At 58.1% G+C, this 57671-nt stretch carries 46 protein-coding genes, 3 tRNA genes and 1 other RNA gene (1 of these 50 running past the window's edge); 19 read left to right on the forward strand and 31 right to left on the reverse strand.

All coding sequences use genetic code 11. The features are described from left to right. The 3 genes from nrdB to ubiG all read right to left on the reverse strand — a co-directional run. Positions 1–713, reverse strand: the 5' portion of a protein-coding gene (nrdB, locus tag WCL58_RS08190; RefSeq protein ID WP_019453694.1) for a class Ia ribonucleoside-diphosphate reductase subunit beta. The gene continues 418 nt to the left of window position 1, outside the view; 713 of the gene's 1131 nt are visible here — the first part of the coding sequence; the start codon lies at positions 711–713; the stop codon falls past the left edge of the window. Positions 714–780: 67 nt separating this feature from the next. After that, a complete protein-coding gene (gene nrdA, locus WCL58_RS08195; protein WP_033648028.1) occupies positions 781–3069 on the reverse strand; it encodes a class 1a ribonucleoside-diphosphate reductase subunit alpha in 2289 nt (762 codons plus the stop codon). A 438-nt stretch (positions 3070–3507) separates the two neighbouring features. After that, positions 3508–4233 carry a bifunctional 2-polyprenyl-6-hydroxyphenol methylase/3-demethylubiquinol 3-O-methyltransferase UbiG gene (ubiG, locus tag WCL58_RS08200; RefSeq protein WP_047730871.1) on the reverse strand — a complete coding sequence of 242 codons (726 nt, stop codon included), beginning with the start codon at positions 4231–4233 and terminating at the stop codon, positions 3508–3510. A gap of 212 nt (positions 4234–4445) precedes the next feature. Between ubiG and gyrA the strand changes: the two genes are divergently transcribed. Both gyrA and rcsC read left to right on the forward strand, forming a co-directional pair. Then, complete coding sequence (gyrA, locus tag WCL58_RS08205) at positions 4446–7091, forward strand: DNA topoisomerase (ATP-hydrolyzing) subunit A (protein WP_336850855.1); 2646 nt, start codon at positions 4446–4448, stop codon at positions 7089–7091. A 167-nt stretch (positions 7092–7258) separates the two neighbouring features. Beyond that, positions 7259–10120: a two-component system sensor histidine kinase RcsC gene (gene rcsC, locus WCL58_RS08210; RefSeq protein ID WP_060420089.1), complete on the forward strand. Its 2862-nt coding sequence runs from the start codon at positions 7259–7261 to the stop codon at positions 10118–10120. A 61-nt stretch (positions 10121–10181) separates the two neighbouring features. On the opposite strand, the gene rcsB is transcribed toward rcsC, so the two are convergent. From rcsB to WCL58_RS08230, 4 genes are read right to left on the reverse strand one after another with little or no spacing between them, the layout of a single operon-like run. Continuing rightward, positions 10182–10832 carry a response regulator transcription factor RcsB gene (rcsB, locus tag WCL58_RS08215; RefSeq protein WP_004935900.1) on the reverse strand — a complete coding sequence of 217 codons (651 nt, stop codon included), beginning with the start codon at positions 10830–10832 and terminating at the stop codon, positions 10182–10184. Then, entirely contained in the window at positions 10825–13527 is a 2703-nt protein-coding gene (gene rcsD, locus WCL58_RS08220) for a phosphotransferase RcsD (protein WP_141959793.1), read from the reverse strand. The genes rcsB and rcsD overlap by 8 nt, the downstream gene beginning before the upstream one ends. 20 nt (positions 13528–13547) lie before the next feature. Beyond that, positions 13548–14702, reverse strand: a complete 1155-nt coding sequence (locus tag WCL58_RS08225; RefSeq protein WP_047730202.1) for an MFS transporter — start codon at positions 14700–14702, stop codon at positions 13548–13550. Between the two features lie 54 nt (positions 14703–14756). Continuing rightward, a complete protein-coding gene (locus WCL58_RS08230; protein ID WP_373275086.1) occupies positions 14757–15161 on the reverse strand; it encodes a DUF4186 domain-containing protein in 405 nt (134 codons plus the stop codon). A gap of 698 nt (positions 15162–15859) precedes the next feature. Between WCL58_RS08230 and ompC the strand changes: the two genes are divergently transcribed. Together ompC and WCL58_RS08240 are read left to right on the forward strand one after the other, a co-directional pair. Beyond that, entirely contained in the window at positions 15860–16990 is a 1131-nt protein-coding gene (gene ompC / locus WCL58_RS08235; RefSeq protein ID WP_038876356.1) for a porin OmpC, read from the forward strand. Positions 16991–17140: 150 nt separating this feature from the next. Then, positions 17141–17557 (forward strand): VOC family protein, encoded by a 417-nt coding sequence (locus WCL58_RS08240; protein ID WP_100396406.1) that lies wholly within the window; start codon positions 17141–17143, stop codon positions 17555–17557. Here the strand turns inward: WCL58_RS08240 and WCL58_RS08245 are convergent. Next, complete coding sequence (locus WCL58_RS08245; protein WP_060439390.1) at positions 17551–18129, reverse strand: TetR/AcrR family transcriptional regulator; 579 nt, start codon at positions 18127–18129, stop codon at positions 17551–17553. The genes WCL58_RS08240 and WCL58_RS08245 overlap by 7 nt on opposite strands. 107 nt (positions 18130–18236) lie before the next feature. Here WCL58_RS08245 and WCL58_RS08250 point away from each other — a divergent pair, with 107 nt between their 5' ends. From WCL58_RS08250 to WCL58_RS08265, 4 genes are all read left to right on the forward strand, one after another. Continuing rightward, positions 18237–18704, forward strand: coding sequence for a nuclear transport factor 2 family protein (locus WCL58_RS08250; RefSeq protein WP_070915333.1), 468 nt, complete (start codon positions 18237–18239; stop codon positions 18702–18704). Positions 18705–18831: 127 nt separating this feature from the next. Further along, positions 18832–19161: an osmotically-inducible lipoprotein OsmE gene (gene osmE, locus WCL58_RS08255; RefSeq protein ID WP_019453681.1), complete on the forward strand. Its 330-nt coding sequence runs from the start codon at positions 18832–18834 to the stop codon at positions 19159–19161. A 157-nt stretch (positions 19162–19318) separates the two neighbouring features. Next, positions 19319–19406: transfer RNA gene (locus WCL58_RS08260), tRNA-Ser, on the forward strand. Between the two features lie 6 nt (positions 19407–19412). After that, a tRNA-Thr gene (locus WCL58_RS08265) sits at positions 19413–19488 on the forward strand. A 133-nt stretch (positions 19489–19621) separates the two neighbouring features. Here WCL58_RS08265 and WCL58_RS08270 read toward each other — a convergent pair. Both WCL58_RS08270 and WCL58_RS08275 read right to left on the reverse strand, forming a co-directional pair. Beyond that, positions 19622–20797 carry an acyltransferase family protein gene (locus WCL58_RS08270; RefSeq protein WP_336850858.1) on the reverse strand — a complete coding sequence of 392 codons (1176 nt, stop codon included), beginning with the start codon at positions 20795–20797 and terminating at the stop codon, positions 19622–19624. Between the two features lie 142 nt (positions 20798–20939). After that, positions 20940–21182, reverse strand: a complete 243-nt coding sequence (locus WCL58_RS08275; protein ID WP_336850859.1) for a DinI family protein — start codon at positions 21180–21182, stop codon at positions 20940–20942. A gap of 864 nt (positions 21183–22046) precedes the next feature. Here WCL58_RS08275 and WCL58_RS08280 point away from each other — a divergent pair. Both WCL58_RS08280 and WCL58_RS08285 read left to right on the forward strand, forming a co-directional pair. Then, entirely contained in the window at positions 22047–22700 is a 654-nt protein-coding gene (locus WCL58_RS08280; protein WP_197812333.1) for a helix-turn-helix domain-containing protein, read from the forward strand. Then, positions 22701–23189 (forward strand): hypothetical protein, encoded by a 489-nt coding sequence (locus WCL58_RS08285; RefSeq protein WP_060420144.1) that lies wholly within the window; start codon positions 22701–22703, stop codon positions 23187–23189. It begins immediately after the preceding gene. On the opposite strand, the gene WCL58_RS08290 is transcribed toward WCL58_RS08285, so the two are convergent. The 4 genes from WCL58_RS08290 to ttrS form a co-directional block, all read right to left on the reverse strand. Next, the gene (locus WCL58_RS08290; RefSeq protein WP_336850861.1) at positions 23182–23913 is read right to left on the reverse strand and encodes a metallophosphoesterase family protein; all 732 of its coding nucleotides are present in this window, start codon (positions 23911–23913) and stop codon (positions 23182–23184) included. The two genes, WCL58_RS08285 and WCL58_RS08290, sit on opposite strands and share 8 nt — an antisense overlap. Before the next feature lie 17 nt (positions 23914–23930). After that, positions 23931–24593 (reverse strand): VUT family protein, encoded by a 663-nt coding sequence (locus WCL58_RS08295; RefSeq protein ID WP_025303625.1) that lies wholly within the window; start codon positions 24591–24593, stop codon positions 23931–23933. A 340-nt stretch (positions 24594–24933) separates the two neighbouring features. Further along, positions 24934–25533 (reverse strand): tetrathionate respiration response regulator TtrR, encoded by a 600-nt coding sequence (gene ttrR / locus WCL58_RS08300; RefSeq protein WP_141959783.1) that lies wholly within the window; start codon positions 25531–25533, stop codon positions 24934–24936. Beyond that, positions 25505–27226 (reverse strand): tetrathionate respiration histidine kinase TtrS, encoded by a 1722-nt coding sequence (gene ttrS / locus WCL58_RS08305; protein ID WP_336851041.1) that lies wholly within the window; start codon positions 27224–27226, stop codon positions 25505–25507. The genes ttrR and ttrS overlap by 29 nt, the downstream gene beginning before the upstream one ends. A 229-nt stretch (positions 27227–27455) precedes the next feature. On the opposite strand from ttrS, the gene ttrB reads away from it, so the two are divergent. Genes ttrB through ttrA form a run of 3 tightly spaced genes read left to right on the forward strand, consistent with a single transcriptional unit; the run spans position 27456 to position 32279 of the window. Then, positions 27456–28193 carry a tetrathionate reductase subunit TtrB gene (gene ttrB, locus WCL58_RS08310; protein WP_336850862.1) on the forward strand — a complete coding sequence of 246 codons (738 nt, stop codon included), beginning with the start codon at positions 27456–27458 and terminating at the stop codon, positions 28191–28193. Beyond that, the gene (gene ttrC / locus WCL58_RS08315; RefSeq protein ID WP_070914527.1) at positions 28190–29215 is read left to right on the forward strand and encodes a tetrathionate reductase subunit TtrC; all 1026 of its coding nucleotides are present in this window, start codon (positions 28190–28192) and stop codon (positions 29213–29215) included. Before ttrB ends, ttrC begins: the two co-directional genes overlap by 4 nt. Then, positions 29208–32279 carry a tetrathionate reductase subunit TtrA gene (ttrA, locus tag WCL58_RS08320; RefSeq protein WP_147840089.1) on the forward strand — a complete coding sequence of 1024 codons (3072 nt, stop codon included), beginning with the start codon at positions 29208–29210 and terminating at the stop codon, positions 32277–32279. Before ttrC ends, ttrA begins: the two co-directional genes overlap by 8 nt. Positions 32280–32326: 47 nt before the next feature. On the opposite strand, the gene WCL58_RS08325 is transcribed toward ttrA, so the two are convergent. The 4 genes from WCL58_RS08325 to WCL58_RS08340 form a co-directional block, all read right to left on the reverse strand. Then, positions 32327–32456: non-coding RNA, RtT sRNA (locus WCL58_RS08325), on the reverse strand. 34 nt (positions 32457–32490) lie between these two features. Further along, positions 32491–32567 (reverse strand) — tRNA-Pro (locus tag WCL58_RS08330). Between the two features lie 78 nt (positions 32568–32645). Further along, positions 32646–34427, reverse strand: a complete 1782-nt coding sequence (gene yejM / locus WCL58_RS08335; protein WP_102984354.1) for an LPS biosynthesis-modulating metalloenzyme YejM — start codon at positions 34425–34427, stop codon at positions 32646–32648. 9 nt (positions 34428–34436) lie between these two features. Further along, positions 34437–34664: a YejL family protein gene (locus WCL58_RS08340; protein ID WP_004935782.1), complete on the reverse strand. Its 228-nt coding sequence runs from the start codon at positions 34662–34664 to the stop codon at positions 34437–34439. Positions 34665–34875: 211 nt separating this feature from the next. Here WCL58_RS08340 and yejK point away from each other — a divergent pair, with 211 nt between their 5' ends. Then, positions 34876–35883 (forward strand): nucleoid-associated protein YejK, encoded by a 1008-nt coding sequence (gene yejK, locus WCL58_RS08345; RefSeq protein ID WP_149571280.1) that lies wholly within the window; start codon positions 34876–34878, stop codon positions 35881–35883. A gap of 84 nt (positions 35884–35967) precedes the next feature. Here yejK and rplY read toward each other — a convergent pair whose 3' ends face one another. Both rplY and WCL58_RS08355 read right to left on the reverse strand, forming a co-directional pair. Then, a complete protein-coding gene (gene rplY / locus WCL58_RS08350) occupies positions 35968–36252 on the reverse strand; it encodes a 50S ribosomal protein L25 (protein ID WP_019453645.1) in 285 nt (94 codons plus the stop codon). 162 nt (positions 36253–36414) lie between these two features. After that, positions 36415–38172 carry a DEAD/DEAH box helicase gene (locus WCL58_RS08355; protein WP_060420168.1) on the reverse strand — a complete coding sequence of 586 codons (1758 nt, stop codon included), beginning with the start codon at positions 38170–38172 and terminating at the stop codon, positions 36415–36417. A 318-nt stretch (positions 38173–38490) separates the two neighbouring features. Here WCL58_RS08355 and rsuA point away from each other — a divergent pair, with 318 nt between their 5' ends. From rsuA to WCL58_RS08370, 3 genes are all read left to right on the forward strand, one after another. After that, positions 38491–39204: a 16S rRNA pseudouridine(516) synthase RsuA gene (gene rsuA, locus WCL58_RS08360; protein WP_060420171.1), complete on the forward strand. Its 714-nt coding sequence runs from the start codon at positions 38491–38493 to the stop codon at positions 39202–39204. Positions 39205–39245: 41 nt separating this feature from the next. Further along, positions 39246–40442 carry a Bcr/CflA family multidrug efflux MFS transporter gene (locus WCL58_RS08365; protein ID WP_047730236.1) on the forward strand — a complete coding sequence of 399 codons (1197 nt, stop codon included), beginning with the start codon at positions 39246–39248 and terminating at the stop codon, positions 40440–40442. Between the two features lie 594 nt (positions 40443–41036). Then, on the forward strand, positions 41037–41381 hold the full coding sequence (locus WCL58_RS08370; RefSeq protein ID WP_047730237.1) for a YejG family protein: 345 nt from the start codon (positions 41037–41039) through the stop codon (positions 41379–41381). Positions 41382–41390: 9 nt separating this feature from the next. Here the strand turns inward: WCL58_RS08370 and yejF are convergent, their stop codons facing one another. The 8 genes from yejF to WCL58_RS08410 all read right to left on the reverse strand — a co-directional run bounded on the left by yejF (position 41391) and on the right by WCL58_RS08410 (position 51774). Next, positions 41391–43001: a microcin C ABC transporter ATP-binding protein YejF gene (gene yejF, locus WCL58_RS08375; protein ID WP_336850865.1), complete on the reverse strand. Its 1611-nt coding sequence runs from the start codon at positions 42999–43001 to the stop codon at positions 41391–41393. A 1-nt stretch (position 43002) separates the two neighbouring features. After that, the gene (locus tag WCL58_RS08380) at positions 43003–44028 is read right to left on the reverse strand and encodes an ABC transporter permease (RefSeq protein ID WP_060420176.1); all 1026 of its coding nucleotides are present in this window, start codon (positions 44026–44028) and stop codon (positions 43003–43005) included. After that, positions 44025–45116: a microcin C ABC transporter permease YejB gene (locus WCL58_RS08385; protein WP_336850867.1), complete on the reverse strand. Its 1092-nt coding sequence runs from the start codon at positions 45114–45116 to the stop codon at positions 44025–44027. Before WCL58_RS08385 ends, WCL58_RS08380 begins: the two co-directional genes overlap by 4 nt. A 9-nt stretch (positions 45117–45125) precedes the next feature. Continuing rightward, positions 45126–46934 (reverse strand): extracellular solute-binding protein, encoded by a 1809-nt coding sequence (locus WCL58_RS08390; protein ID WP_336850869.1) that lies wholly within the window; start codon positions 46932–46934, stop codon positions 45126–45128. 93 nt (positions 46935–47027) lie between these two features. Continuing rightward, on the reverse strand, positions 47028–48611 hold the full coding sequence (locus WCL58_RS08395; RefSeq protein WP_336850870.1) for a cyclic di-GMP phosphodiesterase: 1584 nt from the start codon (positions 48609–48611) through the stop codon (positions 47028–47030). 413 nt (positions 48612–49024) lie between these two features. Beyond that, positions 49025–49600, reverse strand: coding sequence for a bifunctional murein DD-endopeptidase/murein LD-carboxypeptidase (mepS, locus tag WCL58_RS08400; protein WP_038876300.1), 576 nt, complete (start codon positions 49598–49600; stop codon positions 49025–49027). Between the two features lie 410 nt (positions 49601–50010). Next, a complete protein-coding gene (locus WCL58_RS08405; protein ID WP_038876299.1) occupies positions 50011–50721 on the reverse strand; it encodes a phosphatase PAP2 family protein in 711 nt (236 codons plus the stop codon). 78 nt (positions 50722–50799) lie between these two features. Then, entirely contained in the window at positions 50800–51774 is a 975-nt protein-coding gene (locus WCL58_RS08410; protein WP_060420186.1) for a CobW family GTP-binding protein, read from the reverse strand. A 318-nt stretch (positions 51775–52092) separates the two neighbouring features. On the opposite strand from WCL58_RS08410, the gene WCL58_RS08415 reads away from it, so the two are divergent. Further along, a complete protein-coding gene (locus tag WCL58_RS08415) occupies positions 52093–52401 on the forward strand; it encodes a type 1 fimbrial protein (RefSeq protein WP_060420188.1) in 309 nt (102 codons plus the stop codon). 62 nt (positions 52402–52463) lie between these two features. On the opposite strand, the gene WCL58_RS08420 is transcribed toward WCL58_RS08415, so the two are convergent. Beyond that, positions 52464–53936 (reverse strand): mannitol dehydrogenase family protein, encoded by a 1473-nt coding sequence (locus WCL58_RS08420; protein WP_336850871.1) that lies wholly within the window; start codon positions 53934–53936, stop codon positions 52464–52466. A 293-nt stretch (positions 53937–54229) separates the two neighbouring features. Between WCL58_RS08420 and uxuA the strand changes: the two genes are divergently transcribed. Beyond that, positions 54230–55420, forward strand: coding sequence for a mannonate dehydratase (gene uxuA, locus WCL58_RS08425; protein ID WP_100396392.1), 1191 nt, complete (start codon positions 54230–54232; stop codon positions 55418–55420). A gap of 43 nt (positions 55421–55463) precedes the next feature. Here the strand turns inward: uxuA and yeiP are convergent, their stop codons facing one another. Beyond that, complete coding sequence (gene yeiP / locus WCL58_RS08430) at positions 55464–56036, reverse strand: elongation factor P-like protein YeiP (protein WP_004935725.1); 573 nt, start codon at positions 56034–56036, stop codon at positions 55464–55466. 126 nt (positions 56037–56162) lie between these two features. Next, complete coding sequence (gene mtr, locus WCL58_RS08435) at positions 56163–57407, reverse strand: tryptophan permease (RefSeq protein WP_197862170.1); 1245 nt, start codon at positions 57405–57407, stop codon at positions 56163–56165. Positions 57408–57671 lie beyond the last annotated feature (264 nt).

A 57671-nucleotide genomic window follows, 5' to 3' on the forward strand; every position in this document is an offset into this window, starting at 1 on the left:
TCGCGGGCGATCAGCTTGATGATTTTGGCGTTGCCTTCCATCAGTTCGCGCTCGGCGAACGCGAAGGAGCAGGCAAAGCTGACGTAGAAGCGGATCGCTTCCAGCGCGTTCACGCTCATCAGGCACAGGTACAGCTGCTTCTTCAGCGCACGCAGATTGACGGTGACGGTTTTACCGTTCACCTGGTGGGTGCCTTCACCCAGCAGGTGATAGTAGCTGGTCATCTCGATCAGATCGTCGTAGTAGCCGGAGATGTCTTTCGCGCGCTTCTTGATCTCTTCGTTGGTGACGATGTCGTCGAACACCAGCGCCGGATCGTTGACGATGTTGCGGATGATGTGAGTGTAGGAACGGGAGTGGATAGTCTCGGAGAACGACCAGGTTTCCACCCAGGTTTCCAGCTCAGGGATCGAGATCAGCGGCAGCAGCGCGACGTTCGGGCTGCGGCCCTGGATGGAATCCAGCAGCGTCTGATACTTCAGGTTGCTGATGAAGATGTGCTTCTCGTGCTCCGGCAGCGCCTGGTAATCGATGCGATCGCGGGAGACGTCAACTTCTTCCGGGCGCCAGAAGAAGGAGAGCTGTTTTTCGATCAGTTTTTCGAAGATTTCATGCTTTTGCTGGTCGAAACGCGCAACGTTTACCGACTGGCCGAAGAACATCGGCTCTTGCAGCTGGTCGTTTTTGGTCTGAGAAAAAGTGGTGTAAGCCATAAGCCTGAATCCATCGTAACGTGGCTAAATGAAGGGGCCGGAAAATTCCGGCCCGCTAGGTCAAACTTTAGATCTTGCAGGCGCCGCTTTCGCAGTCGTCATCGCCGGCCTTGGCAGGCTGCAAATCTTCCTGGGCGTCTTCCGCACCGTCGCGGGTGTTTTGGTAGTACAGCGTTTTCACGCCGAACTTGTAGGTGGTGAGCAGGTCTTTCAACAGCTGCTTCATCGGCACCTTGCCGCCCGGGAAGCGGGTCGGATCGTAGTTGGTGTTGGCCGAAATCGACTGGTCGATGAATTTCTGCATCAGCCCCACCAGCTGCAGATAGCCGTCGTTGCTTGGCATTTCCCACAGCAGCTCGTAGTTGTCTTTCAGACGCTCATACTCCGGCACCACCTGGCGCAGGATGCCGTCTTTCGACGCCTTGATGCTGATGTGGCCGCGCGGCGGCTCGATGCCGTTGGTGGCGTTGGAAATCTGCGAAGAGGTTTCCGACGGCATCAGCGCAGACAGGGTCGAGTTGCGCAGGCCGGTTTCCTGGATCTCTTTACGCAGGGTTTCCCAGTCGTAGTGCAGCGGCTCGTTGCAGACAGCATCCAGGTCTTTCTTGTAAGTGTCGATCGGCAGGATACCCTGCGAATAAGTGGTCTCTTTGAACCACGGGCAAGCGCCTTGTTCCTGAGCCAGACGGTTGGAGGCTTTCAGCAGGTAGTACTGAATGGCTTCGAACGTTTTGTGCGTCAGGTTGTTGGCGCTGCCGTCGGAGTAGCGCACGCCGTTCTTCGCCAGGTAATAGGCGAAGTTGATGACGCCGATGCCCAAGGTGCGGCGGCCCATCGCGCCACGGTGTGCGGCCTTGATCGGATAATCCTGATAATCCAGCAGGGCGTCGAGCGAGCGCACCGCCAGGGTTGCCAATTCTTCCAGGTCGTCCAGGCTGTCGATCGCGCCCAGGTTGAAGGCGGACAGGGTGCACAGCGCAATCTCGCCGTTTTCGTCGTTGACGTCTTCCAGCGGCTTGGTCGGCAGGGCGATTTCCAGGCACAGGTTGGACTGACGCACCGGCGCGATCTGCGGATCGAACGGGCTGTGGGTGTTGCAGTGGTCGACGTTCTGGATGTAGATGCGGCCGGTAGAGGCGCGCTCTTGCATCATCAGCGAGAACAGCTCAACCGCTTTCACGCGCTTCTGGCGAATGCTGTCGTCTTTCTCGTACTGGGTATACAGGCGTTCGAATTCGTCCTGATCGGCGAAGAACGCGTCATACAGCCCCGGCACGTCGGACGGGCTGAACAGGGTGATGTCTTCGCCCTTGATCAGACGCTGGTACATCAGGCGGTTCAGCTGCACGCCGTAGTCCATGTGACGCACGCGGTTGCCTTCAACGCCGCGGTTGTTTTTCAACACCAGCAGGCTTTCCACTTCCAGGTGCCACATCGGGTAGAACAGCGTTGCCGCGCCACCGCGCACGCCGCCCTGCGAGCAGGATTTAACGGCGGTCTGGAAGTGTTTGTAGAACGGAATACAGCCGGTATGGAAGGCTTCACCGCCACGGATTGGGCTGCCCAGCGCGCGGATGCGGCCGGCGTTGATGCCGATGCCGGCGCGCTGCGAAACGTATTTCACAATGGCGCTGGAGGTGGCGTTGATGGAGTCCAGGCTGTCGCCGCACTCGATCAGCACGCAGGAGCTGAACTGGCGGGTTGGGGTGCGCACGCCGGACATGATCGGCGTAGGCAGCGAAATCTTGAAGGTGGAAATCGCGTCGTAGAAACGTTTGACGTAATCCAGACGAGTTTCACGCGGGTAGTTGGAGAACAGGCAAGCGGACACCAGCATATACAGGAACTGGGCGCTTTCGTAGATCTCGCCGCTGACGCGGTTCTGCACCAGATACTTGCCTTCCAGCTGCTTGACGGCGGCATAGGAGAAGTTCATGTCGCGCCAGTGATCGATAAAGGAATCCATCTGCTCGAACTCTTCAGCGCTGTAGTCTTCCAGCAGATGCTTATCGTATTTGCCCATCTCGACCATGCGAGTGACGTGGGCGTGCAGCTTCGGCGGCTCGAACTGGCCATAAGCCTTTTTGCGCAGGTGGAAGATCGCCAGGCGAGCGGCCAGGTACTGATAGTCCGGCGCATCGCGGGAGATCAGATCGGCTGCGGCTTTGATGATGGTTTCATGAATGTCGGCGGTTTTGATGCCGTCATAAAACTGAATGTGTGAACGCAACTCTACTTGAGAAACCGAGACGTTGTGTAATCCCTCTGCGGCCCAATCGATGACCCGGTGGATTTTGTCGAGATTGATGCGCTCTTTACGGCCATCGCGTTTAGTTACAAGCAGACTTTGGTTCATGTGGTGTTTTACCTGTCCGTATGGTGCCCCTAAGCAGAAGTGTAGTCGCTCTGCTCAGTATGTAAACACTATATATAGGGGTTGTATGTCGGTGAGGTAACAAGATAGTGAGAAAAAACGGCGTTTGCAAGTGAACAAAACCGGCCTAATTTGTGGATAACTTGGGGGTGAAATGTAACTTGCCGCGCGAAGCGCGCGCCGTGACTGGCGCGACAAGCTTGTCAATAAGCGCGATCAGATTTTACTGAAAAACTGAAAAAACCGATCGTTTGGCGCTTTATTAAACGTTAGAAAAAAACGGCATATTGATCTGATTTAATATTCTAAAAAACTGTTTACAACGGCTATTTTGATCGAAGTCGCGGAAATTAGGTATTTTTCCGAATGCTCCGCCGACGCCGCCCCCCGGTAATGCAGGGCCGGCGCGGTTTACAACGCTTAGCCTTCGTGCTGGGTGTGCACCATGTAGTTCACGTCAACGTTGCGTCCAAGCTTGAAATGATCGGTGATCGGGTTGTAATGCAGGCCGATCATGTGCTTTTCGCGCAGCGGCGTGCCGTCGACCCAGCCGATCAGTTCGGAAGGGCGAATGAACTTCTTATGATCGTGGGTGCCCTGCGGCACCATCTTCAGCACGTACTCCGCGCCGATCACCGCCATCAGCCAGGCTTTGGTGTTGCGGTTGATGGTGGAGAAGAACACATGGCCACCCGGTTTCACCAACTGGGCGCAGGCGCGCACCACCGAGGCCGGATCCGGCACGTGCTCCAGCATCTCCATGCAGGTGACGACGTCATAGCGTTGCGGGTTGGCCTGAGCGTGGCTTTCCACCGTCTCCTGCACGTAAGTGACGTTCATGCCGCTTTCCAGCGCGTGCAGCCGCGCGACCTGCAGCGGCTCCGCGCCCATGTCCAAGCCGGTGACCTTGGCGCCTTCGCGCGCCATGCTTTCCGCCAGAATGCCGCCGCCGCAGCCCACGTCGAGCACCTGCTTGTCAAAAATGCCGTCGGCGCGCTGCATGATGTAGTTCAGGCGCAGCGGGTTGATGCGGTGCAGCGGTTTGAACTCGCCTTCCAGATCCCACCAGCGGGAGGCGACGGCCTCGAACTTGGCGATTTCCTGGTGGTCAACGTTTTGCACTCGGCTGGATGATTCTGCGTTCATGGGCTTGTCTGGCTCCTTGTTCTCGTTGCGCGGATTATACATGTTCCGGCGCGGCATCGTCTGCGCCGATGCGTTTTTAGCGCACTTATCTGCACAATTTCCGTGAAACAGCGGCGGTTATTTTCCCGTAAAGCGTGCTTTGTGATATAGTTTTACACCTTTGCCACTATGGCAGCGGGCAGATGAATCATTAGTAGAGGGATAGCAGCTCCATGAGCGACCTTGCCAGAGAAATCACACCGGTAAACATCGAAGACGAGTTGAAAAACTCGTATCTGGACTATGCGATGTCCGTTATTGTCGGACGTGCGCTGCCAGATGTTCGTGATGGACTGAAGCCGGTTCACCGCCGCGTTCTGTACGCGATGAGCGTACTGGGTAACGACTGGAATAAACCATACAAGAAATCGGCCCGTGTCGTCGGGGACGTGATCGGTAAATATCACCCACACGGTGACAGCGCGGTTTACGACACTATCGTGCGTATGGCCCAGCCGTTTTCACTGCGCTACATGCTGGTGGACGGCCAGGGTAACTTCGGTTCCGTCGACGGCGACTCCGCCGCGGCGATGCGTTATACCGAAGTGCGCATGTCCAAGATTGCTCACGAACTGTTGGCGGACCTGGAAAAAGAAACCGTCGACTTCGTGCCTAACTATGATGGCACCGAGCAGATCCCGGCCGTCATGCCGACCAAGATCCCGAACCTGCTGGTCAACGGCTCGTCGGGTATCGCCGTGGGCATGGCCACCAATATTCCACCGCACAACCTGGCGGAAGTCGTCAACGGCTGCCTGGCCTATATCGACGATGAAAACATCAGCATCGAAGGGCTGATGGAACACATCCCGGGGCCGGACTTCCCGACGGCGGCGATCATCAATGGCCGCCGCGGCATTGAAGAGGCCTACCGCACCGGGCGCGGCAAAGTCTACCTGCGCGCGCGTGCGGAAGTGGAAGCCGACGCCAAGACTGGGCGCGAAACCATCATCGTTCACGAGATCCCGTATCAGGTGAACAAGGCGCGTCTGATCGAGAAGATCGCCGAGCTGGTAAAAGAAAAACGCGTGGAAGGCATCAGCGCGCTGCGCGACGAGTCCGATAAAGACGGCATGCGCATCGTGATCGAAGTCAAACGCGACGCGGTCGGCGAAGTGGTACTGAACAACCTGTATGCGCTGACGCAACTGCAGGTCACCTTCGGCATCAACATGGTTGCGCTGCATCAGGGCCAGCCTAAGTTGCTGAACCTGAAAGACATCCTCGAAGCCTTCGTGCGTCACCGCCGCGAAGTGGTTACCCGCCGCACCATCTTCGAACTGCGCAAGGCCCGCGACCGCGCCCATATCCTGGAAGCGCTGGCCATCGCGCTGGCCAACATCGATCCGATCATCGAGCTGATTCGCCGTGCGCCGACCCCGGCCGAAGCGAAAGTTGCGCTGGTGGCGCAGCCGTGGGATCTGGGCAACGTCAGCGCCATGCTGGAGCGCGCCGGTGACGACGCCGCCCGCCCTGAGTGGCTGGAGCCGGAGTTCGGCATCCGCGACGGAAAATACTACCTGACCGAGCAGCAGGCTCAGGCGATTCTGGATCTGCGCCTGCAGAAACTGACCGGCCTGGAGCACGAGAAGCTGCTGGACGAATATAAAGAACTGCTCAACTTTATCGCCGAGCTGATCTTTATTCTGGAAAGCCCAGAGCGCCTGATGGAAGTGATCCGCGAAGAGCTGGTGGCGGTCAAAGAGCTGTACAACGACGGCCGCCGCACCGAGATCACCGCCAATACTTCCGACATCAACATCGAAGACCTGATCAACCAGGAAGACGTGGTGGTGACCCTGTCTCATCAGGGCTACGTGAAGTATCAGCCGCTGTCCGACTATGAAGCTCAACGCCGCGGCGGCAAAGGCAAATCTGCGGCGCGTATTAAAGAAGAAGACTTTATCGATCGCCTGCTGGTGGCCAACACCCACGATACGATCCTGTGCTTCTCCAGCCGTGGCCGCCTGTACTGGATGAAGGTGTACCAACTGCCTGAAGCCAGCCGTGGCGCGCCGCGCGGTCGCCCAATCGTCAACCTGCTGCCGCTGGAGGCCGATGAGCGTATCACCGCTATCCTGCCGGTACGCGAGTATGAAGAAGGGCGCCACGTGTTCATGGCCACCGCCAGCGGTACCGTGAAGAAAACTGCGCTGACCGAGTTCAGCCGCCCACGCAGCGCCGGCATCATCGCCGTCAACCTCAACGAGGGCGACGAACTGATCGGTGTCGATCTGACCGACGGCAGCAACGAAGTGATGTTGTTCTCCGCCAACGGTAAAGTGGTACGCTTCCCGGAAACGCAGGTGCGTTCGATGGGCCGTACCGCAACCGGCGTGCGCGGCATCAACCTCGGCGAAGGCGACAGCGTGATCTCCCTGATCGTGCCGCGCGGCGAAGGCGACATCCTGACCGTGACGCAAAACGGCTTCGGTAAACGCACCGCCGTGACCGAATATCCGACCAAGTCACGCGCCACCCAGGGGGTTATCTCCATCAAGGTGAGCGAGCGTAATGGCCAGGTGGTCGGCGCCGTACAGGTGGAAACCAGCGACCAGATCATGATGATCACCGATGCCGGCACGCTGGTGCGTACCCGCGTTTCGGAAGTCAGCGTGGTGGGCCGTAACACCCAGGGCGTGACGCTGATCCGCACGGCGGAAGACGAAAACGTCGTCGGCCTGCAGCGTGTGGCCGAGCCGGTGGAAGACGAAGAGCTGGACAGCCTGGAACCGGGCGCGGAAGCGGTGGAAGAAGACACCACGCCGCTGGACGATGGCGACGACGCGGCTGAGCCGATGGACGACGACAACGTTTAAAGCAAGGTGAGGGCGTCGGCATGCCGACACCCTAATGCACTGAGACAGAAGGGCCTGGCAGCGATGCTAGGCCCTTTTTCAGTTATATGGTTTAATTGGCGCACCGAGCCGCCGGCTGCCGCGCCGGCGAATGCGTGCACCGCCACTGACTTTCGTATGGTATCCGATTGAAATACTTAGCCTCTTTTCGAACTACGCTGAAGATATCCCGCTATCTGTTCCGGGTGCTGGCGATTTTGCTGTGGTCGTTGGGAGCGCTGCTCACCACCTTTTATATTCTGAATATCCTGCATCAGAAAGAGTCGGATATCCGGCAGGATTACAACCTTAACTTCGATCAGGCGCAGGGCTACATCCGCCATTCCGCCGACATCATCCGCGACATCAAGTATATGGCGGAGAACCGTCTCAACGGTTCGGTCAGCAGCCTGGACATGTTCAGCGGCGTGTTTCCCGGCAAGGGCAGCCCGCCGCAATTCTTTCCGCTGTACCCGGAGTCCAACTGCACGCTGAGCACCACCTACCGCAGTTCGCTCGATTCGCTGAGCGGCCTGATCCAGTATTGGAAAGAGAACTTCGTGGCGGCCTACGATCTCAACCGGGTGTTCTTCATCGGCGGCGACAGCCTGTGTATGGCGGAGTTCGGCGGCGGCAACGCGAGCGCCAATCGGGAAAACGTGCTGAAGTCGCTGCACGAGCGCATTCTGAAATACCGCAACGCCAAGAATCTGGACAAAGACAACAACCTGTATTGGATCAGCCCTAGCGCGCAGCGGCCGGACGTCGGCTATCTGTATGTGCTGACGCCGATTTATATCGGCAACAAGCTGGAGGCGCTGCTGGGCATCGAACAGACCGTTCGGCTGGAGGATTTCGTTACCGCCGGCAACCTGCCGATCGGCGTCACGCTGCTGGATGAGAACAACGAGCCGGTGCTGCGCCTGGCGGACGGCGATCGCTATGCCGCTTCGCTCAACAGCTATCCCGCAGAGCACGCCTACTTCGGCTATGTCGACAATTATCGCGATCTGATCCTGAAGAAAGCGCTGCCGCCTTCTTCGCTGAGCATCGTCTATGCGCTGCCGGTGAAAAGCGTAGTAGAACGCTTCAAAATGCTGATCCTCAACGCGCTGTTGCTGAACCTGCTGTCGGCCATCGTGCTGTTCACGCTGGCGTGGCTGTTTGAACGTAAAATGTTCCTGCCGGCGGAGGACAACGCCTTCCGCCTGGAAGAGCACGAGCAGTTCAACCGCAAGATCGTCGCTTCGGCGCCGGTGGGTATCTGTATCCTGCGCATCAGCGACGGCACCAATATCCTGAGTAACGAACTGGCGCACAACTACATCAACCTGTTGACCCACGAAGATCGCGATCGCATTACGCGCATCATTTGTGAACAGCAGGCGAATTTCGTCGATGTGATGACCAGCAACAACAACAACCTGCAGATCAGCTTTGTCCACTCGCGCTACCGTAACGAAGAGGTAGCGATTTGCGTGCTGGTGGACGTCAGCGCCCGCGTGAAGATGGAAGAGTCGTTGCAGGAGATGGCGGCGGCGGCGGAACAGGCCAGCCAGTCCAAATCGATGTTCCTGGCCACCGTCAGCCATGAGCTGCGCACGCCGCTGTACGGCATTATCGGCAACCTCGATTTGCTGCAAACCAAGGCGTTGCCGCAGGGGGTCGATCGGCTGGTCAATGCGATGAACAACTCTTCCGGCCTGCTGCTGAAAATCATCAGCGATATTCTCGATTTCTCCAAAATCGAGTCCGAGCAGCTGAAGATAGAACCGCGCGAGTTCTCCTGCCTGGAGGTGATCACCCATATCGCCGGTAACTATTTGCCGCTGGTGGTGAAGAAACGTCTGGGGCTGTACTGCTTTATCGAACAGAACGTGCCGGAGCGCATTTTCGGCGATCCAGTGCGGCTGCAGCAGGTGCTCTCCAACCTGGTGAACAACGCCATCAAGTTCACCGATACCGGCTGTATCGTGCTGCAGGTCTGCACCCGCGGCAGCTATCTGGAGTTCAGCGTGCGCGATACCGGCGTCGGTATTCCGGAAAAGGAAATTTCGCGCCTGTTCGATCCGTTCTTCCAGGTGGGCACCGGCGTGCAGCGCCATTTCCAGGGAACCGGCCTGGGGTTGGCTATCTGTGAGAAACTGATCAACCTGATGGACGGCGATATTGCCGTCGAGTCCGAACCGGGTCTGGGCAGCTTGTTCAGCATCCGCATTCCGCTGTTCAACGCTCAGTTCCCCATCCCGCAGGCCAGCGATACCTGGCAGGGCCGTCGGCTGTGGCTGGATATCCGCAATCAGCGGCTGGAAAGTTACCTGATGGCGATTCTGGGGGGCTACGGCGCCGATATCCAGCGCTATGACGGCCAAGAGACCGCCGCCGGAGAGGTGATGCTCAGCGATCATCCGCTGATGCTGGACACGCCGCTGCTGGCTCAGATCCAATTCTCTACCGAACATATCGGCCCATCGCTGGAAACCCGGCCGGGTTATTGGATGCACAGTACTTCCACGCCGCGAGAAACGCTGAGCTTGCTCAACCGGTTGTTCGGCGTCGGCAGCGGCGCGGCAGAGGCGCTGGTGCAGCTGCCGGTGCCCGCCAAGGCCAGCGCGGCGGACAACGGCGATATTCATCTGCTGGTGGTTGACGATCATCCGATCAACCGTCGCCTGCTGTCCGATCAGCTGGGATCGCTGGGGTATCAGGTGGTGACTGCCAACGACGGCGTCGACGCGCTCGGCGTGCTGAAACAGCACCACGTCGATATTGTGCTGACCGACGTCAATATGCCGAACATGGACGGCTATCGCCTGACGCAGGAACTGCGACAGATGCAGTTCAGCGCGCCGGTGATCGGCGTGACGGCGAATGCGCTGGCGGAAGAGAAGCAGCGCTGCCTCGAGGCGGGTATGGATAACTGCCTGTCGAAACCGGTCACGCTGGAGACGCTGGAACAGACGCTGGCTTACTACAGCCAACGGGTACGCTACAGCCGCAGCGAGGCTTGAAAAGCAAACAGGCACGGCGAATGCCGTGCCTGTTTGGTGCTAACCTGCCGTGAGGCGGGCTTTAGTCTTTGTCCAACGGCGTCATGCTGACGGAGGAGAGGTAGTTGAGCAGGGCGATGTCGTTCTCGACGCCCAGCTTCATCATCGCCGATTTCTTCTGGCTGCTGATGGTTTTGATGCTGCGGTTGAGTTTCTTGGCGATTTCGGTCACCAGGAAACCTTCGGCGAACAGGCGCAGCACTTCGCTCTCTTTCGGCGACAGGCGCTTGTCGCCATAGCCGCTGGCGCTGATCTTCTCCAGCAGTTTAGAGACGCTTTCCGGCGTGAATTTCTTGCCTTTCTGCAGGGCGGCCAGCGCCTTCGGCAGATCGGTCGGCGCGCCTTGTTTCAGCACGATGCCTTCGATATCCAGATCCAATACCGCGCTCAGGATCGCCGGGTTGTTGTTCATGGTCAGCACGATGATCGACAACTGTGGATAGTGGCGCTTGATGTATTTAATCAGCGTGATGCCGTCGCCATACTTGTCACCCGGCATCGACAGATCGGTGATCAGCACGTTGGCGTCCAGCTTGGACAGATTGTTGATCAGTGCGGTTGAGTCTTCGAACTCCCCAACGACATTCACCCATTCAATTTGCTCAAGTGACTTCCGGATGCCAAACAGTACGATAGGATGGTCATCAGCAATAATTACGTTCAGGTTATTCATGTTGTTGGCTACCTTGCTTCAGCAGTCTGCTGACGAAAAAATCAATCTGACTGATGTTATTCTCGATCTCGGGCGCATCACCTTCTGCGATGCGCTGTTCTAACGATTCGCACAGCTGCTTGCCGGGAAGCAGATTTAACATGGCAAACACGCCTTTCAGGCGGTGTGCGGTTTGTGACAGCGCATTGAAATCACTGCTGCCCGCCTCAGTATACAGTTTTTTGACATCGTCGGGTACTGTATCGACAAACAGCCCATAGTAATCACTTGATTTCAATTGTTTTTCATAGAGTTGGATATCTTCTGAGCTCAATGAAAGCGGGCTTTCTTCCTGTTCCAGCGCGGCCATTTGCTGTTCGATCAGCATCAGCACGGCGTCGATTAATGCGCCGTTCAGATTATAGTTCACCCGAATGTAGCGTTTCTCCAGCGCTTGCCAGCCCGGCTCATCGGTCGCCAACAACAGGGTGTAGTCATCGGCGCGCTGCGGGTTATCGGTTAGCAGCACGTCATAATCGCGGTTGACCGCGCGATCTTCGGCGACAAGACAGTCGGCGCCGTAGGCCTGCAGCAGGCGGGTCACGATGCCGCGCACCTCATCCGACGTGACGTCCAGCAGGGCGGTGACGCCGTCGAGCAGCTTTTCCTGCTCCTGCGGCTCTTTTTTCTCCATCTCCATGGCGACGCGAATGGTATAGCGAGTGCCGATATCCACCTTGCTGCGAATGTCCAACTGGCCATTAAGTTTTTTGCACAGCTGGTTGCACAGGAAGAAGGTGAGCCCGGAACCGTGGTTGAAGCGGTCCACCAGCGTCTGGCTGAGGAAGGGATAGTTGAGGTTGCTGATCTCTTCGTTGGAGATGCCGGAGCCGGTGTCGTTGATTTGGAAAATCAGGCGATCCGGGTGCTCGGGCTCATGGTCGATAACCAGCGAAATCTTGCCGCAGGCGGTGGTGATAATGGCGTAATGCACCAGCAGCGCAATCACTTTGCGCAGCGCGTTGGCGTCGCCGATATAGTTCTGCTCGACGTCCAGCTGGAAATGCTTGAACAGCGCCAGCCCCTTCTGGTTAAGGGCGGGCAGGGCCTCCAGCAGCAACTCGTCGACCATCGCCGCCGGGTTGAATGGTTCGCGCGTAGGCTGCCAGTCCTGGGTTTCCAACCGGGTCAGCAGGGTAATGTTATCGATCAAACCCAGCACCGAAGCCGACTCCGCGGTTAACTGGCCCAACAGTGCCTGCTGCTGCTCCTCATCCGGCCGGTTACGCAGACGATCGACCAGATCGTGCATATGGCGTACCGGCTGATTGAGCTCGATGCCCAGGTTGTGCAGCATCAGCTTGCGTGCCTGAACGTTCTTGTCATATTCGCGCCGCGCCTGCTGCAGCCGCTTGTTCACCATCACCTCTTTATCCTGATCGTGCATCAGGAACAGGTAGGTGTCCGGCGACAGCTGGCTGCGGAAGATACGGATTTCATACACTTCATTGTTGACCGTCGCCTGGATCACCCCGTGATGCTGTTCGGCCATATGGGCGATTTTTTGCAGGCTGAGGTGCGGCAGCAGGTGTTCGGCGATTTTGTTGCTGGCGATCACCGTATTGTTGGCGAAGCTGTAGACCAGCAGGCCGGAAGGCAGGCTGGAGACGATCTCCTGATTCAGCGCGCGCTCGGCTTCCAGCTCCACCGCCATGTTTTCGCTCGGGCGAATGTACTGGCGGCGGATAAAGTAGATGCTCAGCATCGACAGCGCCAGCAGCAGCAGGTTGATCGCGATCAGCCAGATGTTGTTGCGCAGCAGATCGATGGCCAGATTGATGGCCGAAACGCGATACACCACCTTCAGCGGCGCATTGGGCAGGGCGGCGCTGAACTCGACCCAACCGCCGCTCATCGTCGCATGGGTACCGAGAGCCGTTTCCGCCGGAATGGCGCTGTCGTCGAGATCGACATCGTCCGGCAGCAGCAGGAAATTGGCGCGGGCCAGATTGGCCGGAATGATGTCGTTGATCGGCAAGTCGAAGGCGATCACCGTCGCCAGATGTCCCGGCTGATTAAAGGTGGTGCGAATCGAGAACGAATAGGCGTTCTGGAAACGCTGCTTGCGCAGATCGGAAAAGCTCTCGCGCTCGTCGAGCATGTTGGCCTGTTGCAGCATCTCGGCGCGGCGTTCGTCCGCCGAGGTGGTCAGGTAGCTCTCTCGAAAGCGCGAAGCCAGCTCTTTGAGCGGCTGGGTGGTGATCAGACTGAGGCTGTTGTCCTGGCCATTGAGGTAATACATGGCGTAGTTCTCGGTCTTGGCACCCCAGCGAGTGTCCAGGTAGTCCGAGATGTTGGCGATCATAGCCAGCGTGTTCTCGTCATGGCTGCCGAAGATCACCGCGTCGGTTTTCTTGTGCGGCTTCTCGACATAATAGACGTCGGGCCGCAGGCGGGTTTCCTGCAAACCGGGATCGCTGTTCTGTGCCGGCGCATTGCCGAATTTGTCATAGACCTGGTAGGTCATATAGCGGTAGGTATCGATACGCTTTTGCAGCGAACCGGCAATGCTGTTCAGCGTGTACTTCTTTTCCGCCAGCCAGGCGTTGGTGTAGTTGTAACCATACAGGCCAATGCCGATCGTCAGCAGCACGATAAACAGCAGGAAGCAGCGGGTAATGTTGCTGGAGCTGATGGTCAGTTGTTTATTTTGCATAGTGGCTGCGCATTCCTGAATCAGCGAGTGACGGCCTTGGCGCTGGCGGTGACCGCCAACAGCAGGGCGGCTACGCAGGCGAAAGCCACCGTCAGGCTGGAAAACTGAGCGATAAAGCCGATCAGCGCCGGGCCGGCCAGAATACCGGCATAGCCGACGGTGGTGACGGAGGCGATCGCCAAATTGGCCGGCATGTCGCGCTGGTTGCCCGCCGCGCTGAACAGGATCGGCACGACGTTCGAGGCGCCCAGGCCGACCAGCATGAAACCGACCAGCGACACGGTAGCGTGATTGAAGGCGATGGCCAGGCTCAGACCGAGTGCGGCGCACAGGCTGCCCAGCAGCAGCACCCGGTAGCGGCCCAGCGAATTCACCACCCGATCGCCATTGAGCCGGCCGAGCGTCATGGTGATGGAAAACAGCGCATAGCCCAGGCCGGCCTGGCTATGTTCGACGCCGCGCAGCGTGGTGAGGAACAGCGCGCTCCAGTCGAGCATCGATCCTTCCGCCAGAAACATGATAAAGCACAGGATGCCGATGAACATCACCCAGCCGCGCGGCAAAACGAACATCGGCCCGCCGTCGTCGGCGCCGCTCTCACGCAGCAGATGGCGGCTGGCGAGCGCCAGCAGCACTATCACCGCCAGTACGGTAAGCAGGGTGGATTGCAGCGGCGTCAGGCCCAGCCACAGCAGCGCGCTGACGCCACCGGCGCCAGCAATGCCGCCGATGCTGAAGAAACCGTGAAAACCGGACATCATCGCCTTGCCGCTGGCGCGTTCAACGATCACCGCCTGAACGTTCATCGCCACGTCGATCATGCCGATCGCTGCCCCGAACAGCAGCAGCGCCACGGCCATGCCGCCGAGGGAATCCATCAGCGCCAGCAGCGGCAGATCGATGCATAACCCGAGCCCCGCCATCAGGATCACCGCGCGGCAGCCCAGTTTGCCGGTCAGGAAACCGGTCAGCGGCATCGCCAGCATGGAACCGGCACCGATACAGAGCAGCAACAGGCCGAGCGAGCCGTCATCGATACCGATGCGCGTTTTGGCGAAGGGCACCAGCGGCGCCCAGGCGGCCATGCCAAGACCGGCGACGAAAAAGGCCAGGCGGGTGGCGATCTGTTGAGGAACGCCGGGCGTTTGCTGTTCATTGCACAAGGTGGCTGTCATGTAAGCGTCAGGATCTTGGGTCAAAAGAGTGGCGAAAGTTACTGACAGTTTTTATCACAATCCGCGATCCGGGTCGAAAAGATTCGCGTTTGGCTCCTCTCTGGCACCGCCTCTGCGCACCAGCCACAGGGCGATCGCCTGGACTATATACGCCTTTTGCCGTTGGTCGAGCGCGATACCCTGCGGTATGCCGTGCCACTTTTCCAGGCAGTCGCGGCAGCAGGTGGCGGTGGCGTGTTGGGCGACAAACACCGGGTGGCCGCGCATCGGCGTTTGCTTACCGTCATTTTTAGGATGGGCGGCGGCCAGGCGACGGTCGATGAAATCGCGGGCATGGCTGAGGATCAGCGGCAATCCCTTGTCGTCGAGGTAGGTTTGGTCCTTGGCATTTAAACGGAAACGGGCGCGGAAGGGGGAGCTTTGCAGCCGCTGCCACAGCACGTCGGGTTGAAAGGGCATCATAACTTTACTCGCTGAGGGTGAGCTTTTTTTCAGGCTATCAGAAGTGAAACTCCGCGGCTAATTATGCCTGCGGCGAGAAATAAAGGATGGGATAAAGCACGAAATGAAAAGCAAGCTCAATTTATAGACTAAAATAACAGAAAAGATTAGCAATTAGTGCGGAAGTGAATTAGTGAAACTATATCATGAGGTTATTTATTTGCTTGCTATTTGTACGAGCTGAAATTGTGAGGAGAGTGTGGAGGAAAATAAAAAACCGGCCAGAAGCCGGTTAAAGGAATGCTGAAATTATCTTCGGATAATGAAGGTAATAATGAAAATAATGATGATAGCGAGGTGATTATAGCGGCTGCGTGCGGACAGCGTTTTGGCACAATGTGCTTATTGCCCGATTCAATTGTATGGTTGCCTTTTTTTTCTTAAAGATATGTATAACTACATGATTTTTTATCAATTAATCTATTCTTTGTCTTTAAGTGCTTTATTTTGTTTGTCTGTAATGTTTTGTGAAAGTTCGCGCGTATTTACATTTTGAAACCTTTATTAATTACAATGAAACACTATCGGATACTTGGTATCATTTTCTTTCTGGATTAATATAACCCTTGTTACCAGAATGGTAATGCACAGTCGTGCTAATAATGCTCGAAAAGGGCAGTGGCCGTAGCTCGACATAATTAACGAGGATAATAACGATGAAACTTCGAGTACTCTCTCTGATGGTACCCGCACTGCTGGTTGCAGGCACAGCAGGCGCGGCGGAAATCTACAACAAAGACGGTAATAAACTGGATTTGTACGGTAAAGTCGACGGTCTTCACTATTTCTCCAGCAATGATGGCGCGGACGGCGATCAGTCTTATATGCGTTTTGGCCTGCGTGGCGAAACGCAAATCAGCGATCAGCTGACCGGTTACGGCCAGTGGGAATATCAGGCTAACCTGAACCACGCTGAAAACCAGGACAACAAGAACTTCACCCGTTACGGCTTCGCCGGTCTGAAATTCGGCGACTACGGTTCCTTCGACTATGGTCGTAACACCGGCGTGCTGTACGACGTCGCGGCTTACACCGACTTGCAGCCTGAGTTCGACGGCTCGACCTACGGCGCTGACCAGTTCATGTTCCAGCGCTCCAGCGGTCTGGCGACCTACCGTAACAACGGCTTCTTCGGTTTGGTTGACGGCCTGAACTTCGCCCTGCAGTACCAGGGTAAGAACGGCAGCGCTGAAGAGACCAACAACGGCCGTGATGTCCTGGGCCAAAACGGTGAAGGTTACGGCATGTCGATGAGCTATGACATGGGTTACGGCATCAGTGCCGCCGGTGCCTTCTTCAACTCTCGTCGTACCAGCGAGCAGAACGGCGGTGGCGGCTACCAGAACATTATGGGCCGCGGCGACAAGGCGGAAGGTTACTCCGGTGGCCTGAAATATGACGCCAACGACACCTACCTGGCCGTGATGTTCACCCAGTCTTACAACGCGGCGCGCTTCGGTAGCTCTACCAGCGATGCTTTCGGTTACGCCAACAAGGCGCAGAGCTTCGAAGCCTACGCGCACTACCAGTTCGACTTCGGTCTGCGTCCGTTCGTGGGCTATAACCAGACCAAAGGTAAGGATCTGGGCCGCGCCGGTAACGGCAAGGACTACGGTGATGAAGATCTGGTCAAATTCGTCGACCTGGGCGCGACCTACTTCTTCAACAAAAACATGTCCACCTATGTTGACTACAAAATCAACCTGCTGGACAACAACGACTTCACCCAAGCTGCCGGTATCAACACCGACAACGTGGTTGCCGTGGGCCTGGTTTACCAGTTCTAAGCACCTCAGTGTGAACGTCATCACGCGGCCTTCGGGCCGCGTTTTTTTTTGCCTGTAAAGCACGGATTGATCCGTTGTCGGCACGGGAAGCGCTTCGGCTAGCCCTCGCTCGGCCTACGCTGTCAGTACAGCAAACAGAGCGGAGGTGATATGGAACTCAAGATCGACAAGGTGATCGAAACGGTGCTGTACGTCAGCGATATTGAACGCGCGGACGCCTTTTATCGAGAGGTGCTGCAACTGCCGGCGATGGTTGCCAACGAACGGTTTCGCGCCTATAACGTCGGCGATCGAAGCGTATTGTTGCTGTTTATCGAGGGCGACTCGCTGCGTGGGGCGCACTATCCGACCGGGTTTATTCCCGCGCACGATGGCGTGGGGCCGGCGCATATCGGGCTGGCGGTAGCGAAAGACCAACTGCCGCATTGGGAACGGCATCTGATGGTCAACGGCGTGGAGATAGAGGGGCGGATGCGCTGGGAACACGGCGGGGAGAGCATTTATTTTCGCGATCCCGACGCTCATCTGCTGGAGTTGGTGACGCCGGGCATTTGGGCCAATTACTGATCGAACCCGCCTTGCGCCAACATGTCCAACGTAGCATTCAGCACCTGCAGCGCGGCCTGCGGTTGCCGCTCTATCTGCACTCTGACGATGGCGCCGTCGATCAGCATCGCCAACATCGCTGAGTGCTGTTCCCGCTGTGGGCCGGCGGGCAGGTGACGTGCCAGCTCGTCCGCCATCTGCCGCTTATGCTGGCTGGCGATGTGCAGGCTTTCCGGCAGCAGGTCGGCAAGTTCCACCGCCGTATTGATAAACGCGCAGCCGCGAAAGCGCGGATCGTCGAACCATTCCGCCAGGCAGGGCGCCAGCGCCGCCAGCAACCCGCCGGTTTGCGTCACATGCCTGGCCAACGCTGTGCTGAACCAGGCTAGCCACTGCTGGTGGCGATAGGCCAAAAACGCCGTAATCAAGTCGTTCTTGCTGGGAAAATGGCGGTAAAACGTCACCTTGGTTACGCCAGATTCCTTGATGATGCGATCGATGCCGGTGGCGCGGATCCCCTCCTGATAAAACAGATCGTGCGCCGTCAGCAGGATGCGCTGGCGGGCGGGCAAGGCGTTGAGATCGGCGGTCATCATTTTCTCCTGGGCTATTTCCGAGTGATTGTAGACAACTCTGTCTACATGCGCTAGCGTAATGTTGTAGACAGAGTTGTCTACATACCTTCACTCAGGAGATGAACATGAGCATTAAACCCCCATTGCCGCCTTTTACCCGCGAATCCGCCATCGAGAAGGTGCGGCTGGCGGAGGATGCCTGGAACAGTCGCGATCCTGAACGCGTATCGCAGGTATATTCCCTCGATACCCATTGGCGTAACCGCGCGGAGTTTGTCGAAGGCCGCACAGCGGTAGTCGGTTTTTTACAACGCAAATGGGCGAAAGAACTGGAGTATCGGCTAATCAAGGAACTGTGGGCGTTTGATGGCGCGCGCATCGCGGTGCGTTTCGCCTATGAATGGCGCGACGATTCCGGCAACTGGTATCGCAGCTTCGGCAACGAAAACTGGGAGTTCAATCAGGAGGGGCTGATGATCAACCGCCATGCGTGCATCAACGACATGCCGATCCGCGAACAGGATCGGCGTTTTCACTGGCCGCTCGGCCGGCGGCCGGATGATGTCCCGGCCCTGAGCGATTTCGGTTTTTGAATCTGACGTCGCGCCCGCGATGGCCGCTCGTGAGGAAAAGCGCACCGATCGACAAAGGGGAGTTTGTAGAAAAGCCTTTCCACTTCTAGACTTAGGGGACAACAAACGCACTCCAAGAGGACAAGCTATGACGAAGAAGTTGGTTTTGGCCGTCGGCACTGCGGCGGTATTTTCCATTCTTGCCGGCTGCACCGCCTATGACCGCGCAACCAGTTATGTCAATGAGCCGGTGGTCAGCGATGTCAAAGTAGGGATGACCAAGCAGCAGGTGCGGGCTATCGCCGGTCCGCCGTCGACCACCGCCACGCTGGTTCATGCGCAGGGCACTTGCGACACCTATGCGGTGGCGCCGCGCGACGGCAAAGTGCAAACGTACTTTGTCAGCTACAACGACACGGGCCATGTCATGAACAAGGGCTATCAAACCTGTTCAGACTACGATTCTCAGCCGAAATAATCGCGTTTCGGCCGACACAAAAAGCCTCGCTTGCGCGGGGCTTTTCATTTTTTAAGCGTTTAAGGCCTGAAGTTTAGGCAACTGCACCGGTTGTGCCATTTTTTTGCATGAAAACGATAGACATTTCATAACGGTATCGCTAATATCAGCGCCCATTGGAAGGATGGCCGAGTGGTTTAAGGCAACGGTCTTGAAAACCGTCGAGTGTAACAGCTCCCAGAGTTCGAATCTCTGTCCTTCCGCCAAATTCAGCCGGCTTAGCTCAGTAGGTAGAGCAACTGACTTGTAATCAGTAGGTCACCAGTTCGATTCCGGTAGCCGGCACCATGATAGAAGCCCCAGCAGCGATGCTGGGGCTTTTTGTTATGGATTTTTTACTGGAAGCGCCACGAGAAGGAGTTTCTCAGGTGGTGCTGAAGTTAACCGATAAGCAGCCATCAGATTGAGTGTTGATAGGCAATTACCGTAGCGCCACAGCTTTCGTTTGGTTGCGGCTAATAAGCATTTTGCCGAGTTTGATACCTGGTTTCTCAACAAAGTGGTACAGCAACGTTGCGATACCATAGGTGAGCGGGAGAATGATTCCTGATGCAACAATGAACCGCATTACTGAAGAAAGTTCAGCAAATGATGTGTTTGAGAGCAAATAGGCAACGACCGGTAGGACTATCAATAGGTGGAGCAAATAGACTGAGTATGAGACATCTCCCAGAAATACGCTGAAACGGTTTGTCAGGCACCAGCGCGGCAAGCGCAGCACGCGCGACCACTTGCTCTCTTCATTCCTGGCCCAAAGCATCGTGACCATCATTAAGATAAGACCTATTTGAGCGAGCAAATGGTATTTATTCAATTCGTTTGGCAGATACGCGCTACCCAGTACAGCTAATAAAGCAAAAACGACATAGCGAACACTCTTACTGCGGATTGATTCAGCCATCAGCATACCCCCAATAAATAAGTTCAGCTTTATGAGGATCATGGAGGGCATGGGGAATGCAGCAAAGTAGTCCGGTACTAAAAATTTGGCGAGTCCGCACAGCAAGACAACCGCGAGGCATGCACGGGCAAATCCCTGTTTCAAGACTGTCAACATGATGAATGGAAAAAGTAAATAGAACTGCATTTCCAAACCGATGCTCCAGTCGGGGAGCACCGTATTGAAGGAGTAATCAGGCAGAAAGCCAAACATAAAGGTGACGTGCGTAAATATATTCAAGAATGAATGATTGCTATAGCGTGAGCTGTTGGTTTGCGTTTCGCTGTAGAAGTGGCCAATGATGTCTCTGGCCTCACCGAAGTAGCTACCAAATACAATTGCCACAGCCAATAAGACGTAGTATAGCGGCGCGATGCGAAAGAATCGCCGAGTCCAAAATTTTTTGAAAGTCGACGCGTCGGTCCAGGGTTCCTGTTCCTTACGCTCAACATAATTTTTGGCCATTAAGTAGCCAGAAAGCAGGATGAATAGATCTACGCCGATAGCAGGGACAGAAAGAATAGGGAAATGAAAGCGGGTTAAAATGCAGATATGACCCAAAACAACCCAAAGAGATGCCAAACCACGTAATCCTTCAAGTTCCTGTGACCACTGATTGACGGGGTAGTCGGAGGATTCTGCTAATCCGTTTTTCATGAATCGTTCCAGCCTAAAGTTTGCATTTTATTCTAGTATAGAGCGGGTGGGACGAAATGTTGCTGGCAGAACAAGGGGCGGCATTGGCCATCAGTTTTGGCTGGAAATATAGCCGGTGGGTGAACCGGCTATCAGATAGAGTTCAAATATCCGTGACCAGCCACTGATCCGCTTCTTCGAACATCTCTTCCAACATTCGGTTCAGCTTCTCACGATCGCTTTTGCTGGCGTCGGAGTTCAGGCCGTTGGCCTGCATCGGTTTTACGCGCACTTCGGCATCAGGAAACAGCGCATGCACGCGTTTTTCCAGCTCGTTGCGAATAATCTCGGCGGCGTTGGGTAGCCCAGCGACGTTGCGCTTGTCGTACACTAATTCTACAAACATGACTCACCTGTAAACACTGATTTAATGTACAGTATTCTGGCCTGAGGAAGGCGGGTTGGCAAGAGTGGGAAAGCAATTTTGCATGAGGCGTTCATTCTTGCTTGCGCTACGGAGGGCTAAGCCTGCCGCAGAATCATTTTCTTATGTCTGGCCACTGGCCTGCATTTTCCCCGCTCACTTCGCGCGTGAATCTTCAAAGGGCGTGATCATTCCCGCAGTCTGCATTTTTCTCCCTTAAAAATCAGTACGTAAGGCGGTGGCGTCGGGCCGGGGCTCCCTGGTGTTGGAGGCCCGGCGCCACCTTTCTGGTCGCCGTTCTTGGCATAATGTTGCTCAACGCAGGTATGCGCCGGAACTCGGCGCTACGGGCGCTGACGCAGCGTCTTCGCGTTCTGACGGAGAAAAAATCCCGAGTGTTGGGCAATAGTCGCTCTATGAGCGCTGAATAAGGCATTCATCTCATTTCGTTTAAAATTAAACCGGGATGCGGTTTGCTCTCCAGGTGGGCTTTCTTGCACTAAATTGCTGCGAGGTTAATGATCAGTATTTTAGGTTTCTCCCGCGGCAGCTATGGCGTGAATGCGATGAAGATATCCCGGGCGTTGTCAAGCGCCTCTGAAGCTTGATGAACGGGATATGAGTTAGCCTGCTTAGATAGTTTTTATAAGTAAAATGAATCATTTCAATAAAAACCAGTCACGTTCATCAAGAACGATGGTTTGCAATAAAATCATTTTATTACAATAGGTTTTTTGTGTTTTTCGTCCGTCTCTCGCCCAGGGTCATTGTCATGCCCACCCTGGAAGTGGTTTAATGTTTTTAATTCACTTTAATGACGCTAAAGTATAGGTTTAAAACATTATAATGCAACCAAACAACATTAAAATATCAGAAGAAAATGGTATGTCATTGAAAATGATAGGCGAAAACCTCACTTACCTCATGCGCATGCACGGGATTGACGCCAGTCGGTTGAGCAGCGAAACAGGGATAGGTATTGCCACCATCAATAATCTGAGGAAAGGGGTGGGGAATCCCACGATCGCCACGCTTGCATCCATTGGTGAATTTTTCAGCGTAAAAGTAGGGGAGCTGACTGACAAGGATTTAAGCGTCACAGGGGAGGCCAAACACAATGTGAGATCGCTGCCGCTCATTAGCTACAGCGATGTAGAGCGTTTTCTGGCCAACAGGGTCAGAACGGCAGATACCTATACGACGGAAGTCGATGACATGACGGACGATTCGCTGTTTGTGGCAGAGATAACGAATAATTCACTGTCGCCTGAATTAGACCGTGGAACGTATTGTGTGATCTCCCTCAAGGAGCCATTTTGTGATGGGGACATCGTCCTGGTTAAGCTGAAAAATTACCCAATATGCTTAAGGCGAGTTTTTGTTTCTGACGACGACTTGTTGTTTACAAATATCTCATTAGATTCAGATAGCAGCGTGAAGTCCTATAGCGATTATGCGATCGTCGGTGTTCTATTGAAAACGATAAAGAGGCTGAAATAAATGGATTTATTTAACATAATGAGAAGGCTAAGAAAAATATACTCTCCCAGTTACCTCTATACGTTAGATCGCAGCGTGATCCGAACGGCGGATGGATATTGGCTTTTCAAAGAGTTTGGCACCCATACTTTCGTGAAAAAAAACTGGGGGCAACTCATCGAGGGCGATTTTCTCAGGCACGTTAACCCGAAAGACATCGCTTTTATCGCCGAGACCGAGTCTAAAATAAAAATCGCCTCGGCCAAACTGTCGATTCATGAAGAAAAAAGAAACTGTATGTGGACGTTGAAAAACGACGTTGACTCGATATCAATATCAGGGGCGGATTTCCTAAAGGATCGCGATCTTGTCGACAAAACCGAGTCCTTGGATGCGACGAAAATAGCCTTTTATGCCGGGGTAAAAGAAGGCAGAGCACTCTCTGCCTCTTTGAAAAATGCAAAGAAAAGCGACAAGTCTAAAAAAACAATACTGACGTTGATTAAATAAACCAGGGTTCGACGTGAATATGCTCATCGAACGTAATTACGCTGAAAGCCGAGTTGTCTATGCTGCTGACATCGCTTGTGCCGTTTTTCCATTGCGAACAAATTGCCGGGGAAACAGAGATTAAGGTTTCCCCCAGCTTTCTTTGGAATAACGTATGCGCATGGCCTGAGCCGATAAACTTAACGTTTAATCGTTGGCAGAGGCTCAATAGCTCCTCAGCATTGTTTAACATACAGCTATCAACAATCGGGGTGCCTACAGGAATAGGGTGATGATGCAAGAAGACGGCGACCTTTTTATTGCCACTTGCGGCGATGGCTTTTTCAAGCGTGTCGAGCGCATGCGTCGAGACCCTGCCGAAATCTTCGTTATCAACCACCGAGTCGATGCTGAGCATGCGCCATTCGTCATCTTCAAACGAGTTTATATCATAGTTGCCGCCCTGTTTATAGGCTGCATCGTCCAGGTTCTTTTTGTTGTCATGGTTGCCTGGGAAAAAATAGAAAGGTAAGGAAGTGCGGTTCATTATCTTAAAGAAGCGCTCATAAGAGGGGATATCGCCATCATGAGAGATGTCACCCGTCACAATGATTAAGTCGGCATTGATTTTATCTGCATTGGCATTAATGAAGTCAATGGCCCTGTCGAAATTAGCAAGATGCTTCGAAGCCAGCGCGCTTTCATTAGGCATAATATGTATGTCGCTAATCTGAATTACTTTCATGCTAGACCCTGTTGATATTACTTAAATGGATTGTATGAGGTGCCCCAATCATAGTGATCGGTGTTTTCTATCTTCTTCACCCACTCGACTAAGGCGATGGCGAGCGGCAGCAAGACAATGGAGACGACAACTTTATAAGACCAGGTTGTGCTTATGATGTTAACCAACTCCATGAAGGTGTATTTTCCTGAAAGACTGATCGGATAGGCTGTCAGCAACAGGGCGGCCTGCGTAGACATGGAGCCCACAATATATCGGATAAAGAAGTATTTGCCGGAGAAGATAATCTTCATCTTTGAAATAATGAAGCCATTGACGAAATAAGCGACCGGAACGGACACCCAGGTACCGATCATGACTCGCCAGAATTCGTGGTACAAAGAATAATAGTGCGTGGCGATATCGTTGTTTTCTGGCTGAATAACGGCTGAGAGATTAAGTATTATGACATATAAGCTTTGACAGAAGACCATGATCCATATTGCTCTGACCGACAATTTATAGCCGTAAACCTCAGTAAGCAATGTGGAGATCAAGAAACACAGGGAGAATACAATGCCGCTGGCCGTTATTTTAAAACCATAGATATCAAAGACCTTATAAACCAACGTGTCGCAGGTGATCATAATGGTCACCGTCAGGCCAACAAAAAGGCCATAGAGCTTGAGATTTCCTTGCATTTTTATTCCTTATTTAGTCCGTGTTCTTCTGTTATTCATAATCCATACTTATTTAAAGCGTCAACCAAGCGGCCAGATAGTGGCGCAATGATGCTTGAGCCATGTCGCATGGCCATCGTTTCTCTTTATTCAAGGCAACGCCTCTCCTTTCCCTCACGGGGTTCCTGAAGGCGAAAGCGCTACGCTGGGTTATGCGAAGAATGCTGATGGCCTGTTGATTGAGAAAAGATGACTTTACCGTAATTCATTAATATTTCTAATGAATATATTACCTGGATTGCGCTGTGTCAATCATGGGAAGAGGAATACGGGACGTTAGCTTGATGAGGGCTTTATACGTTCACTCCCGGGGCGTGGGCGGCAGAGCCTGCAGCTGAATCACCAATTCCGCCAGGCTAGCGGCCTGCATTTTCTCCATCACTTTCGCCCGGTGAACCTCCACGGTGCGCAGCGCGATATTCAGCCGCTCCGCCATTTCCCGATTCATCATGCCTCGCACTACCAGCTGCGCGATGTCGCGTTCTTTCGGCGTAAGCGTGCGGTAGCGGCCGTAAGTTTCATGGCGTTGCCAGGCTGCGGCCGAAACCCGGTGCGCGCGTTCGAGGGCGGCGATCAGCGGTTCAGCGGCGATCGGTTTTTGCAGGAAGTCCACCGCGCCGTACTTCATTTGCTCCACCGCCATCGGCACGTCGCCATGGCCGGACAGGAACACCACCGCCAGCGTGCTGCCGAGGCGGCGCAGCTCAGCGTAGGCCTGGTGCCCATCGAGTTTCGGCATCCTCATGTCCAGCAAGACGATCCCGGTCTGAAACAGGTCGGCCTGCGCCAAAAAGTCGGTGCTGTCATTCCAGCACTGCACGTCGTGGCCGAGGCTGATCAGCAAAAAATGGCAGGCGTCGGTGACGGCGACGTCATCGTCCACCAGATGAATTAGCGACATGGTTTTCCTCATCGTTCAATATGAAATGCAGCGTTACGCACAGCCCATTGCGGCTGTCGGGGGCGGGGCGGTTAGCCAGGCGGATTTCGCCGCCGCCATAGCGGGCCAGGCGCCGACAAATGGCTAACCCCAGCCCCATGCCGCCGGCTTTGGTGGTGTTGAAGGGGCGAAAAGCCTGTTCCAGCCCGGCCATTGTCATGCCGCCCGCGTTGTCCTGCAGATGCAACTCGATCGCCCGTTCGCTCTGGGTGGCGGAAAGCCAGACGGCATTGGCCCCGGCCTGCGCCGCATTCAGCAGCAGGTTCGCCAGCAGCTGTTCCAGCAGCGCCGGCGGCAGGGTTAGCGTCAGCGAAGGCGCCACGTTGTTGAACAACGTCAGGTCTGGATAGCGCTGCGTCAGGCGCAGCAGCGCCCACACCCGCTCGGCGGTTTCGCTTACCGCAGCGGGCTGCCAGCGCGTTTGGTCTATCGCCTCTGCGGTGGGCTGTGCCCACTGGCGCAGGTTATGAATCGTCTCGCCGCCGCGCTGCGCCTGTCGGTCGATATTTTCCAGCGGCCCCAGCAGCGGATGCCCGGCGTCCGTTTTGCGCAGTTGGATCAGGCATCCTTGCGCATAGTGGCGAATAGCCGCCAGCGGTTGATTGAGCTCGTGTGCGAAGCCGGAGGCCATCTCCCCCAGCACGTTCAGCTGCCTGGCGTTCTCCAGCGCCTGCTCCTGCCGCCGCAGTTGCTCTCCGGCATGGAGCAACTGCCGCCCGCGCCGGCGTACCAGCAGCGCGATCCAGATGTGGTTGACGATCAACAGCGCCAGCACCGCCAGCGACAGGCCGACGGCCGTCTGATGCTGGATCAGCCAGCTTTTGATATCCAGCCACAGCCGCCGCTGTTCCGGGTGCTGATTGACGGCGCGCAGCAGCGCTTCCACCTCGCTGGTCGAGGCCGGTGCGCCCCACAGGAAGGGTGACTGCGGCGGTGCGGTCAGCAAGGCTCTTGCCACCGCATCCACCAGTGAGTTATCCAGGCCGGGTAGGGCGGCGAACGACCAGTTGGGGTAAAGCGGCGTGCTGGTAACGCAGGGAACCGACGCGGCCTGTTGCAACAGCGGGCGAAAATCCGCCGGATTGATCAGGCCTTCCTGATCCATTTTCTCCAGCAGGCAAACGGGGACGATGGCGGCCTGAATGGCGCGTTCGCGCAACAGATAGAGCAGGGCGTCGGCAGGGAAACCGGTAAAGCGCAGGTGAAAATCGCGCTCGGGCCGTATGCCGGCATCGCTGAGCACCTTATAACCGGTCAGATAGCCGCCGAAGGCCTGCGGATCGATGGCGCCCACCGTTTTGCCCATCAGCGCCTGCGGCGTCGTAATGCCGCTGTCGCGCCGCACCAGAATCACGCTGCCGATGATGTTGCCCGTTGCCCGGTCGCCGTTGGCGGCGCGCAACGACGCCAGCCAGCGCAGATGATAGTGGCTGTTCAGCTGCACAAACTGCGCCGGATTGGTGACCACGAACTGCACGCTGCCCCGATTGACCGCCTCGCGCATCTGCGCCAGATCGAGCGGCCGCAGGCAGAAGCGTTCACCGCCGACGCTGCCGTTGAGCCTGTCGATTAGCGGCTGCCAGTCACGCGCGGTCGCCGCATCGCCGCGCATCGCCAGCACGCCGACCGACCACTCGCCCGCCTGTGCCGCCATCCCCCAGCCGAGACTGAGCAGCAGTAATAACACGACCCTCACGGCCCCTCCTGATGGGCAATCTGCCTGCCGTCACTTGTTTTAGATCAACGTTAGGTTCGGTATGTGGTTAACCACAATAGAGCTGAGCCCAATGCCATTTTTACACTGTAAATCATCGACATTGTTTATTCATCTAACGGGCATCAATAGCGTGATCGGGGTGATGCCTAGGGTGTGGGAGAGGCGCATGGATTTCGGTAAACGGCAGTTTTTGCAGCGGCTGAGCGTGTTGACGGCGGGGGCTTCGCTGATCCCCATGGCGGAAGCCGGGCTGACGTGGGCGCCGACGCGGCGCGAGGGGGATATTCGCCGCCGCTACGCGATGCTGATCGACCTGCGGCGCTGCGTCGGGTGCCAGGCCTGTACCGTGAGCTGCGCCATTGAAAACCAGACGCCGCACGGGGAGTTTCGCACCACGGTAAACCAGTACCAGGTCAGCCTCGAAGGCGAAGCGGTGGCGACCAACGTGCTGCTGCCCAGGCTGTGTAACCACTGCGACAACCCGCCCTGCGTGCCGGTATGCCCGGTGCAGGCCACCTTCCAGCGCGAGGACGGGATCGTGGTGGTCGACAACAAACGCTGCGTGGGGTGCGCCTATTGCGTGCAGGCCTGTCCGTACGATGCCCGCTTTATCAATCACGCCACCCAAACGGCGGACAAATGCACCTTCTGCGTGCACCGGCTGGAAGCGGGATTGTTGCCGGCGTGCGTGGAGTCGTGCGTGGGCGGGGCGCGGATCATCGGCGACATGCGCGATCCGCACAGCACGCTGAGCAAGCTGCTGCGGCGCCATGAGGCCGAGATCAAAGTCCTCAAGCCGGAGAATAAAACCGCGCCTCACGTCTTTTATCTGGGGCTGGATGACGCCTTCGTCACGCCGCTGCCGGGCCGGGCGCAGGTCGCCTTATGGGGGGAGGGACGATGAGCCGCCAACTGATGATCGCAGAAGTGCTGAGCCAGCCGCAGGCGGTGAGCTGGCTGCCGTGGGCCGTGCAATATTTCTTCTTTATCGGCATCGCCGCCTGCGCCGCGTTGCTGGCCTGCGTGTGGCGCTGGCGCGGTGGAGATAACGCCGCGCATCTGGAGCGCATGGCGCTGTTTATCGGGCTGACGTGTGCCATCACCGCGCCGCTGGCGTTGACCGCCGACCTGCATCAAACCGCCCGCTTTTGGCATTTCTACGCTTACCCGACGCCCTGGTCGTGGATGCCGTGGGGCGCGCTGTTCTTGCCGCTGTTTACCTTGTTGATTGGCCTGTGGTTTATCGCGATCGAATTTACGCGGCTGACGGGCAGGCGGGTGGCGCTGCTGCGTGGGATAGCGCCCGCTTGTGCGCTGGTAGCTATCGGCCTGCTGTTGTACACCGGGCGTGAGGTTTCCGTCGTGCGCGCCCGCCCCATCTGGTTCAGCTACGGATTTCCGATCGTGATGTTCCTCAGCGCGCTGCAGGCGCTCTTGGCCCTGTTGCTGTTGGCGATGCGCAAACGGCCCGGACTGCAAGCGCCGCTGGCGCGCGGGATGCTGCTGACGCTGTTGCTGCTCGGCGGGGCGATCCTGCTGTGGGTGTGCGGCGATACGCTATCCGGCGCGGCGGTACGCCACTGGCTGCAGACGCAGGCGACGGCACGTCAGTATGCCGCCGGGTGGATCGCGCTGTGGGCACTGGCGCTGGCGTGTGCCGCCTGGGCCGCCTATCGACGTTTGCCGCGCGGCGGCGCGCCGCTGCTGGTGGCCGGCGCGCTGGGGCTGAGCTGGCTAATGCGCTGGACGCTGTTGATCGAGGTGCAAACCCTCCCGAAATACAACGCGTCTTATTCCCTCTATAGCCTGCCGCTGGGTACCGACGGCTTGCTGGCGATCGTCGGCACTTTCGGGCTGTGGCTGGCGTTAATGATCATGGTGCGTGAAGCACAGGCGTTTTTATTGCGGAGAAAACAACATGGCTAAACTCACCCGGCGTCAGTGGTTGAAAGTGGGCCTGGCCTTCGGCGGGTTGTCCGCTTTTGGCCTGAGCTATCGTGAGGTCGCCAAACGGGCGATCGACGGCTTGATTCACGGCACCTCAGGGCGGGTGACGTTGGATCGCATCAACGGCAACTCTCTGCTGCCCGAAGGGCGGGCAATGCCGGAATGGCAAGGCAATCCGCAGCAGGCCATCTCAATGACCCAGTGTTTCGGCTGCTGGACGCAATGCGGCGTGCGGGTACGGGTGGACAGGCAGACCGATCGGGTATTGCGCATTGCCGGCAACCCTTATCATCCGCTGTCTCAGGAACGGCACGTCGACTCGGCGTTGCCGTTGCAGGAGGCGTTGGCGCAGCTGGGCGGCGAAAGCGGCCTCGACGCCCGTTCCACCGCCTGCGCGCGCGGCGCCACGCTGCTGGAGGGGCTTTACAGCCCGCTGCGCGTGCTGGAGCCGATGAAGCGCGTCGGCAAGCGCGGCGAGGGCAAGTGGCAACGCATCAGCTTCGAACAGCTGATCGCTGAAGTGGTGGAGGGCGGCGATCTGTTCGGCGAGGGGCATGTGGACGGCCTGCGGGCGATCCGCGATCTGGAAACGCCGATCGACGCCCGGCGGCCGGGGCTGGGGCCGAAAGCCAACCAGCTGCTGGTGACCAACGCCGGTGACGACGGGCGCGACAGCTTCCTGCGGCGCTTCGCCCAGAACAGCTTCGGCAGCAAAAACTTCGGCGCACACGGCGCTTATTGTGGGCTGGCCTACCGTGCCGGCTCCGGTGCATTGATGAACGATCTGGACAAGAACCCGCATGTGAAACCGGACTGGGAACAGGTCGAATTCGCGCTGTTTATGGGCACCTCGCCGGCGCAGTCCGGCAACCCGTTCAAGCGCCAGGCCCGGCAGCTGGCCAGCGCCAGATTGCGCAGCGAGTTTCGCTATGCGGTGGTGGCGCCGGCGCTGCCGCTGACCACCACGCTGGCGGACGATCATGGCCATTGGATCCCGATATTGCCGGGCACGGACTCGGCGCTGGCGATGGCGATGATCCAGTGGATCCTCGACAACCGGCGTTATCAGGCCGGCTATCTCGCCATCCCGTCGGAGGTCGCCATGCAGCGTGCCGGCGAGAAGAGCTGGACCAACGCCACGCATCTGGTGATCGCCGAGAGCGAGCACCCGCTGGCGGGGCAGCATCTGACGCTTGCTCATCTGAACGGCGCCGAGTCGGCGTCGCCGCTGGTCGTCAACGGCGCGGGGGAGCTGGTGCCGGCCGAGGCGTGCGACCGTGCCGAGCTGTGGGTAACCCGCACGGTGACGCTGCACGACGGCGCGCAGGTGGCGGTGAAAAGTGGTTTCCAGTGTCTGAAAGAGGCCGCCGATAAACTGTCGCCGGAGGCGTACAGCCGGGAATGCGGCGTGCCGGTGGCGCGCATCGCGGCGCTGGCCGAGGCTTTTACCGCCCATGGGCGCAAGGCGGCGGTGATCGCCCATGGCGGGATGATGGCGGCAAACGGGTTTTACAATACCTGGTCGGTGATGATGCTCAATGTGTTGATCGGTAACCTTAGCCTGGAGGGTGGAGTGTTCGTCGGCGGCGGCAAATTCAACGGCTTTGCCGAGGGGCCGCGCTATAACCTGGTCGAGTTTCCCGGCCTGGTAAAACCGAAGGGGCTGAATATCGCGCGCAGCAAGGCCGCCTATGAAACCTCCGACGAATACCGCGAAAAAGTGGCGGCGGGCGTTTCACCCTGGCCGGCCAGGGCGCCCTGGTATCCGTTCGTCGCTGGGCAGTTGACCGAGCTGCTGACGTCTGCGCTGGCGGGGTATCCGTACGGGCTCAAAGCCTGGATCTCGAACATGACCAACCCCCTGTACGGTATTGCCGGGTTGCGCGGCGTGGCGGAGGAGCGGCTTAAAGATCCGGCGCGTTTACCGCTGTTTATCGCCATCGATGCGTTTATCAACGAAACGACGGCGCTGGCCGACTATATCATCCCGGATACCCATAACTTTGAGAGCTGGGGATTCAGCGCTCCCTGGGGCGGCGTCGCCAGCAAGGCCACTACCGCGCGCTGGCCGATAGTGACGCCGGCGACCGCGAAAACGGCGCAAGGGCAGCCGATTTCCATGGAGGCGTTTTGCATCGCCGTCGCCAAACGCCTGGGGCTGCCGGGGTTTGGCGATCGCGCGATCGGCGACGGCCAGGGCGGGCTGCTGCCGCTCAACCGCGCCGAGGATTATTATCTGCGCGCCGCCGCCAACGTGGCGTTTGCCGGCAAGGCGCCGGTGCCGGCCGCGAGGGCGGAAGAGCTGGCGCTGTGCGGCGTCGATCGCTTGTTGCCGCAGCTTGCGCAGACGCTGCGCGCCGATGAAATCGACCGCGTGGCGTTTATCTACAGCCGCGGCGGCCGCTTCGCCGATCATGACAGCGGTCGCCGCGACGGCAGCGTGGGCAACCGTTGGGAGAAGCCGCTGCAGATCTGGAATGCGGAAGTGGCAAAGCACCGCCATGCGATCACCGGCGAGCGTTTCAGCGGCTGTCCCACCTGTTACCCGGCGCGTTTGTCGGACGGCCGCGCGGTGGAAGAGCTCTACCCTGAGCGGCAGTGGCCGCTGCGGCTGATGTCCTTCAAATCCAATGTGATGAGCAGCTCCACCGCGGTGATCCGGCGCCTGCACGACGTGAAGCCGGTGAACCTGGTGGCCCTGAACCCGGCGGACGGGGTGCGTTTCGGCATTCAACACGGTGACTGGGTGAGCATCAGTACGCCGGGCGGCAGCCGGGAGGCGCAGATCAGTTTGCTGGCGGGGGTGATGCCCGGTGTGATCGCGGTGGAACACGGCTACGGCCACCGGGAGATGGGCGCCAGCCAGCACTACCTGGACGGCGAACCGCTGGCGATGGATGAGCGCATCGCCGCCGGCATCAACCTTAACGATTTGGGCTTTGCCGATCCGACGCGCGAAGTGCCGAACACCTGGCTGGATTGGGTAACCGGTGCGGCGGTGCGCCAGGGCATTCCTGCGGCGATCGTCAAACTTTCCGCGTAAACGGCAGACGAAAAAAAACCTGCTGTAACAGCAGGTTTTCTTAAATTTGGTCGGCATGAGAGGATTATGCGCATCTTCGATGCTTGCCCTGCGGGCCGTTGCTAAAGCAACGTGGTCTCACTGCGCTCGGCTCAGACCTCCTTCGGAGATTCTCATCCTCTCAGCGTGCAGACGAAAAAAAACCTGCTACAACAGCAGGTTTTCTTGAGCTTGGTCGGCATGAGAGGATTCGAACCTCCGACCCCCGACACCCCATGACGGTGCGCTACCAGGCTGCGCTACATGCCGACGCTATGAAAATTCATACTACCGATTCCCGATGTTAATGCAAGCGCCTCGCTACTTGATTGCTTTAGTTTTAAGCAGTTAGTTGGCGATAAAGCGTTTTACATCGGTCAGCACCTGCAACAGCAGAGCAAGCTGCGGTTTCTCGTCTTTTATTTCATCGCCGTTCTGATCGTAGACGCGATAGTTGCCGCTGTTGTCCAGCATCAGCGTCTGCGTCGGCGTGGTGATCACCAGCTGATTGCCATCGCCGGTGGCGATCCAGTTGTTGCGGCGCTGGGCGGTGAACAGATCTTCGCCCTGCGAATAGTCTTTCGGCGCGGTCTTCACGTGCAGCAACCGTTGCATCAGGGTGCGCATCACGTCGTTATGGCCGGTCAGCTTGCTGATGGTCTGGGCCGGGGTGCCCGGCCAGTGGATCACCAACGGTACCTGCAGCTGCGCCTGGTTGAAGCCGTTGCCGGCCCCCCATTGGCCTTTACCGCTGTCGTTGAATTCGACGCCGTGCTCGGCGGTGATCACCACCACGGTTTTGTCCAGCAGGCCGCGCTGTTTCAGGGTGTCCAGCACCTGGGCTATCTGGGCGTCCACGTCTTGCGCGCCGGTACGATAGCGCTGGATAAAGTCGGCCGGCGCCGGGGTTTTGGCACCTTCGGCCGGCTCGGCGCCGCTGAAGTTGATATAGGAGAACCACGGCTCTTTATCGCCCTGATCCGTCAGCCAGCGCTGCCATTGCTGCGTGGTTTGCGCGTCGCTTTGCGGCGCCGGCGTCGGCAGCGAGAAGTCGGTCAACAGGGCCTGACGGTACAGGCTGGCGTTGAAGCCGTCGGAGGAGAACAGCCCCAGCTGGTAGCCTTGATCGCTGAGCGCATTGATCAGCGCCGACGGCTTGCGCCCGGCGAGCACGCTGTCCAGATAGGTCGGGGAAATGCCGTAGAACAGGCCGAACAGCCCGGTATCGGCATGGTTGCCTGAACTGTAATGATCGCTGAAACGCACGTTTTCCTGAGCGAAGCGCGTCAGCGCCGGCATGTCTTGCGCCACGTCTTTGGCGCGAATGCCGTCTACCACGATCATCAGCAGGTTATAGCCGCTGCCTTTATCGCCGTAGCTGAGATCGCTGAGCGGATATTCCACCGCCACCGCTTCCGGATTGCCTTGTTGCACCAGGCGGCGCTCATACTCTTGCTGGTCGAGCAGGCCGTGTTTTTCGAGGAACTTGCGCGCGGTCATCGGGTACGAGAGCGGCAGGTTGGCTCGCTGCATGGTGATCGGGCGATAGAAGTTGGCGTCGGCCCAGATATAAATCAGGTGCGACGCGAAAAAGGCGCTGATAAACAGCGTCGCCAGCGGCTTGCCGAAACGGCGGCGATTCAGGCTGCGCAGCTTTTGCCAGCTCCAGGTGCCGAACAGCATCTCCACCAGGAAGATCACCGGCACGCAGATAAACATCAGCTGCCAGTCGCGCGAAAGCTCGCTTTGGTCCGGGTTGACCACCAGATCCCACACCACCGGATTGAGGTGCAGGTGGAAATGGGAGAACACTTCGCTGTCGACCAGCAACAGCGTGAGCCCGGCGGTGGCCAGCGCGGCGGAAATAAATCGCAGCAGCCGCTGCGACATCACCACGAAGGTGAGCGGGAAGATCACCAGCAAATAGCCGGCGAACACGATAAAGCTGAAATGCCCCAGCAGGCTGACCAGAGCATAGACGCGGCCCAGCAGGGAAGCGGGCCAGTCGGTGACAAACAGGTAGCGGCTACCCAGCCCAAGGGCGAGCAGAATGTTGAATAAGGCGAACCAGTGCCCCCAGCTGATCATCTGGGAGACTTTTTCACGATAACGCTGACGGTTTGTCACCATAAGTCAATATTAATGCGCTTTATCTTCACGGACAGAAGCCTGCAGGGCTTCCGCGAACGATCTCGCCAGGGTTTTCCGCTGCGCGGGGGCAACGCTGGTGTTGATCAAATTAGTGACCATGTTGCCCAGCACCATCAGGGAAAGATCGGTGGGGGTATGGTGTTTTTCCAGAACATTGACCAGCTCTGAGAGCAGTTGTTCAACGTGTTCGTCACTGTAACGGGATGATTGTGGCATAAAATTGCGCTTAGTAATCTGCAAAGTGCTCTATCTTACCGTATAGGACAGTGATTTTCCGCTCTTTTATCACTTCCTGTCATTCGGGAAATCGTTCGCCCGCGCCGGGGCGGCCCCTCGCTGCGCCTTTCCGGTTTGCCGCAGTTTTTTAGTATTGCAGGGCGGGGCCTTCAGTGTTTGAATACGCGCCTAAAGAACAGGAGGATTTACCATGAGTCTGGATATCGACCAGATCGCTCTGCATCAGTTGGTGAAACGCGACGAGCAAACGCTGGACGTGGTGCTGCGCGATTCCTTGCTTCCCGCCAACGCGGCGGTGGAAGAAATGATGGCGGAACTGCATCGCGTCTACAGCGCCAAGAGCAAGGCCTTAGGCCTGTTCAACGAAGGCAGCGAATTGGCGGAAGCGCTGCGCACCTGCCGCAAGGACGATAAAGACTTTCTGGCCTTCAGCCGCGCGGCGACCGGCCGCCTGCGCGACGAACTGGCGAAGTATCCGTTCGCCGAAGGCGGCGTGGTACTGTTCGGCCAATACCGCTATCTGGCGGTGGAGTACCTGCTGATCGCGGTGTTGAACAGCCGTAACAGCATGCGCGTCAACGAAGAGCTGGATATCAACACCACGCACTATCTGGACATCAACAACGCCGATATCGTTGCGCGCATCGATCTGACCGAGTGGGAAACCAACCCGGAATCGACCCGCTACCTGACCTTCCTGCGCGGGCGCGTGGGCCGCAAGGTCGCCGACTTCTTCATGGACTTCCTGGCGGCGTCCGAAGGGTTGGACACCAAGGCGCAAAACCGCGGGCTGCTGCAGGCGGTAGACGACTATTGCGCCGATGCGCAGCTGGACAAGAACGAGCGCCAGTCGGTGCGCCAGCAGGTGTACAGCTATTGCAATGAACAGCTGCAGGCGGGCGAAGAGATTGAACTGCAGGCGCTGTCGCAGGAGCTGTCGCCGCTCGGCGAGAAAGACTTCATGCAGTTCTCCAGCGAGCAAGGGTATGAGCTGGAAGAGAGCTTCCCGGCGGATCGCGGCACGCTGCGCCAGCTGACCAAATTTGCCGGCAGCGGCGGCGGCATCAGCCTGAACTTCGACGCCATGCTGCTTGGCGAGCGCATTTTCTGGGATGCGGCCACCGACACGCTGACCATCAAAGGCACGCCGCCGAACCTGCGCGATCAGCTGCAGCGCCGGACCGGCAGCGGCAAGTAAGCTTGCCGAATCGCAGACAATAAAAAACGCCGCAATTGCGGCGTTCTTTATTTCGGCGTCCCGAAAGGTTCGAAAACGTAGCGATTAAACGCGAACGAAGTCGATGTGAGCCAGTTTTGGCTTGAACGGGTGACGCTGTACAGCCTGAACCTTAACTTTGGTTTCTTTACCGTCGATAACCAGAGTTACTGCTTCGCTGTAGAATTCTGGTTTAGCTTCCATGTTCTTAACAGAATCATGGTCCAATTCGATGGAAACTGCAGCTTCTTTGCCACCGTAAACGATAGCTGGGAATTTGTTTGCTGCACGCAGGCGGCGGCTCGCACCTTTACCCTGGTCTTTACGTACTTCTACATTGATAGTGAACATTGTTTTTTCTCTTAAAAGAAAATTTACCCTGCTACAGGCGACCCAAGTAGCAAGTTCGGAAACCCGCTTTAACGCTGGGCAGGCCCAGGTAAAGCGCGCGGCATTTTAACGGAAAGCCGCCCGCAGGGCAACGAAAACCTGCCCAGGTTGGGGACAGTTCGCTCAGGCCAATTGATTGGCGCGGCGGAAACGGCCTTGATAATCGAACACTTTCTCGCGCACCTGCCAAAACTGCCCGCGTTTGCGCGCCACCACGAAATCCGGATGGCGCAGCGCCTGCTGTTGCGCCAGCACGTCGGCGGCGGTGTGCCAGGCGAACGGCACGCCCGGCGCGCGCTGATGCGGGCGCAGGAACAGCATCTCGAACGCTTTGCGCTGCGCCGGCGTCTGCAGACGGAAGCGCTCGCTGGTGCTGGTGCCGTCCTCGTCGTAATAGGTGGCCTTCAGCCATTCGCCCTTGTCGTCGCGGCCGCTTTGCAGTTCCATGCCGCCGCAGCGCAGCACCAGCGCATCTTTCAGCTTCAGCGCCGCTTTCAGCATGTCGTCGGGATCGACCAGCACTTCCTGGCACTGATGGCAGCGGCGCGCGGCGATGTCGTTCTCCGCGCCGCAGTGCGGGCAGCTCTTGAATCGGAAGCGGTAATCGCACTGCTCGCGGTGGCCGTCGTCGTCCTCCAGCCAGCCCTGACAGCGGCGGCCGTAGTGCTCGATGATGTCGCCGTTTTCGGTGCACTTGCCCCAGAACAGGTTGGCGAAGCCGCAGGCCGGGCAGAACACCTGCACCGGTTGGCTGTCACCGTGCGGCTTGCTGACGCCGACCTCCGGCGTGAACAGGTCGTGCGGGTTGCCGGCGTAGTCGAGGATCAGGCAATCCTCCTTGCCGGGCGCCAGCCGCAGCCCGCGGCCGACGATCTGCTGATACAGGCTGACGGACTCGGTCGGGCGCAGGATCGCGATCAGATCGACGTGCGGCGCGTCGAAGCCGGTGGTCAATACCGCGACGTTGACCAGATAGCGCAGCCGCTGCTGTTTGAACGCCTCGATCAGCGCATCGCGCTCGGCGGGCGGTGTTTCGGCGCTGACCAGCGCGGCCTCGCCGGTTGGCAGCAGGCCGTGGATCTCGCGGGCGTGCTCGACGGTGGCGGCGAAGATCATCACCCCTTTGCGATCTTCGGCGTACTCCACAATCTGGCTGATGATATGCGGCGTGACGCGGTTTTGCCGCTTCAGCTCGCGGTTCAGATCCGCTTCGCTGAACAGGCCGTTGCTTCTGGCCTCCAGCCGGCTGAAATCGTACTGCACGATCGGCATGTCCAGCCGCTCAGGCGGTACCAGGAAGCCGTTCTTAATCATATAGCGCAGCGGCAGCTCGTAGATGCAGTCGCGAAACAGGCTGGCGCCGTCGCCGCGGGTGAAGCCGTGGTAGTGATACTGGTAAATCCAGCCCTTGCCCAGACGATAGGGCGTGGCGGTCAACCCCAGCAGCCGCAACTGCGGGTTGGTTTTCTGCAAATGCTGGATGATTTGCTGGTACTGGCTGTCGTCGTCATCGCTGATGCGGTGGCATTCATCGACGATCAGCAGCGAAAAGGCGCCGTCGAACAGCGGCAGGTTGCGCGCCACCGACTGCACGCTGCCGAACACCACCTTGCCGGCGCTCTCTTTCTGCTGCAGGCCGGCGGCGAAGATGTCCGCTTCCAGGCCGTAGGCGCAGTATTTGGCGTGGTTTTGCGCCACCAGTTCCTTGACGTGCGCCAACACCAGCACCCGCCCGCGGGCGCGCTTCGCCAGCTCGGCGATCACCAGGCTTTTGCCGGCGCCGGTCGGCAGCACGATCAGCGCCGGTTCGGGATGCCGCCGGAAATGATTGATGGTGGCTTCGACCGCTTCCAGTTGGTAGGGGCGTAGGGTAAAGGCCATAAATGAACGCCGTGGGTTGGGATGGGCCGTCGGGAAGCGGCTTTGTCACCGCTGCTCCCACAGAAACCGTGACATTCTACTCCCCGGACAGCCGAAAAATTTCTATTATTATGCCTTCTGCGCGCGCGCGGTGCGAGGAGCGTGAAAATTACCTCTGTCGGGCAACGCGTTGTGCCGCTATACTCGTGTGACAGCAATCGCTGTTCCCCCACGCGATTCCCCCCCTGAACCTGCCATTTGCACCCGGTGCAACGGCGGGCGTCATATTTTGGCAATACGATCAATGCGATCATAACAACGACAGGCAAAGCAGATCCCATGCGATTGGACAAGTTTTTATCTCAGCAGTTAGGCATCAGCCGTGCGCTGGTGGCGCGCGAACTTCGGGCTAAACGCGTCACCGTGGACGGTGAGGTAGTGAAGAGCGGGGCGATCAAACTGACCCCGGAGCAAGAAGTGGCGTTCGACGGTAATCCGCTGCAGCAGCAGAACGGCCCGCGCTATTTCATGCTCAATAAACCGCAGGGCTACGTCTGCTCCACCGACGATCCCGATCATCCTACGGTGCTGTATTTTCTCGATGAACCGGTCGCGTACAAGCTGCACGCCGCCGGACGGCTGGATATCGACACCACCGGGCTGGTGTTGATGACCGACGACGGGCAGTGGTCGCACCGCGTCACGTCGCCGCGCCACCACTGCGAGAAAACCTATCTGGTGACGCTGGAGCACCCGTTGGCGGAAGACACCGCGCAGCGTTTCGCCGAAGGGGTGCAACTGCACAACGAGAAAGACCTGACGCGCCCGGCGACGCTGGAGCAGGTTGACGAGCGCGTAGTGCGCCTGACCCTCAGCGAAGGGCGCTACCACCAGGTGAAGCGGATGTTCGCTGCCGTCGGCAACCGGGTGATCGAGTTGCACCGTGAGCGCATCGGCGCCATCGTGCTGGATGACGATCTGGCGCCGGGCGAATACCGCCCACTGACCGAAGAAGAGATCGCCAGCGTGGGCGCGCCGCACCTGCAGGACTGAAAACCGATCATCGATTGCGGCCGATTAAGGAGTCGTGGAACGTGCAACAGAACCGAACCTCTCATCTCGGTTTGATTTTCATTTTGGGCCTGTTGTCCATGTTGATGCCGTTGGCCATCGACATGTACCTGCCCAGTATGCCGGTGATCGCCGCCCAGTTTGGCGTCGAGTCCGGCAGCGTGCAGATGACCCTCAGCGCCTATATGCTCGGCTTTGCCTTCGGGCAACTGTTCTATGGGCCGATGTCGGACAGCCTCGGCCGCAAGCCGGTGATCCTGTGGGGAACGCTGATCTTCGCCATCGCCGGCTGCGCCTGCGCCATGGCGCAATCGATCGATCAGCTGATCGGGCTGCGTTTCCTGCACGGCCTGGCGGCGGCGGCCGCCAGCGTGGTGATCAATGCCCTGATGCGCGATATGTTCACCAAGGATGAGTTCTCGCGCATGATGTCGTTCGTCATTCTGGTGATGACCATCGCGCCGCTGCTGGCGCCGATGATCGGCGGTGCGCTGTTGCTGTGGTTCAGCTGGCACGCCATCTTTTGGACCATGGGCGCCGCGGCGTTGATCGGTTCACTGCTGGTGGCCCTGTTCATCAAGGAGACGCTGCCGAAAGAGCGCCGACAACGGTTCCACCTGCGCACCACGCTGGGCAACTTCGGTTCGCTGTTCCGCCATAAGCGGGTGCTGAGCTACATGCTCGCCAGCGCCTTCTCGTTTGCGGGCATGTTCTCGTTCCTCAGCGCCGGGCCGTTCGTCTACATCGAACTGAACCACGTTTCGCCGCAGCATTTCGGCTACTATTTTGCGCTGAACATCGTCTTCCTGTTCCTGACGACGCTGATCAACAGCCGCAACGTGCGGCGGTTCGGCGCGGTCAAGATGTTCAAGCTGGGGTTGTTGGTACAGTTGGCGATGGGGCTGTGGCTGGTGGCGGTGAGCGCCGTCGGCCTGGGCTTCTGGGCGCTGGTGATCGGCGTTGCGGTCTATCTGGGGTGCATCGCGATGATCTCCTCCAACGCCATGGCGGTGATCCTGGATGACTTCCCGCATATGGCGGGCACCGCGTCTTCGCTGGCCGGCACGTTGCGCTTCAGCATCGGCGCGCTGGTGGGGGCGGTCCTGTCGATGGCGCCGGGTAAAAGCGCGTGGCCCATGGTTACCTCAATGGCGCTGTGTAGCATCGTGGCGGTGCTGTTTTATCTTTACGCCAGCCGGCCACGCGATCGCGCGGCCTGACGTTCTCCCAATGCGGGGCGTGTCGCCCCGCATCGTCATAGGGTTGCGCCCTGCCATTTCAGGGTGCAACTGGCAATTGAAATTTTGTTGCTAAATATACGCAAGCTAATCAATTGGCCATTTTCCCCTCTGTGTGTTTTTTGTTAAAAAATTCCGCCGCCGCACCACCCCATATTCCCCGGGAGGCGCGGCGTTCTGCCGGCTGAGCGCGGCGGGGGGTTTGTATTAGGTTTTATGTAAATCAAAACATTAGCAGGGAAGGCTGCGCTAACGTGGTGGGGAAAATGTTTCTTCATTGTAAAAATATGGCGACGGAAAAGTAGTCGCATTGCAAGAAAAAAGAGTTGAGATCGCTGCGGGAAAGGGTTACATATAACGCAAAAATGCGAGCTGAGTCGCAAAATGCCGTGAAATAACACCGCACGGCGCGCCAAAAAATGGCACGGCATCGGCAAGCACGGGGTCTGGTTAAGGGCTAGCGGCAAAATTTACATTTAAATAACATTTGTGCGCGGCAGAGTCGGGAGTCAGCGGCTATAACTTAGTAACCCTGTCAGGTAAAAGTGTTTCACCTTTTCAATCTAGGGATTTCATGTGGAGAATATCCAACTTTCGGTAGTGCATCGCTTGCCGCAAAGTTATCGTTGGCTATCCGGTTTCACCGGCGTGAAGGTAGAACCGATTCCGTTTAACGGAATAGACGAAGATAACAACCTGATAGGGCTGAAGTTACTCAGCCATGAAGGGGCCGAGGCCTGGCAGGTAATGCAACAGCTCAATCTGTCGCTGCAGGAGATTCAGGTCGACTGCGCGATCGTCGAATGGGAAGGGGAGCCTTGCCTGTTCGTGCAGCGCAGCGACGAGAGCGCCACCATGTGCCGCCTGAAAAACGTCGGCGCCGCGATCGCCGAACCGCTCAGCGCGCAATACCCCTTCTAGAATTCGCCGCTAATCCGCCAACTGCAGCAGTTGACGGGTATAGTCGGCGGCGGGCGCCGCGAAAATCGCCCGGCAGTCTCCCTGTTCAACCACTTCTCCCTGTCGCAACACGATGACCTGGTGGCATAGCGAACGCACCACCTGCAGGTCATGACTGATGAACAGATAAGCCAGTCGGTGGCGTTGCTGCAGCGATTTCAGCAGCGTCAGGATCTGCGCCTGCACCGATTTATCCAGCGAAGAGGTCGGCTCGTCGAGGATCAGCAGCTGCGGCTGCAGGATCAGCGCGCGCGCGATGGCAATACGCTGGCGCTGCCCGCCGGAAAACTCGGTAGGATAGCGATGGCGCAGCTGCGGATCCAGGCCGACTTCCTGCAACACCTCGATCACGCGCTGTTCCCGCTGCTCTGTGCTAAGCCGCTGGTGCACTTCCAGCCCTTCGGCGATGATTTGCTGCACGTTCAGGCGCGGGTTCAGGGCGGAGTAGGGATCCTGGAAGACGATTTGCATCCGGCTGCGGTAGGGCAGCATCTGCTTCATCGTGAGCGGGTGCAGCGGTTCGCCGTCGAACCAGATGGCGCCCTGCGAGGCCAACAGGCGCAGCAGCGCCAGCCCGGTGGTGCTTTTACCCGAGCCGGATTCCCCCACCAGCCCCACGCTTTCCCCGGCGCGCAGCTCGAAACTCAATGATTTCAATGCATAGTGATAATCCACCGTGCGGCGCAGCAGGCCGCGGCGAATGGGGAAGCGTACCTGTAGATTTTCCACCTTGAGCAGCGGCCGCTCGTCGTCGGGGCGCCCGTTGGCCGCGGCAGGCAGCGGCAGCGGTTCACCGACGTCCTCGGCGGCCAGCAGCTGCTGCGTGTAAGGATGCTGCGGCCGGCTGAACAGCTGCGCACGGCCGTTTTGCTCCACGCTGCGGCCCTGGCGCATCACCGCCACGTTGTCCGCCAGGCGGCGCACGATATTCAGGTTATGGGTGATGAACAACAGCCCCATGCCCATCTCCTGCTTCAGCTCTTGCAGCAGCGTCAGGATCTGCGCCTGGATAGTGACGTCGAGCGCGGTGGTGGGCTCGTCGGCGATCAGCAGTTTCGGGCGAGTCAGCACCGCCATGGCGATCATCACCCGCTGGCGTTCACCGCCGGACAGCTGATGCGGGTAATCCTGCAGCCGGCTTTTGGCCTGACGGATGCCGACGCGCTCCAGGCATTCGACGATCTCTGCGCGCGCGGCTTCGCGCCGCAGGCCGCGGTGCAGCATCAGCACTTCCGCGAGCTGTTTTTCGATGGTGTGCAGCGGGTTAAGCGACACCATCGGTTCCTGAAAGATCATCGCGATCTGATTGCCTCGCACCTTGCGCAGCGCCGCTTCCGGCGCATGCAGCAACGAGTCGCCGTTGAACAGGATATCACCGGCAGGGTAAACCACCGGCGGCGCGGGCAGCAGGCGCAGTATCGACAGGGCGGTGACGCTTTTGCCGGAGCCGGATTCCCCCACCAGCGCCAGCGTTTCCGCCGGCGCGATTTGCAGCGAGAGTTCGTTGACCACCGGCGTGACGGTGTCGCCCTGGCGAAAGGCGATGCTGAGATCCTGAATAGCGAGCAAAGGAGTGGCCATATCAATGCGCCTTGCTGGGGTCAAAGGCGTCGCGTACCGCTTCGCCGATAAAGATTAATAACGACAGCAGCACCGCCAAGACCAGGAAGGCGGTGATGCCGAGCCACGGCGCCTGCAGATTGTTTTTGCCCTGCAGCAGCAATTCGCCGAGCGACGGCGAGCCTATCGGCAGACCGAAACCGAGGAAATCGAGCGACGTCAGGGTGGTGATCGAGCCGCACAGGATAAACGGCAGGAAGGTCAGCGTCGCCACCATGGCGTTGGGCAGCATATGGCGGGACATGATCACCCGATCCGGTACGCCCATGGCGCGCGCGGCGCGGATGTAGTCAAAATTGCGCGTGCGCAGGAATTCGGCGCGCACTACCCCCACCAGGCTCATCCAGCCGAACAGGATGGTGATGCCGAGCAGCCACCAGAAATTGGGCTGGACGATGCTCGACAGCAGAATGATCAGAAACAGCGTCGGCATGCCCGACCACACTTCGATAAAGCGCTGCCCCCACAGATCGAAACGCCCGCCGTAATACCCCTGGGTCGCGCCGACGCACACGCCGATCAGGCTGGAAAACAGCGTCAACGCCAGGCCGAACAGCATCGAGATGCGAAAACCGTACAGAACACGAGCGAGCACGTCGCCGCCGTTGCTGTCGGTGCCCAGCAGGTTGTGGCGCGAAGGCGGCGAGGGGAAGGGCACCTCGGTGGCGAAGTTGATGGTGTCGTAGCTGAAGCGGATCGGCGCCCAAACCGCCCAGCCGTGCCGTTCGATCTGCCGCTGTACGAACGGATCCTGATAGTCGGCTTCGGTGTTCAGCTCGCCGCCGAAGGCGGTTTCGCTGTAGTTAATCATAAACGGCAGGTACAACCGGCCTTCATAACGCACCAACAGCGGTTTGTCATTGGCGATCAGATCGGCGGCCAGGCTCAGGGTGAATAGCACCAAGAAGATCCACAGCGACCAGTAGCCGCGGCGGTTGCGGCGAAAACGCGCCCAGCGCGCCTGGTTGATCGGGCTAAGGCGGCTCATTGGCGGGCCTCGAAGTCAATGCGCGGATCGACCAGGGTGTAGGTGATATCGCTGAGGATATTCAACAGCAGGCCGATCAGGGTGAAGATATACAGCGTGCCGAACATCACCGGGTAGTCGCGCTGCAGCGTGGCGTCGTAGCCCAGCAGCCCCAGGCCGTTGAGCGAGAACATCACCTCAATCAGCAGCGAGCCGGTGAAGAACATGCTGATAAAGGTGGCCGGAAAACCGGCGATCACCAGCAGCATGGCGTTGCGGAACACGTGGCGGTAGAGGATTTTTTTCTCATCCAGCCCTTTGGCGCGGGCGGTGGTGACGTACTGCTTGCGGATCTCGTCGAGGAACGAGTTCTTGGTCAGCATGGTCAGGGTGGCGAAGCCGCCGATCACCGTCGCCAGCACCGGCAGGGTGATGTGCCACAGGTAGTCGGCGATCTTTGCCAGCCACGAGAGGGTGTCGAAGTTGCTGGACACCAGGCCGCGCAGCGGGAACCAGTCGAGGTAGCTGCCGCCGGCGAACAGCACGATCATCAGGATGGCGAACAGGAAAGCCGGAATGGCGTAGCCGATGATGATCAGCGTGCTGCTCCAGGTATCGAAGGCGCTGCCGTTGTGGACGGCCTTGCGGATGCCGAGCGGGATCGACACCAGGTAAATGATCAGCGTGCTCCAAAGGCCCAGCGTGATGGAGACCGGCAGGCTCTGGCCGATCAGCTGCATCACCGAAGCGCCGCGAAACAGGCTGTCGCCGAAGTCGAAGCGCATATAGTTCCACAGCATGGTGAAGTAGCGTTCGTGCAGCGGTTTGTCGAAGCCGTAACGTTGGGTGATCTCGGCGATCACCTCCGGATCCAGGCCGCGCGAACCGCGGTATTGGCCGTCGCCAGCCGCGATGCCCGCCCGGGCATGACCCAGGCCTTCACCTGCGCCGCCGCTGCCAAAACCGCTGCCGTGCCCCAGCTCAATGGCGGCGATGGCTTGATCGACCGGACCGCCGGGCGCAATTTGCACGATAAAAAAGTTGATGGTGATGATCGCCCACAGCGTGGGGATCACCAATAACAGTCTGCGTATCAGATAGGCCGCCATTCCGACTCCTTATTGCCGTTGAGCCGGTAAACGCGCCGCCTTGTTGACGTCGTACCACCAGTTATCGAAGCCGATCGCATAGGCCGGGCGGATCGGCGGCGTGGAGAACTTGTCCCAATAGGCGTAGCGATCGTGGTTGGAGTACCACATCGGCAGCATGTAGTTGTTCCAGGTCAGCACCCGGTCCAGCGCGCGGCCGAGCGGCAGCAGGGCTTTTTCGTCGCCCTGATGGGCGGCGATTTGCCTGACCAGGCTGTCGACCGCCGGATCTTTGACGCCGGCCGTGTTGTAGCTGGAATCGATGTACTGCGAATCCCACAGGATTTGCAGATCGGCGCTGGGGAACGGCATCGCCATGTACACCGTCGACATCATGTCGAAATCGCGCTCGCGCATGCGACGGGTGTACTGCGAGGCATCAACCTCGCGAATTTGCATCTCGATGCCCAGCCGCTGCAGGTTGTGGCGGAAGGGTAATACGTACTGGAAGTTGCTGCCGCTCAGCAGCATCAGTTCGAAGGTGAACGGCTGACCGGTTTTGGCGTTGACCAGCTTTTGATTTTTGACCACCCAACCGGCTTCTTTCAGTAGTTGAGTCGCTTTCAGCAGATTTTGCCGATCGTTGCCGCTGCCGTCGGAGGAGGGCGGCTGGTAGATGCTGGTAAACACCTCCGGCGGTATCTGGCCTTTGAGCGGTGCCAGCAAGGCCAGTTCGGCGGCGTCCGGGTAGCTACGGGCGGCGTAGGCGGTGTTTTGGAAATAGCTGTCGGCGCGCTGATAAGCGTTGTAATACAGCGCCTTGTTCATCCAGTTGAAGTCGAAAGCCAGGCCAATCGCTTCCCGTACCCGGCGATCGGCAAACAGCGGTTTTTGCAGGTTGAACGCCAGCCAGCGGGTATTCTGCGCCGCCTGGTTGGTCTCGTCCTGCTTGATGATGTAGTTGCGCGCGAAGTTGCCGCCCTGGTACTGGGTGGCCCAGCTTTTGGGCGACGGCCCGATGCGGAAATCGTAAGCCCCGGCCTTGAAGGCTTCCAGCGCCACTTTATCGTCCAGGTAATAATCGTAGCGAATGCTGTCGAAGTTATAGCGGCCGCGATTCACCGGCAGGTTGGCGGCCCAGTAGTCGCGCACTCGCTGGTAGGTGATGTACTGGCCGAGGCGGTAATCGCCGATTTTATACGGGCCGCTGGCGAGCGGCGGGGTGCTGAGCGGTTCGTTGAGCTTATGGTTTTTCCAGAAGCTTTCCGGCAATACGCGCAGGCTGAGCAGGCTGAGGATTTGCTCACGGTTGGCTTTAGGCAGCTCGATGCGCACCGTCAGCCGGGAAATGGCCTTGACCGTGACGCCTTTGTAATAGGAGCGAAACTGCGGCACGCCTTCGGTCATGAATTTATTGAAGGTGAAGGCCACGTCGGCGGCGGTGATCGGGCTGCCGTCTTGGAAGCGGGCGCGCGCGTTGATATCCAACTCCATCCAGCGCATGTCGGCCGGGAAACGGGCCGATTCGGCAATCAGCGGATAATAGCTGCCGGGTTCGTCGTCGGAGTTGGTGAACAGCGTATCGTACAGCTCCATCGTGCGTTCACCGGGTACGCCACGGGTGGCGAAGCGGTTGAAGTTGTCGTAGGTGCCGATGGCCGCCAGCCGTACGTCGCCGCCCTTGGGCGCCGCCGGGTTGACGTAGTCGAAATGGCTGAAGTCGGTGGCGTATTTCGGTTCACCGAGAAGGGCGAAAGCGTAGCTTTCGTTGAGGGCTTCGGCCTGCAGACCGAAGCTCAGTGCCGAGAGCACCAGAGCAGCGAAAATGCGCACGGACATCGGACGGTAAGCTCCTGCTGTGGAATAAAGTACAACCTGCGCCCAGCATAACATTCTTCGGGTGGGCGCAGGGTAAAGATGCTTAAAGATTAACTATTTTTTTGCCTGATAATCAAAGACCTGATGAGCATTGCAGTAGGCGACGAAGTTGTCGATGCTCAGCGGCATGCTGAAGTAGTATCCCTGCATGAAGTTGACGCCGTGTTCTTGCAGGAACTGCATCTGCTCGGCGGTTTCCACGCCTTCGGCCACCGTCAGCATTTTCAGCTTTTTCGCCAGCGAGATCACCGCATCCAGCACCGGCGCGGTGACCGTGTCCTGGCCAATGGTGTTGACGAAGCCACGGTCGATCTTCAGGTAATCCATGGTGAAGCGCTCAAGATAGATCAACGCGCTGTGCCCCGTGCCAAAATCGTCTACCGCGATCTCGATGCCCTGTTTGTGCAGCCAGTCAAACTCCGCCAGCGCGCTCTCTTCTTCCACCATGCCGCGCTCGGTGATTTCAAACACCAGCGTAAAGTAATCACCCGGCAGCTGCGCCAACAGTTCATACACGTCCTGGTGGAAGGACGGTGCGCTAAGGTGGGCGGGGGAGATGTTGAGGCCGACTTTACCTCCCCGTGGCAGCGCTTTGGCGAGCTGCGGCGCATCTTCGGCGATCAGCCTGAATAGCTGGCGGGTAAGCGGCACGATCAGCCCGTTGCTTTCGGCGTAGGGGATAAAGACATCGGGCGGGATGCGGCCCTCGATCGGATGCTGCCAGCGAATCAGCGCTTCCAGCCCGCCGATGCTGTTGCTGTCGGTGTGGAACACCGGCTGGTATTCGATAAAGAACTCGTTGCGCTTGATGCCGCGCAGCAGCGCGCGCTCCGGGCTTTGCCGCAGCAGCAGCATGTAGTAGCAGAGTACGCCGATCATCAATGACAGCACCAGGCTGCCCAACAGCGTCAGGCGAATGTCGTTGGGCGTCAGCTTCTCGTTGTAGAACATGATGGTCAACGGCAGATTGGGCAGCGTTAGGTTATCCGCCTTGCCTTTCGGCAGCTGATCGACCGGCATCAGGTTCGGGCTGAAAGTGGTCAGCGCGCGATTGCCCATCACGATGGCGATGCCCGGCGCCTGTTCGTCGTGCGAGGTGAACAGCAGATAGGGCATCAGATCGATGTCCAGCGTAGCGAGGATGCCGGTGGCCTGCTCGCCGGGATGCCGCAGCCAAACCGCAACCGCCGGCTTATTTGGCACGATCGGCGTGCCCTGCTGCAGCTTGAGATCCAAAGGCAGATCCCAGTCGATGTCCTGATAGAGGTTTTTCATCGGCAGCATCATGTCGCCAGTGGCGGAGGAGCAATAGGCGTAGCCGTCTTTCACCAGCAGGAAGGTGCGCACGCCGCTGGTAAAGGCCGCCTGGTAGGTAATGTCCGACTGGCTGGAGAGGCAAGGCTTGTCCAACAGCGGCATCATTTGCTGCATCACGGCCGTCAGATGCGAGATATAACCCAGCGTGAACTTTTGCGTACGCGCTTCGACTTTATGTTGATATTGCGTGCGCTGGTGGTTGATCAAAGAAAGCGTGACCGCGGTGAATAGCGTAAAAAATACCAGAGCGGCGACGCCGCTTTTAGCCAGGCTGCGCTGTCGGTGAGAGACGCTGCGGGCGAAAGCCCTTTTCAAGCCCATAACCGAGTCCTCTGCAACAGGGCGTCAGGGGTGTCGCACAGCCAGTTAATGGATTGTACCAACGGCTTTTTTTTCATTTTTGCCTTTTTATCCCGTACCAACCGGCGGCGCCGTTTAAATACGCGGCGTCGCCGACAGAAATATAATGCGCCTATTCTAAGCGGAAACGTTTTAAATAACGCCGGGGCGCCGTTGCCGTCATCTGACGATAATAGGCGAGTTTTTCCTCGACGGCGCGATTTCCTGCCAACAGTTTATCAAAATAATGGTGTGCGGCGGCGTTAAGCGGGGAGAGGTGACGATAAGCCAGGGACCAAGCGCGAGGGGAACCTGTTCAACCGCCAAAAAAAACGCCGCCCGTAGGCGGCGCTTATCGCTCGTTTGGTATTCAGAATCTTCAAGGCGATGCGCCGTCAGCCGCTGGTCAGCACCCGGCGCGCTTCTCGATAACGTTTGTCCCAATAGTTATCGGTCAGCTTGGAAATCATGACACCACTGCTGGTGGAGGCGTGAACGAATTGATCGTTGCCTAAATAGATACCGACATGGCGCCCGGTAGAGCCGGCGCGGAACAGCACCAAATCGCCGGCGCGCAGCTTGGTGCGCTGGATTTTCTTGCCGAGATCTTCCTGTTCATAGGTAGAGCGCGGTAAATCCATGCCGAACTGTTCGCGGAAGGTACGCTGCACAAACGCCGAGCAATCGATGCCGCGCTTGGTGTCACCGCCTAAGCGGTAGCGAACGCCTTTCCAGTCCGCGTACTGATCCATAATCTTTGACTTGACGTCAACGTTGCGGACCATCGCTTCGAATTCATCCTGAGAGGCTTGCAGTAAAAGACCGTCTTTGTCATTAACTGCACGCATCTCAGTTTGTGCGTTATTCAAGTTCGAAGTGTGAGTCGAGCTGCACGCTGACAGCATAACCGCCGCGGCAATTGCAGGGACTACCCGCAAAAAATATCTCAGAAACGGTTGAGATTTGACCATTGTTGTTGTTTTCCCTTGAAGTCCTTAACGACGAAAGTCGCTACCTGAAAAATGCCAAACGGAACGAGCCTAGTCCGCACCTGTTGCATCGACAACCAGTTACCGTTGAAAACGTGCGAGAACGCACATTTTTATCGGATTCCATACTGATTCGACTTAAACCAGGCACAAACGCATCTGAGATTACCGGAACAAATAGGGGATTGCGAGCCTTTTTCCCGTCTTTTTTATATGAATTTGTGATGTAACATAATGTAAATCTTCATATAAAAAACGCCAATTGTCCGATGTATGAATCTGGCGTGAAATCAGGTTGCAAAAGCGTTAACGGGCGGCGGTGAAATTTTGCGCGCGGCGCGGGGGGAGAGCACGGGAGGCGTGGGCCTCCCGGCATGAGTCATAGACGCAAGTTATGGTTGGCCGGGGCGGTGCTTGCCGGGCAACAGGCGATTCAACCGATCGACAATCCAGTCGCTGCAAGGCGTCATCAGCACCCAGCTGGCGCCAACCAGCACCACGGACAGCGAACCGACGGCGATATCGGTAAACCAGTGGGCGCCAATCATCACGCGTGGCAATGAAAAGACCAGCGTAATCAGCAGGGCGACGGCGAAGGCACCGCGGCCGAAATAGCGCAGCATAAAGCAGGAAAAAATAATCAGCATCATGCCGTGGTCGCCGGGGAAGCTGTCGCCGGAAGCGTCCTTGGTCGGGATGCCGGTCAGCTCGCTGACGCGATGGATATTGTCGAAGGTCAGGGTAGGGCTCGGATGTTTCACCGGCAGCAGATGGCCAAGCTGATTCAGCACCACGGCGGTCAGCAGCATCACCACGCCGGTGATCACCAGGCGGCGGCGGCCGGCGGCGTCCTGCTTCAGGTAGAAGTACAGATACAGCAGACCCATGGCGAGCAGCGAAATGACATCAAACGCGCGGTTATTGGTGATGGCGACCAGATGCAAAAATGCCGGGTCGGTAGCCAGATGGCGGTTAAAGAAGAAAAAAATCGCCGAATCCAGGGTAAACCAGCCGCCGTGATTGGCCGGCAGGAACCAGGACAGAAACAGCGCAACGCCCAGTAAGTTAAAGAAGAGAATGAAGGGTAAATTGCGGCGTGTCATGACATAACCTGTTGAAAAAATGAAAACGAAACAAAACCCGGCCGCCCTGCGACAACCGAGGGGGCAACGGTACGGGGTTTAACTTAAACGAATCTTAAACAAGGCGGATTGCAGGGCGTTCCAGTCGGTATTTTCGCTGTGGATCAGTTCAATCCGGCTGTCGAGCGGCGCGAGCGGGCGGGTTTCGATGTTGAGATCCTGCCCCTGACGATTGATCAGCAATGTGCCTTCGGGAATGCGCACCACGCCTTTGGCGCGTTCGACCGGCGCGAGTCGTACCCACTCCATAAAGCCGACGGTGTCGAACTGGGTGTCGGCGTCAAAAATCCAGCCGCAGCTGGTGAAGCCTTGCCCCTCGTTCAGCGCTCGCCGCCAGCGGGCGTGCTCCGGCAATCGCAGCGCTGCCAGCCCCTGCGTTTTCGCCTGACCATGATGATGCTGCGCGTCCGGTAATTCTGCACGATTCGTGCGCGGGAGGGACAACAGCGCGACATCCGCTTGGCCTTGCGCGATGGCGTAGCAGGGCCGCTGCAGCGGATCTTGCGCCCTCCAGGCTTCCAGCGCCCGCCTGTCTTCCGGCTGATAGGTATCGCTTTTGCTGGCCAGAATAACATCGGCCGCGGCCAGCTGATCGCGGAAGTTTTCGTTGTCGCGGTAGCGGGGTTGGCTGAGCTGGCGGGCATCCAGCAGGCACAGCGTGGCCTGCAGATCGATCCAGCCGGCATAGCTCTCCTGGGTCAGCAGCGACAGGATTTGCTTCGGGTGTCCGAGCCCGGTCGGCTCAATCAGCAGCCGATCCGGTTTGGCCTGCTGCAGTAGCATATTCAAGCCCACCTGCATCGGCAGGCCGTTGACGCAGCACATGCAGCCGCCGGGGATCTCTTTGAGCACCGCGCCGCTGTCCGCCAGCAGCGCGCCGTCGATGCCTATTTCGCCGAATTCATTGACCAATACCGCCCAGCGTTCCTGTTCGGGCTTATGAGCCAGCAAATGGCGGATGGTGGTGGTTTTACCGCTGCCGAGAAAGCCGGTAATCAAATTGGTTTTGGTCATTAATAATTCCTGGCGTAAAAATTAACTTGCTTAATAAATGAGTTACGCTGCCTTGTCGGTGAAGCGGCCGCAATTTAATTTGTGCTCTATCTCGCAAATTTTGCACGTCACCCTGCGCTTTTCAACCGGCAAAAGCCACCTTTAAAAGCAAGAAAATTCTTAGATAAAACCCTGTATTAGATGCGGTTAACTTTTGTTAGTAGCTTGTTTTTACATTGTTAATGACGCGATTAACGATCAAATCCTGTCCCTTTCCTTGCGATTATTCCTAACAAGATCCTCTATGGTTAAATTGGCTTAACTAAAAATGAGGTTGCCATGAATACCTTTCGGTTATTTTTGATCGTAGGAATGTTGTTTTCATGGACGGCAGTGAGTCATGCAGGAGTGGCCGGCGGGGTAATTCGCTTCGTCGGTTCTATCGTTGAAAGTCCTTGCACGGTCAATATTGCAGATTCTAAGGCGAATACGCAATGTTACCGCAACGGCCAGCGTTATCAGGCCCAGCAAGCGTTGTCAGGTTTTGATGCTACACGCAAAGAACTTCCGCTAAATCTAGGCACAACCGAAATGAAGTGGGTAGACCAACAGAAAAAACTTGCTGTTATGACGGTCGTTTATCGTTAAGTCGTTCCGCCATGCCGGCGTAACGTTACGCCGGCATGGTTATTCTCGGCCCTGCAGGCTCCTCACCGCATCACCCACTCCTTCACCGTTTCACGCGCCCCGCGATCGCGCAGGGACAAATAGGCTTGCGTTACCGCTTCGGTAAACGCCGCATGCGCCGCCAGCGTTTCGCCGAACACTGATTTCAGCGCCAGCAACGCCGTTACGCGTCGCCGATCGTCCGTTGTGGCGGCGATCGTCTGTTGCAACACGTCTGCCAGCGGATCGCGAATGTCGATCGGCTGACCGGCGTCATCGACGCCGCCGACGTAACGCATCCAGCCCGCCACGCCCAGCGCCAGCCCGCTATAGTCACCGCCGTGCCGCAGATGCCAGCGCACCGCGTCCAGCAGGCGCTGCGGCAGCTTCTGCGAGCCGTCCATGGCGATCTGCCAGGTGAGGTGTTGCAGCGCCGGATTGTTGAAGCGCGCGATAAGCTGTGCGGCGTAGTCGGCCAGACTGATGCCGGCGACGCTCAGCGTCGGGGCCTGTTCGTCCAGCATCAACCGCAGGGCGGCGCGGCGGTAGTGCTCATCCGCCATGCACTCGTTGATATAGCGGTAGCCGCCCAGGTAACCGAGGTAAGCCAGGAATGAGTGGCTGCCGTTCAGCATGCGCAGCTTCATGTGTTCAAACGGCAGTACATCGCTGACCAGTTGGACGCCGGCCTGCTCCCACGCCGGGCGTCCGGCGATAAAGTTGTCTTCCACCACCCATTGGATGAAGGGCTCGCAGGCGATGGCGCATTCGTCGCGCACGCCGCCCAGCGCGGCGGCGATCTCATCCAGCGTGGCCGGCGTGGCGGCCGGCACGATGCGATCCACCATGGTGCAGGGGAAGGTGGCGGCGGTGGCGATCCAGTCGGCGAGTGCCGGATCCCGCGCCTGCGCCAGATCGAGCACCGCCCGGCGCAGCACGTGGCCGTTCTCCGGAATATTGTCGCAGGAGAGCAGGGAGAAGGCGGGCAGGCCGCGTTCGCGCCGCAGCCGCAGCGCTTCCACCAAAATGCCCGGCACGGTCTGCGGCTGATGCGGCCACGCCAGATCGGTGACGATCCCCGAATGCTGCCTATCCAGCCGCCCGCTGCCGGGCTCGATGCAATAGCCTTTTTCGGTGATGGTCATCGAAACGATCGCCACCTGCGGCTCGGCCAGCTTCTCCAGCACCGCGGCGATGCCTTCCAGCTTGCGATGCAGGCTCTCATGCACCGCACCGACCACGATGGCCTGATGGCCGTCCGCGCCTTTCTCCAGCACGCTGTACAGATGATCCTGTTGCCGCAGCGCCTCAAACAGCGGCACGCCGCCGGAAAGACTGATTTCGCAAATGCCCCAATCGCCGCCTTGGGCGTTCAGCACCCGATCGGTCAGCAGCGCCTGATGCGCGCGGTGGAACGCGCCGAAGCCAAGGTGCACGATGCGGCTGCGCAGGGCCCGGCGGTCATAGTCCGGCTGCCGGACGGCGCTCGGCAGCGGGGTGTTGGCGATCGTTTTCATCTCATCTCCAAAACGGGTAAGACAGCTGGCGGGCCACTTGCGCCAAGTTAGCAGACCAGTTTTCCGCCGCGCAGGCAGGGTGGCACCGGTGATAAAAAACTGCGACCAGTGTAAGGATGTCGGCCAGTTAAAGGAATTGGTCAGTCCAAAATAAGCCAGAATCGTGAAGTGGATCAACCAATGAGGGGTTCTGTTTTGACAGCGCAGGGCGAAAGAGTAAGTTAAAGATAACTGACATCTAAATTAAACTGGTATAACAGCATTGCGGTGCGAGACAGGCATAAGGACAAAACATGGAACAAACATGGCGTTGGTATGGCCCGAACGATCCGGTTTCTCTGGACGATGTGCGTCAGGCCGGGGCGACCGGGGTGGTGACGGCGCTGCATCATATCGCGAACGGTGAAGTCTGGCCGATCGACGAAATCCGCGCGCGGCAGGCGCTGTTGGCGGAAAAGGGGCTGGTGTGGTCGGTGGTGGAGAGCGTGCCGGTACATGAGGAGATCAAAACCCACAGCGGCGACTGGCGGCGGTATATCGCCAATTACCAGCAGTCGCTGCGCAACCTGGCGGCCTGCGGCATCGATACCGTCTGCTACAACTTCATGCCGATCCTCGACTGGACGCGCACCGATCTGGCCTATCCGCTGCCGGACGGTTCCAAAGCGTTGCGTTTCGATCAGATAGCCTTCGCCGCGTTCGAGCTGCATATCCTGCAGCGCGCCGGCGCCGAAGCCGACTATACGCCGCAGGAACGCAGCCAGGCGGCGGCCCGTTTCGCCGCCATGAGCGAGGAGGAGAAAGCCACGCTGACCGGCAACATCATCGCCGGGCTGCCGGGGGCGGAGGAGGGCTACACGCTGGATCAGTTCCGCCGCCGGTTGGCGGAATACGACGGCATCGACAAGGCGCGGCTGCGCGAAAACATGGCGGCCTTTCTGCGCGCCATCGTGCCGGTGGCGGAAGAGGCCGGCATCCGGCTGGCGGTGCACCCCGACGATCCGCCGCGGCCGATCCTCGGCCTGCCGCGCATCGTCTCCACGATTGAAGACATGCAGTGGCTGAAGCAGACCGTCGACAGCATTTATAACGGCTTCACCCTATGCACCGGTTCATACGGCGTGCGCGCCGATAACGATCTGGTGCGGATGATTGAGACCTTCGGCGATCGCATTCACTTTACCCACCTGCGCGCCACCTGCCGCGAGGAGAACCCGAAAAGCTTCCACGAAGGGGCGCACCTGCAGGGCGATGTGGACATGGTGGCGGTGATCGAAGCGATCCTGACCGAAGAGCTGCGTCGGCAACGGGCAGGCGATCGGCGGCCGATCCCGATGCGCCCCGATCATGGGCATCAGATGCTGGACGACTTGAAAAAGAAAACCAATCCGGGCTATTCGGCCATCGGGCGGTTGAAAGGGCTGGCGGAGCTGCGCGGCGTCGAGCTGGCGCTCAAGCGGCGCTTTTTCCCGGAATTGCCGTAGCGGAAAAGGGAACGGGGCCGAGACTCGGCCCCGCTGGCGTCGACTAGTCGGCGCGGCTCATGTAGCGGCGTTCGGCGATATGAATGCGAATCTTGTCGCCGGCGCTGAGGTATTCCGGCACGTGGATCACCAGGCCGGTCGCCATGGTGGCCGGTTTGTTGCGGGCGCTGGCGGAAGCGCCTTTGATGCCCGGCGCGGTCTCGACGATTTCCATATCCACGGTCTGCGGCAGCTCCAGCGCCAGCACCTGGCCGTCCAGCGTCAGCACCTGCATGCCCGGCAGACCGCCTTCCGGAATGAACAGCAGCTCGTCTTCGATCTGGTCTTTCTTGAAGATGTACGGCGTGTAGTCTTCGTCATCCATGAACACGTATTCTTCGCCGTCGATATAGGAGAAGTTCACCTTGCGGCGCGACAGGGAAATGGTGTCCAGGATATCGTCGCCCTTGAAGCGTTCTTCCACTTTCAGGCCGGTGCGCACGTCGGAGAAGCGCATTTTGTACAGGGTGCTGGCGCCGCGGGCGCTCGGGCTCTGCACGTCGATATCTTTTACCAGCAGCAATTTGCCGTTGTAGCTGATCGCCATGCCGCGCTTAATTTCGTTAGCTCTTGCCATTTCAATTCATCCGCAATGAAGAGTATTAGAGAAGTTGCGACAAGGTACTCGTGCCGCTGATTTCAGGCAATAGCCCGGCGTAAAAACAGTGCGGGAAAGGGAGAGCAGATGCTCTCCCTTCGGGGATTAGTGGAAGATCGGCAGCAGACCGAACAGCGACAGAATATGCGCGGCAGCGTTGATTAGCCCGAACAGGATGACGAACAGGATCACGCCGTTGCCGCCCGGTGCGCGGTATCCCGCCTGCGGATAGCGGCGGCGGCTGGCGCGCGCCATCAGCGCCGGCACGATCACTGCCCAAATGGTGGCCGCCAGCCCGGCGAAGCCGATGGCGTACAGGAAACCGTTCGGGAACAGCAGCGCGGCCAGGGTCGGCGGCACAAAGGTCACCAGCGCGGTCTTGCTGCGTCCGACGGCGTCGTCCTTGAACTTGCAGAAGTCCGCCAGGTAATCGAACAGGCCCAGCGACACGCCGAGGAACGAGCTGGCCAGCGCCATATAGGAGAAGGCGTTCAGCAGTTGGCTGACGGTCTGGCTGCTGGAGACGTTGCCCATTTGCTTGAGCAGGCTGCCGATATTGCCGCCCTCGGCGATCACCTGCTTGAAGGCGTCGCGCGCGATATTGCCCTGAATCACATACTGCCACAGGATGTAGATCGCCAGCGCCAGCAGGGTGCCGTACACCAGGCTGCGCACCACGGAGCCGCTGTCCTTGTGGTAGTACTTCACCAGCCCGGGAATGTTGCCGTGGTAACCGAACGAGGTCAGCAGGTAAGGCAGCGCCGCCAGGGCGTAAGGCAGATAGCTGGCCTGATCATCGCCGGTGTTGAACAGCACCGCAGGCTGCACATGGGTGAACATGTCGCCCACCGACATCACGAAGGTGATCACCATACCGCCGATCAGAATGGTGCTCAGGCGATCGACCGCGCGGGTGGAGAGCCAGACGATAAACGCCACGACCAGCGCGAACACCAGGCCGGCGGTGGTCTGGCCGACGCCGACGATGCCCTCCAGTGTATGCGCGATAATCGAGCCGCCGGCGGAGATATAGGCGTAGGTCAGGATGTACAGCACGAACGCCACCGACAGGCCGTTCACGGCGTTCCAGCCTTTACCCAGCAGATCCTTGACCATGGTGTTGAAGCTGGCGCCGCTCGGATAGTGCAGCGTGGCTTCGAGGATCATCAGGCCGGAAAGCAACATGCAGGCCCAGGTATACACCAGCAGCGCGACGGAGCCGCTGAACCAGACACCGGAAGTGACGATCGGAATGGAAAACATGCCGGCGCCAACGGCGGTTCCGGCAATGATCATCGCGCCGCCGAGGACGGAAGGGCGGGCCAGCTTCTGGATGGTGTCCGTAGACATGCGTGCTCCTGATGGAAAAGGTTCTTTTGTACTAGCTCAATGGTACATGGGTGTATGGCGCATGTAAAGCGGGGTAATTGCACGTTTCACGCGTTTTTATCTGTAAATCAAGGTGTGTTGGGCGTTTATTCGCCATAGGATGACGCCGGCCGGTGCAGGGCGATGAGTGTAAAGATCGCCGGGGCGCAGGGATTCTGCTGGCGGCCGCCGCGCGCGGCTGCTATTGTCGCGCTTCTTTTCCCCAGCCCACCAGGAGTAGCGCTG

Origin of the sequence: Serratia sp. TMDUHS_CL, assembly GCF_037137105.1 — a bacterium.
GTDB lineage: Bacteria > Pseudomonadota > Gammaproteobacteria > Enterobacterales > Enterobacteriaceae > Serratia > Serratia nevei.

Bases quoted from the DNA above. Each gene is read 5' to 3' on its own strand.
- nrdA (WP_033648028.1), bottom strand. From the start codon at position 3,069: ATGAACCAAAGTCTGCTTGTAACTAAACGCGATGGCCGTAAAGAGCGC.
- ubiG (WP_047730871.1), bottom strand. From the start codon at position 4,233: ATGAACGCAGAATCATCCAGCCGAGTGCAAAACGTTGACCACCAGGAA.
- gyrA (WP_336850855.1), top strand. From the start codon at position 4,446: ATGAGCGACCTTGCCAGAGAAATCACACCGGTAAACATCGAAGACGAG.
- rcsB (WP_004935900.1), bottom strand. From the start codon at position 10,832: ATGAATAACCTGAACGTAATTATTGCTGATGACCATCCTATCGTACTG.
- rcsD (WP_141959793.1), bottom strand. From the start codon at position 13,527: ATGCAAAATAAACAACTGACCATCAGCTCCAGCAACATTACCCGCTGC.
- WCL58_RS08225 (WP_047730202.1), bottom strand. From the start codon at position 14,702: ATGACAGCCACCTTGTGCAATGAACAGCAAACGCCCGGCGTTCCTCAA.
- WCL58_RS08230 (WP_373275086.1), bottom strand. From the start codon at position 15,161: ATGCCCTTTCAACCCGACGTGCTGTGGCAGCGGCTGCAAAGCTCCCCC.
- ompC (WP_038876356.1), top strand. From the start codon at position 15,860: ATGAAACTTCGAGTACTCTCTCTGATGGTACCCGCACTGCTGGTTGCA.
- WCL58_RS08240 (WP_100396406.1), top strand. From the start codon at position 17,141: ATGGAACTCAAGATCGACAAGGTGATCGAAACGGTGCTGTACGTCAGC.
- WCL58_RS08245 (WP_060439390.1), bottom strand. From the start codon at position 18,129: ATGACCGCCGATCTCAACGCCTTGCCCGCCCGCCAGCGCATCCTGCTG.
- WCL58_RS08250 (WP_070915333.1), top strand. From the start codon at position 18,237: ATGAGCATTAAACCCCCATTGCCGCCTTTTACCCGCGAATCCGCCATC.
- osmE (WP_019453681.1), top strand. From the start codon at position 18,832: ATGACGAAGAAGTTGGTTTTGGCCGTCGGCACTGCGGCGGTATTTTCC.
- WCL58_RS08270 (WP_336850858.1), bottom strand. From the start codon at position 20,797: ATGAAAAACGGATTAGCAGAATCCTCCGACTACCCCGTCAATCAGTGG.
- WCL58_RS08275 (WP_336850859.1), bottom strand. From the start codon at position 21,182: ATGTTTGTAGAATTAGTGTACGACAAGCGCAACGTCGCTGGGCTACCC.
- WCL58_RS08280 (WP_197812333.1), top strand. From the start codon at position 22,047: ATGCAACCAAACAACATTAAAATATCAGAAGAAAATGGTATGTCATTG.
- WCL58_RS08285 (WP_060420144.1), top strand. From the start codon at position 22,701: ATGGATTTATTTAACATAATGAGAAGGCTAAGAAAAATATACTCTCCC.
- WCL58_RS08290 (WP_336850861.1), bottom strand. From the start codon at position 23,913: ATGAAAGTAATTCAGATTAGCGACATACATATTATGCCTAATGAAAGC.
- WCL58_RS08295 (WP_025303625.1), bottom strand. From the start codon at position 24,593: ATGCAAGGAAATCTCAAGCTCTATGGCCTTTTTGTTGGCCTGACGGTG.
- ttrR (WP_141959783.1), bottom strand. From the start codon at position 25,533: ATGTCGCTAATTCATCTGGTGGACGATGACGTCGCCGTCACCGACGCC.
- ttrS (WP_336851041.1), bottom strand. From the start codon at position 27,226: ATGGCGGCACAGGCGGGCGAGTGGTCGGTCGGCGTGCTGGCGATGCGC.
- ttrB (WP_336850862.1), top strand. From the start codon at position 27,456: ATGGATTTCGGTAAACGGCAGTTTTTGCAGCGGCTGAGCGTGTTGACG.
- ttrC (WP_070914527.1), top strand. From the start codon at position 28,190: ATGAGCCGCCAACTGATGATCGCAGAAGTGCTGAGCCAGCCGCAGGCG.
- ttrA (WP_147840089.1), top strand. From the start codon at position 29,208: ATGGCTAAACTCACCCGGCGTCAGTGGTTGAAAGTGGGCCTGGCCTTC.
- yejM (WP_102984354.1), bottom strand. From the start codon at position 34,427: ATGGTGACAAACCGTCAGCGTTATCGTGAAAAAGTCTCCCAGATGATC.
- WCL58_RS08340 (WP_004935782.1), bottom strand. From the start codon at position 34,664: ATGCCACAATCATCCCGTTACAGTGACGAACACGTTGAACAACTGCTC.
- yejK (WP_149571280.1), top strand. From the start codon at position 34,876: ATGAGTCTGGATATCGACCAGATCGCTCTGCATCAGTTGGTGAAACGC.
- rplY (WP_019453645.1), bottom strand. From the start codon at position 36,252: ATGTTCACTATCAATGTAGAAGTACGTAAAGACCAGGGTAAAGGTGCG.
- WCL58_RS08355 (WP_060420168.1), bottom strand. From the start codon at position 38,172: ATGGCCTTTACCCTACGCCCCTACCAACTGGAAGCGGTCGAAGCCACC.
- rsuA (WP_060420171.1), top strand. From the start codon at position 38,491: ATGCGATTGGACAAGTTTTTATCTCAGCAGTTAGGCATCAGCCGTGCG.
- yejF (WP_336850865.1), bottom strand. From the start codon at position 43,001: ATGGCCACTCCTTTGCTCGCTATTCAGGATCTCAGCATCGCCTTTCGC.
- WCL58_RS08380 (WP_060420176.1), bottom strand. From the start codon at position 44,028: ATGAGCCGCCTTAGCCCGATCAACCAGGCGCGCTGGGCGCGTTTTCGC.
- WCL58_RS08385 (WP_336850867.1), bottom strand. From the start codon at position 45,116: ATGGCGGCCTATCTGATACGCAGACTGTTATTGGTGATCCCCACGCTG.
- WCL58_RS08390 (WP_336850869.1), bottom strand. From the start codon at position 46,934: ATGTCCGTGCGCATTTTCGCTGCTCTGGTGCTCTCGGCACTGAGCTTC.
- WCL58_RS08395 (WP_336850870.1), bottom strand. From the start codon at position 48,611: ATGGGCTTGAAAAGGGCTTTCGCCCGCAGCGTCTCTCACCGACAGCGC.
- mepS (WP_038876300.1), bottom strand. From the start codon at position 49,600: ATGGTCAAATCTCAACCGTTTCTGAGATATTTTTTGCGGGTAGTCCCT.
- WCL58_RS08405 (WP_038876299.1), bottom strand. From the start codon at position 50,721: ATGACACGCCGCAATTTACCCTTCATTCTCTTCTTTAACTTACTGGGC.
- WCL58_RS08410 (WP_060420186.1), bottom strand. From the start codon at position 51,774: ATGACCAAAACCAATTTGATTACCGGCTTTCTCGGCAGCGGTAAAACC.
- WCL58_RS08415 (WP_060420188.1), top strand. From the start codon at position 52,093: ATGAATACCTTTCGGTTATTTTTGATCGTAGGAATGTTGTTTTCATGG.
- WCL58_RS08420 (WP_336850871.1), bottom strand. From the start codon at position 53,936: ATGAAAACGATCGCCAACACCCCGCTGCCGAGCGCCGTCCGGCAGCCG.
- uxuA (WP_100396392.1), top strand. From the start codon at position 54,230: ATGGAACAAACATGGCGTTGGTATGGCCCGAACGATCCGGTTTCTCTG.
- yeiP (WP_004935725.1), bottom strand. From the start codon at position 56,036: ATGGCAAGAGCTAACGAAATTAAGCGCGGCATGGCGATCAGCTACAAC.
- mtr (WP_197862170.1), bottom strand. From the start codon at position 57,407: ATGTCTACGGACACCATCCAGAAGCTGGCCCGCCCTTCCGTCCTCGGC.